This window comes from Variovorax sp. Varisp53, from assembly GCF_059491555.1.
In genome coordinates this window covers 6067032-6123352 of sequence record NZ_CP168512.1, presented here as the reverse complement: position 1 = coordinate 6123352, position 56321 = coordinate 6067032, and the positions used below count along the sequence as shown (strand labels likewise).

The following is a 56321-nucleotide window of genomic DNA, read 5'->3' as shown; positions in this document are numbered from 1 at the left end:
GGCAAAGACGCCGGTCGTTGCGTTCCACTCGGCCGCGGCGTTGCCGCCAGTCGGCGTGTTCTCGATGCCGTTGATGTCGTAGGTCTTGGCGCCGACATATTTCATGGGTGCGCGCAGCACGCCGCCGTAGCGCCCGGGAGTGCTGTCGGCACTGTTGGTCTGGTCGAGCAGGTAGCCGAAGGCGGACAGGCGCAATTGGTCGCTGTACTTCTGAACCGTGCCGGTCGGCTTGAAGTTGCCGCTGGGGTACTTGGTGCAGAAGGTGTAGTCGCGACTGTCGATCAGGTTGCCAGCACTGTTCTTTTCGCAGACCTTGACGCGCGAATAGAAGAACCCGTCGCTGTTGAGGCCGGTGGCTGGCCGGGGAGTGGTATTGGCGGCGACCGAGTAGCAGGCCTTGACCGTGCCCGGCACCGGATCGGTGAATACGGCGTTGGTGCAGGCCGCACTGTTCGTGAACTGGCCGACCATCCAGCTCGTGCCGGCGCCATACCAGATTTCCATTGAACTCTTTTTGAAGTTGCAGGTGCCGCCCTCGTCGGCACACTTGGTGGCCCCAGTCGGCTTGTCGCCGCTGAAGGGGAACGGACCCGTTCCTGTCGAGTTGGTGCTCAGGTTGTAGCCGCTCGTATTGGTGCAACTCCCACCCTTCGCGGTTCCGAAGTAGATCCGGTTCAAGGTATTGGCGACCCAGATGTCGTTGGTGCCCGCAGCATTCACCATGCTTTGTGGCACTGCTCCCCAGTAGCTGCCGGCGCCGCCGCCATTTCGCGTCAATTGCTTGGCGGGAAAATTAGTGGAGTTCCACATGCAGATCGGATCGCCGTTGGGTAGCACGGCACGCTGCAGGATGGTCAGATCGGTATTGTCGATGTAGCGATCGCCACCCGACAGTGCCAGCCGCAGCATGTCGATGGCCGAACTGCTGGCCCAGTTCAGGAAGTTGCCGCTGAAGCCGTCATCGCATTTGCGGTCGGTGCGCGTGTTCGTCAGGATGCGATCGAAGCGCTTGTAGTCCGCGGCCGAGAGGCCGGTGGCCGGCGTCTCAGTGGGCGCATTGTTGTACGAGTAGCAGGCGTTTGCGTCGTAGTAGCCGATGTACTCGTTGAGATTGCTGTACGTGTTGTCGGAGTCGCCACCGGGCGTGTACTGCGCGCCCACGGTCGGGTATTCCACCGAAAGCGCGAGCGCGAGTACCGGCTTGTCGCCGGACGTGGTGGCATACAGCGGGTCGCTGGCCAGCGCGATGGCCTTGATGTTGGGTGCCGTGCTGGAGATGCCCGCAAAGGACAGCGCGAGCGTCGCGGCCACCGCCGGGAAGGCGAGCCAGGCCAGCGTGCGCGGACGCGCGAACCAGGGCCGGGATTTGGAGTTGGACGATTTCATGGAAGGCGGTTTGCTTCAGTCGCGATAGATGATCTGGACGACACCCTGGATGTCGGCCCGGGGGCCGAAGCCCATGGCCGTCACTCGATAGATGTAGCTGGTTGTCGAGCCCGAGATGTCGCGGTTGGCCGGGTCTTCGATCGGTTCGATCACGTAGCGCGGCGCCTTGACGGGCTGGATACCGGTGGTGCCGGCTGGAAAGCTGCGTCCCGTGAAATCGCCGTACGCGACTGTCCTGGCGCTGTTCGTCGCGGTGAAGTCGACGGACAGCCAGGCGGGCTGGGCAGTCGCTTCGAGCGTGCACAGGCCTTTGCTGGTGCCAGAGCTGCCACAGCCGCTGACAAAGGCGTTGGTATTGGCCATGTTGGTGAACACAGCCTGGCGTTTGGAGGAGGAGGTATTCGGGCCATGGATGTCGAATTCGGCATCCATCAGGGCGGCTTCGGCCGACTGCCATGCCACCTGCATGTCCCGGTCATTCCGGGAACTGCGTTCGCCCATGGTCGCGATCTGAGCTGCGCCCACGCCAAGGATCGACACGATCACCAGCAGCAGCAGCACGATGACCAGCGACACGCCGCGTTGATCGATAGGACGAAAGGGGGGAGTGTGTTTCATGTCAGAGCCCCTGGTCGTTGCGCAAGTGGATCGTGAAGGTCAATGTCTGGCGCAGCCGTCCGTCAGGCGTGGGTTGGAAGACCGTGCCTGGATCGTTCGTGGCGTCCGTGAAGGCGCTGCCGGTCGTGCCGGTCGCGCTGCCCTTGGTCGGGCCGAACGGATAGAAGGTCTGCGCCTGAGAGTCTTGGGCGGCGCCCTTCGCGCTGCGCAGCACCATGCCGATGCGCACGCTGCGCACCCGGCGCCAGTTCGCGTTGGTCGCAGTGCTGTTGCCGGTCACTCCGATCTGATCGGCGCGCAGATACGCGTTCGGCACGTTGGGCGATGCCGCGGTCGAAGGCGTCACTGTCCCGGCCGTCACGCCATCGACCCCGTACAGCACCTGGAAATTCTCGACGCCCTGCACGATGGGGCTCGACAGCCATGTGCTGGTCGCCGAGTCGTAGTACGTGCACATGAGCGTGGGTTCGCCCTGATTGATACCGACGGAGAAGACGCTGGCCATCAGCGTGTCGCGCGCCGCAACGGTATTGATGTCCGCAACGGTCGCCGGCGCGTTGCCGGCGCAATCGATCATGGTCTTGTCAGCGTCCGTCGAGCTGACTGTCATGGTGTGAATCTGGGCCGGCTGGTAGCGCATGATGAGCACGTCGCTGCCCGTGCCCGCCTCTGTCGCGGGCCGCGCGGTGGACGAGGTCAGCGGGCTGGTCAGGTTCACCTTGGCGTTGTTGAAGCCCATGATGCTCGGCGCCGGATCGGTCGTGCTGGGCTGGCGGGGGGTCGCCGCGAAGAACACGTCCCGGTAGCCGGTCTGCACGCCGATGCGCTGGATCATGTCCGCCGCGAAACGGCCGTTGTCGCGCAGTTGCGAGGCGGAATCGACCGTGGTGAAGCCGCGGCGGGCCACGGTCAGGGCGGACACGGCCGCCAGCACCACCACCAGGCCCACTGCCATCGCGACAAGCAGTTCGATCAGTGTCAGGCCGCGAATGGCGCGGCGGTATGGAGTGGCGTTCACAGGGTGCTCCCAGGGGTGACCGGAAGCACGATGGAAGGTCGAACCGACGCCTGCTGAACGGTCGCATCGCCCGTCTTCAATGACGGACGGCTCCAGCCGATCTTGACCAGGATCGGGTCGGTGTTGTCGGTAGAGGTGCAGGACCATTGCGCGGTGCCGTCCGAAGCGAAAGGGGCCGTGTCGCGGCAGATGCTTACTCGAGCACCTGGCAGCGCATCGCTTACCCGCGCCAGCCAATCGGTGAGTTCGGCTTGTGCGACGGCTGCCTTGTCGGTTCCGCAGTTCTGCCCGATCGACAGGCAGTAAGACGCAGTGGGAGGCACCAACGGGTTGGACGAGATCTCGCCGATCAGGTAGGGATTGGCGGTGGCGAGCAGCGCCTGGTCCTTGTTGCCGCGCATCATTTCCGCGAGCTCGCGAGCGAGCACCACGGCCGTCGATTGCAGCCGCGCGTCGCGGTTGGCCTGCAGCGACCCAGCCTGAAGGCCGACCATGCCGAGCAGGCCGAACGAGAGGACGACGATGGACACCAGCACTTCAACCAGCGTGAAGCCGGCAACGCGGCGAACGTTTCGGACGTGGCGAGATAAGGAGTTCATCAGGGCAGGGCGCGGGGGCGGCGATGTGTGAGTAAACGTGCCGGAGTGTGGCTAAATGTGAACTCTGATGATGCCGCGGGCCTCTGGAAGTGGGCCTGCCGCTCGTCGGCCCCCGGCAACCGCTCGGAAATATTTGTTGCGAGACTGTCAGATGTGCGTGCGCATCGACGTTGCACAATTCCGCCGATGCCCTCCCTCAGCGCGGCACTGATCGCCCTTCCTTTCTTGTTTCCGTGGGTGGCCGGGCCGTCCGTCAATGTCTGGCAGCTGCTTTTCGCGTGGGCCTGCGTTGCCTTCTTGCTGCTCTTGGGGGATGCAAGGGAAAAAGCGCTGAGCGGCGGCGTGCTGTGCTGGCTGATGCTCTGCGCTGTTTGCATCGTGCTTTTCCGCGGCGACGTGCCGGGCTACTGGGGCCCTGCCTGCGCCGCGATGGCGGTCATCGCGATGGCGGCGCTGGTGGGTGCGCGTATGTCGAGTGCCGCCGCTGCTTCTGGCCCACTGGCGTGGGGAATCCTGGCTGCCGGTGTCATCAGCGCCGTCCTCGGCCTGCTCCAGTACTACGGCCTCGCCGAGCCATTAGCCCCCTGGACCACCTCACCCCCGCTCGGCCAGGCCTACGGCAACCTGAGGCAGCGCAACCAGTTCGCCACGCTGATCAGCATGGCGCTCGTCGCGGCGCTGTGGCTCTACGCCACGCAGGCGTCGCCGCGCAGCCGGCGCGGGCTTGTGGTTGCCAGCTTGTTGCTGCTGGTGGCCCAGGCGGCATCCACCTCCCGGACAGGTTTGCTGCAACTGCTGTCGATCATCGGCGTCGCGAGTGTCATCGCCTGCAGGGAGCGCCGAAGTATTCCTGGACGGGAGCGCGCTCGTTTCAGCTTGCCGCCACCAGTCGCATTGCTGGCCGCGATTCCACTCTATTTCGCCATCTGCTGGGTGCTGCCGCACCTGGTCGGCGGTGGCGGGGTGGAAGGAATGCTGCAGCGCCTCGAGAAGGGCGCTCCCGATGACCACAGCCGCCTGATCCTCTGGCACAACGTGCTCTCGCTGATTGCCGAGCGTCCCTGGACGGGCTGGGGCTGGGGCGAACTGAGCTTTGCCCACTACAGCACGCTGTACCCAGGCCCGCGATTCTCCGAAATCCTGGACAACGCCCACAACCTGCCCCTGCACCTGGCCGTCGAGCTCGGCATTCCCGCGGCCGTGCTGATCTGCGGCAGCTTCATCTGGATGGTGCTTGCCGCCAAGCCGTGGCGCGAGCGCGATCCGGCGCGCCTGATGGCGTGGGGCGTGCTGGCCATGATCGTGCTGCACAGCCTGCTCGAGTACCCGCTCTGGTACGGGCCGTTCCAGTTGGTGTTCGGCCTGTGCCTCGGCATGCTGTGGCCGGGCCGGACGTCCGTTCGATTTTCAAAGGCGCCGGGGCTGTCTGCCTTCGCTGCGGCAGCGCTCATGGCGATCGTCGTGTACGCAAGCTGGGACTACATCCGCATCAGCCAGATCTACATGCCTCGCAGCGAGCGCCTCCCGGCGTACGAGGACGACACGCTCGCCAAGCTGCGAGGCTCGTGGCTCTTCGCCCGCCAGGTGGACTTTGCCGAGCTGACGCTCACGACGGTGACCCCTGCCAACGCGGCCGGCATGCACGCGCTCGCCGAGCGCACGCTGCACTTTTCACCGGAGCCGCGCGTCATCACCAAGCTGATCGAAAGCGCCGAGTTGCTCGGGCGTGAAGACGAAGCGCGGGCCCAGGCCGAGCGTTTCAGGATCGCCTTTCCCGCGGCGTTCGATCGCTGGCTCGAGGAGCCCGCGGGCGATGCGCCCGCGCCTTGAGCTCGGGGACGTGCCCCGGTGACTTAACCCGCCACCCAGCTCCCCGACTTCCCCCCATGCTTCTCCAGCACGTGCACATCGGTAATCCGCATCCCCCGGTCCACCGCCTTGCACATGTCGTAGATCGTCAATAGCGCCACCTGCACCGCCGTCAGCGCCTCCATCTCCACCCCCGTCGGCCCGACGGTCTCGACGGTCGCCGTGCAGGCCACCTGAGGCGCCGCCCCCGCATCGGCGATCGCAAACGCCACCGCCACGCGCGTCAACGCCAGCGGATGGCACAGCGGAATCAGGTCGCTCGTCTTCTTCGCCGCCTGGATGCCCGCGATGCGAGCGATGCCCAGCACGTCGCCTTTCTTGGCTGTTCCGGACTCGATCAGCGCCAGCGTCGCCGGTTGCATCTCGATGCGGCCGGTGGCCACGGCCACGCGGTGGGTGGCGGGCTTGGCGGCCACGTCGACCATGTGGGCCTGTCCCTGGGCGTCAAAATGGGTGAGAGAGCTCATGTGTGAACGATCGGGTTGGAGGTGCATCATACGAGCCCGAGCCACAGACGAGGAATGCCGCGCTTGACTCCACACCACCCCAGAAAACGCCAGCTGAAGCCCGCCCTGCGGTCGCTGTGCGCTACGTTCCTGATAGCTTCCCAGGTGCTGTTGCCAACATCGGCCCTGGCGCAGATGCAGGTGCTGCCCGGCCTCGGCGACGGCGGCGAGATGACGGCCAGCGCCGAACGCCACCTCGGCGACCAGATCGCCCGCGAGCTGTACCGCGACACCGACTACATCGACGACCCGGTGATCGCCGCCTACGTGCAGGACATCTGGCAGCGCCTGCTGGCGGCCGCCCGCGCGCGCGGCGAGCTCACGCCCGAGCTCGACGAGCGCTTCGCCTGGACGATCCTGCTGGGCCGCGACCGCAGCATCAATGCCTTCGCGCTGCCGGGCGGCTACCTGGGGCTCAACCTCGGCCTCGTCGCCGCGGTCGGCAGCCGCGACGAACTGGCCACGGTGCTCGGACACGAGCTTTCGCACGTCACGCAGCGCCACATCTCGCGCATCATGACCCGGCAGGGCAAGCAGATGCCGTTGATGCTCGCCGGCCTGATCCTCGGGATGATTGCGGCCGGCAAGAGCCGCAACGGCGATGCTGGCCAGGCCGTGATGATGGGCAGCCAGGCGCTCTTTGCGCAGAACCAGCTGAGCTTCTCGCGCGACATGGAGCGCGTGGCCGACCGCATCGGCTTCGGCGTGATGACGCAGGCCGGCTTCGCGCCGCAGGGCGCGGCCGCGATGTTCGAGAAGCTGCAGTACGCCTCGCGCCTCAACGACAACGGCTCGTACCCCTACCTGCGCAGCCATCCGCTGACCACCGAGCGCATCTCCGACATGCAGGGCCGCTTCCAGTTCCGCATGGACGCGGCGCCGCCGGTGCCGCTGGCGATGGACCACGCCATGATCGCCTCGCGCGCCCGCGTGCTGACGCGTCCGGGCGTCGATGTGCTCCGGCTCTGGGTCGAATCCGCCTCCAGCGGCGAGTTCGCGAAGAGTTCGCCGGCCCAGCAGGCCGGCACGCTGTACGCGGCGGCGTTGTCGGCAAAGGAGATGCCCGCCTACAAGACGGCCCGTGCGCTGGCCGAGCGTTTGGCCGCGCGCACGGCGGACGATCCCGCCGCGGCGAAGCAGGCGCGTTGGCTCGGCGCGGAGATCGAACTGGCCGCAGGCGCTGCGCCGAAGGCGGCCGCGCTGCTCGATGCCAGGTCGAAGGAGCGGCCCGAAATGCTGCTCGCGGCCGAAGCCGCGGCGGCGATGCGACAGCCCGCACCGATGGTTCCCGTGCTGCGCGACTGGGTCGCTGCGAACCCGCGCGACGCGGGGGCGTGGCACGCGCTCGCCAACCTCTACGGTGCGCAGAACGACACGCTGCGTGCGGTGCGCGCCGATGCCGAGGCGAACGTAGCGATCCTCGACTACCCGGCCGCGCGCGACCGTTTCAAGGCCGCGCAGGAAATCATCCGCCAGTCCAAGGTGGTCGATCACTACGAGGCGTCGATCGTCGACACCCGCGCACGAGCCGTGGAGGTGCTGGTGAAGGAGCAGGCGGCCGAGCCGCCGCTGAAGTAGCCACTCCGCTCAGCGCCTGCTGGGCACCAGCCCGCCCAACGCGGCCTCGATCAGCAGCCCCAGCAGCGAATACAGCAGCGAACCGATCAGCGCGGCCACGAAGCCGTTGACGTGGAAGCCGCCGAGCAGCCCCGACGCGGCCCAGAAAAGCAGCGCGTTGATCACGAACAGGAACAGCCCGAGCGTGATGACGGTGACGGGCAGCGTCAGCACCACCAGCACCGGCCGCACGACCATGTTGAGCAGGCCGATCACCGCGGCCGCGATCAGCGCGGAACCGAAGCTGGCGACCTGGACGCCGCTGTAGAGATAAGCCACCGCCAGCAGCGCGACGGCGCTGAGCAGCCATTTGAGGATGATGCGCATATGGCGGGCAGGATACCCCAGGGCCCGCAAAACAACGAGCCCCGGTGCGTTGCCGCACCGGGGCTCGTCGGGGAGTTTCGTGCTGCCTTACTCGGCCAGCTCGTTCGCCAGCACCAGCAATGCGCCCATGCCCATCACGGCGCCGGGAAAGGCCCAGCCCGATTGGTGGGCCGGTGTCTGCTCCGGCGTCACCGGTTCCAGGTCGACGCCGATCTTCGGGCGGCGCGCATCGACCACGTGGACGGCCGAATGCTCGCGCTTGAGCTGTGCCGTCAGTTCGGCCAGCGGGCCCTTGGCCAGCACCGGCGTCACCTGGCCGCCATTGCGTTCCAGCAGCGGCAGCATCTGCGCCTGCACCTTGCTGAACCACTTGGCGCGCCAGTTCTCGCGCGCGCTGTGGCTCACCCACTTGCTGATGCGATGCGTCATGCGCGGCGCGCAGGCCACGAGCACCCAATGGCGTGCCACGACGCTGTTCGCGTCCGGCGCGAGTTCGGCGAACTGCTCACAGGCGTAAGTGACGTCGTCGACATAAAGAATGACCTTTTCCATGGGTGCTCCTTCAGGTAGTTAGAGTGACAGAGACTGGTTCGGACACGAAGTTCGGGGCAGGGGAGCGACCACCGGCGTTCAGCCGGCCGTCACTGCCTGTTCTTCAGGCTTGTTGCGGGCATGCCGCGCGGCCACCCATTTGCCGATCGCCAGCACCAGCAGCGCACCGGCCACGCCGGCCGCGTACTTGACCACGTCGGTCTGCGGCACCTTCGGCACCCAGGTCCAGGCGGCGGTGTTCGCCAGCGCGGGGTCGGACACGGCCATCGTGCCGGCGATCCAGCCCAGCAGCATGCCGCCCAGCGTGATGATCATCGGGAAGCGGTCCATCAGCTTGATGACCAACTGACTGCCCCAGACGATGATCGGGATGCTCACGAGCAGGCCGAAGATCACGAGCGGCATCTGGTGGCTGTCGCCTGCACCTTGCGCGGCGCCGGCAATGGCGATCACGTTGTCCACGCTCATCACGAGGTCGGCCACGATCACGGTCTTGACCGCGCCCCACAGCTTGTCGCTGCCGGTGATGTTGCCGTGTGCGTCGTCATGCTCGGGGGCCAGCAGCTTTACGCCGATCCACAGCAGCAGGATTGCGCCCACCAGCTTCAGGAACGGAATGGCCAGCAGGGTCAGCGCGAAGAAGATCAGGATCACGCGCAGCACGATGGCGCCGGCGGTACCCCACAGGATGCCCTTGGTGCGTTGGGCCGGCGGCAGCTTGCGGCAGGCCAGCGCGATGACGACGGCGTTGTCGCCGCCCAGCAGGATGTCGATCATGATGATCTGACCGACCGCGACCCAGAACTCCGGGGTCATGAACATTTCCATAGATTCCTCTTTTGTCTTCGCGCCCCTGTCTCTCCCTTCAGAGGCGACGACGGAGGCGCATGCAGATGCGTTTCGATTCATCCCATGCAGGGAAGGTCGAAAGCGAGGAATGAAGACCGGGTGACACCGGGGGCTCCAGAGACTGGCGACGCTTCGACCAAACCTGCACAGGTTCAAATCGAAGGTCTCGCTCGACAGCGCTGCGTGCGAGTGCACGTACGTTGTCCGGCAGGCCGGAAGTGTTTTGCTTCGTATTGACGACCTGACGATTCGCGCTGTCGTGGACAGCGGTCGGGAGCTACTCCCCTTCGTGGGGGAATTAGAGCATCGAAGCTCGCGGCGGCGCAATCGAAAGTTTTCAGGGATTTAAAGAGAACTGCTTCAGAAGGCGCATGAATATTGGTGATGGCGCTCTTGTTTTTATAGCGATCTTGTCCCTTCGCCGCTTCGGGACATTGCCGGACTATGATCGCCGTCCGCTGCTTTTTCATGCCCCATGGCTGCCATACACATCACCGACATCGAGGCCGCCATCAACCACTGGCGCGAGAAGACGCCGTCGCCCGACGGCGTCACGCTCGGCCCTGAATTGCGCGCGCTGGCCGAGGTCTACGCGCTCATGGTCTTCCATCACGAGGACGAGGTCGACGAGCTCGGTTTCCCGCCCAAGGCCTGGGCCGCCTGGATGGCCTGGTACGAGAGCACGCCCGACACGCCCTGCATCGCGATCTGCTCGACCAGCCAGGGCGACGACGAATGCAAGGGCTGCGGCCGCAGCTTCGACGAGGTGCAGCACTGGCCCGCCATGACGCCCGTCGAAAAGCGCGCCACCTGGCGCCGCATCACGATGGAAGACTCGGCCTGGCGCTTCAACCGCTACGCCGAGCGTGCGCGCGAAGCCGATCCCTCTGCGGTATCCGGGGCCGAGCCCGAGTTCGACTCCGACGACGAGAAGAACTGGGCCCCCTGACCATGCGCCGCCTCGCGCAAGCCCCCAACCTCGCAATCGCGGCCGTGTGGGCGCACGCCTTGCGCGAAGAAGGTGTGGCCGCCACCGTGCAGCGCGAATTCCTCGGTGCGGTGATGGGCCAGCTGCCGCCCGACCAGTGCCTGCCCGAGATCTGGATCGACGACGAAACCCAGTTCGACCTGGCCAGGCGCCTGCTGCATGAATTGCAGCACCGCCCGCAGCGCAGCTGGCGGTGCGTGTGCGGCGAGCAGGTCGAAGGCGGCTTCGAGCAGTGCTGGCAGTGCGGCGAGATGATGCCGGCCGTCTAGCTTCGGCGAGCCCTATTTCCAGCGCAGCAGTTCGACGTCGATGGAATTCGTGCCGTCGCCCAGCGTCAGCGTGTTCTCCTGGATCGTCGCCTGCAGCTGCATGCTGCGCTGCGCCAGCGCGGCCAGCGCCTGCGAGGCATTCGTCGGCACGCGATAGACCTTCAGGTTCTGCGGCCGCGTGAGCTTGTTCTCGATGCCGCGCCACCAGATCTCGGCCGCGTGGTTGAAGCAGTAGACGATCACCTCGTCCGCCTTGCCGCAGGCCTTGATGATGGGCTTGTCTTCCGGCTGGCCGACCTCGATCCAGATCTTCACCTCGCCCGTGAAGTCGCGCAGCCAGACGTCGGGCTCGTCGACGTTCGACAAACCGGCGCCGAAGGCCAGCGTGCCGTCGCCGTTGCAAATGTCCTGCAGCTGGTGCGCGTTGAGCGCGAGCGCGACGAGCCGGATCATCATCCGTTCGTCGGTCTCGCTGGGGTGGCGCGCCAGGGTCAGCGCGTGGTCGGCGTAGTAGCCGTGGTCGATGTCGGCCACCGCGAGGGTGGCCTTGAAGATGGTGGATTTGAGGGCCATGGGTGCGCGAGTTTATTAGTTGGGCCCGATCGGGCACCCGCCGTGCGTCAGAACGCCACCGAGGCCTGCAGGTAGACCGTGCGCGGCTGTCCCACGTACTTGCCGCCGTTGTTGTCCACCGAGCGGTTGAAGTAGCGGCGGTCGAACAGGTTCTTCACGCCCACCGCGAGCTTCAGGTTGCTCATCGACGGGCCGAAGTCGTAGGCCGCGCGCAGGTTCATCGTGGCGTAGCCGGGGATGTCGCCCAGCCGGCCGGTCGCGTCTTCCAGCGTGACGTATCTGGCGCCGTCGTCGGGCGAGCCCGGCGAGCGCTGCTTCGACTGCGCGTAGATGTCGGCGTTGAAGGTCCACGGCCCGCGCTCGTAGCGCGCGCCCAGCGTCGCCACCTGGCGCGAGTAGAACGGCAGGTCGCGCCCCGCGAAGGCGCCGGCCTTCGAGATGGCCTGCGTGTACGTGTAGGTGCCCGACACCGACAGCCCCTTGAGCGAATCGCTCAGCGTGCCGAGGTCGTAGCGCAGCGCCGACTCCAGCCCGCGGTGGCGCGTCGCGCCCAGGTCGGTCCATTGGCCGACGTCGCCGGTGATGGAGCGCGCCAGCAGCAGTTCCTTGTCGAAGTTGATGTTGAACAGCGTGAGTTCGCCGCTCCAGGCCTCGCCCTTGTAGTGCGTGCCGATCTCGTACGTCTTGGCCTTCTCGGGATGCAGCCCGGTGGTCGACTGCGCGAGCTGCGCGTACTGCTGCGGCCCGAACGAGACGCCCGCGTTCGCGAACACCGACCAGCGGTCGCTCATGCGATAGAGCACCGACAGCGTGGGCAGCCATTCGTCGGAGTCGATCTTCGGATAGATCGCGTTGGTGATGCGGCCGTTGGTGAGGCTGTAGACATCGTTGAACGAGCGGATCGATTCGTGGCGCACGCCGGGCGTGATCGTCCAGTTGCCGAAGTCGATGCGGTCGTCGATGTAGAACGCGTGCGCGGTCGTGCCGCCCTTGCTGGTCTGGTAGGCCGGGTTGGCCAGGCCGAAGGCGTTGAAGCCCGGGCGCGGCTGGTAGTAGGCGCTGCGCGTCGCCACTTCGGACGCCTCTTCCTTCAGGTAGCGGTAGCCGACGCTGACTTCCTGCACCACGCTGCCCGAATCGATCAGGCGCGAGTAGCGGGGCTCGACGGCGAAGGTCTTGTAGTTGCGCGGCGCCGAGGTGAGGCGGCGCCGGCCGCTGCTGGTGCCGGTGCCTTCCTGCTCGAGGAAGCTGCTGCGGTACGAGTCCGTGTAGTAGGTCAGCATCTCGAACTTGTTGATGCCGTCGTTGTGCGTGTACTTCACCGAGCCGTCGGTGCGGCGGCCGGTGAACTCGTCGAAGGGGCGGTCCGACTGAAAGGGGTTGGCCGCGAACTGCGCCGTCGTCAGGCCGCCGGGCATGCGGCCCTTGCCTTCGAAGTGGTGCAGCGTGATGGCGACGTCGTCGGTCTTCGAGATGCGGTAGGCGCCCTTGAGCATCAGGTCGTCGATGCTGGTGTGGTCGTTGCTCTGGCGGAAGCCGTCGCCGTGCGTGCCCGAATACAGCAGCGCCAGGCCCAGACCGTTCTCGTTGGTGCCGCCGATGAAGAGGTTGGGCGTGGTCTTGGTGCCGCCGTCGTGGCCCGCGCTTTCCACGCCCACGCTCACCTCGCCCGAGAACCGTTTCGGGATCGCGCGCGACACGAAATTGATGATGCCGCCCACGTTCTGGGGACCATAGCGCACCGAGCCCGCGCCGCGCACCACGTCGACCGCTTCCAGGTTGCCCAGCGACAGCGGCGCCAGCGACAGCTGCGGCTGGCCGTAGGGCGCGTAGGCCAGCGGCACGCCGTCGAGCAGCACGGTGGAGCGCGGCGACAGGCGCGAGGTCAAACCACGCACGCCCACGTTGAGCGAAATGTCGCTGCCACCGGTGCCGTTGCTCTCCTGCACCTGCACGCCGGGCATCTGGCGCAGCACATCGCGCACGTTGGACGAGCCGCTTTCCTGGATCTGCTTGCGCTCGATGATGCTTCGGGCACCGGGGTGCTCGAGCACCTTGGTTTCGCTGGGGCTGCCGAGCCAGTCGCCGGTGACGGTGATGGTTTCCAGCGGCTTGGTCGCGTCGGCTGTTGAGGGCTCGGCCTCGGCGGCGAAGCCCTGCAGGCTCAGGAGAAGCAGCGCCATCGCAACGGCTGTGCGTTTGTGCGTGAACAACAAGGGAGATTCCTCCTACGGGTTTTCTGATGGTGAAGAAGCAGGTCGTGCGCGGCGTGGAGCCGTTCAGGGCGCCGTCCTGCCCCGGGAAAGCGTGTCGTTGTCGCGGGCGGCGCTCGCCATGGCGCGCCGGCGCCACCACAGCCAGACGCCGCTCAGGCCCAGGCCGCCGAGCGCCAGGCCCAGCAGCGCGGTGAGCGCCTCGTGCAGCGGTCCGCCCAGTTCGCCGGTGTGCAGCGGGTAGATCGCCGCCACCGCGCCGTTGCCCGCGTCGAGGTCCTGCCATTTGCGTGCGGCCAGCACCTCGCCGGTCACCGGGTTCAGCCACACCGAGCCGATGCCGTTCGGATGCGGGTCGTCCGACAGGCGGAAGCGCACACGCATCGGCCGGCTGGTCTTGGCGGGCACCTGTATGAAGCCGATGGGCTGGCCCGGGTACACCTGTCGGGCACGGGTTACGAGCTCGTCCAGCGGGAGGCGCGGGCCATCGGCCGCGCCCTTGGCGATCACCGGCGGCTTCAGCGGCGGCTGCCCCATCGCGCCGGAGATGGCATCGCCCAGCGGCCGCCACGCCATGTACGCGCCCGTGGCCACCGACACCGCGATCAGCAGCCCGAGCACCGCGCCGCCGGTACGGTGCAGATCGAACAGCCCGCGCAGCAGCCCGCGGTTCAGCACGATGCGCAGCGACGGTGGCCAGCGCACCGGCCACCACAGCACGATGCCCGTGACCAGCAGGAACAGGTAGGCCAGCGCGGCGAAGGCGAGCACGCCCTTGCCGGTGTCGTCCAGCAGCAGGCTGCTGTGCAGCTCGAACAGGATGTTGTAGGCGCCCTCGTGCGTGCCGCGCCGCCCCTGCTCGGCGCCGGTGGCGGGGTCGAGGTAGAGCGTGCCTTCCCACTTGCCGCGCACCAGCACCCACAGCGTGTCGGTGGGCTTGCGCGGTGGGCGCAGCGTGAAGTTGGCGTCGGGACCGAACTCGGCCGCAAGGCGCTGGCGCAGGGGCTCCAGCGGAAGCGCGGCCGTGGTGGCATCACCGGCCGAGCGGGCGACGAAGAAGTCGGGATGAGCCTGGCGGTCGAGCGGCAGCGCCACCACCAGCACGGCGCCGAGCAGGGCGGTGAGTGCGAGGATCGGACCGAGCGTGAGGCCGATCCAGCGATGAACCTTGAGCCAGAGACGTCTCAGAGGGGTGCGCATGACCAACAGAGGGGCGGCGGGCCCCTCGGAGAATGTTGTTGGCTGGCGCCCCGCGGGGGCGTTGGCTGGAAAAGATAACCACCGACGCAAAACAGCCGCCTTCAGGCGGCTGTTGCATCGATACAGGAGGCTTAAATTCTACTGGCGAGTTCCGCCGCCTTGCCCACGTAGCTGGCGGGAGTCATGGCCAGCAGGCGGGCCTTTTCCTCCTCCGGAATTGCGAGCGAGCGGATCAGTCCATGCAGCGCCTCGGCCGTCACGGTCTTGCCGCGCGTCACTTCCTTGAGCTGCTCGTAGGCGCCCTGCACACCGAAGCGGCGCATCACGGTCTGGATCGGTTCTGCCAGCACTTCCCACGAGGCGTTGAGGTCTTCGGCCAGCGCTTCCTCGTTGAGTTCGAGCTTGCCCAGGCCCGTGGCCAGGCTTGCATAGGCCAGCGTGGCGTAGCCGAAGGCCACGCCGATGTTGCGCAGCACCGTGCTGTCGGTCAGGTCGCGCTGCCAGCGGCTGATGGGCAGCTTCTCGCTCAGGTGGCGCAGTACTGCGTTGGCCAGGCCCAGGTTGCCTTCGGCGTTCTCGAAGTCGATCGGGTTGACCTTGTGCGGCATCGTCGAGGAGCCGATCTCGCCCTTCTTGAGCCGCTGCTTGAAGTAGCCCAGGCTCACGTAGCCCCAGATGTCGCGCGAGAAGTCGATCAGGATCGTGTTGATGCGCGCGACGGCGTCGAACAGCTCGGCCATGTAGTCGTGCGGTTCGATCTGGATGCTGTACGGCTGGAAGTTCAAGCCCAGGCCCAGCGGCGCGGGCGTTTCGATCACCTTGCGGCTGAAGGCTTCCCAGTCGAACTCGGGCCAGGCGGCCAGGTGGGCGTTGTAGTTGCCGACCGCGCCGTTCATCTTGCCCAGCAGCTGCACCGAGGCGATCTGCGCGCGAGCCTTCGACAGGCGCACCGTCACGTTGGCGATTTCCTTGCCCACCGTGGTCGGGCTGGCGGTCTGGCCGTGCGTGCGCGAGAGCATCGACACGCCGGCGAACTGGTGCGCCATTTCGCGCAGCTTGGTGATCAGGCCGTCGATGGCCGGCAGCACCACCTTGTCGCGCGCGGCCTGGATCTGCAGGGCGTGGCTGGTGTTGTTGATGTCCTCGCTGGTGCAGGCGAAGTGCACGAACTCGGCGGCTGCGAGCAGCTCGGGCCGGGCTTCAAACTTGGACTTGATCCAGTATTCGACCGCCTTCACGTCGTGGTTGGTGGTTTTCTCGATTTCCTTGATGGCCAGTGCGTCGGCCTCGGAAAAGTGGGACACGAGGCCCAGCAGGTATTTGCGGGCGCCGCCCGTGAGGGGCTTGAATTCGGCGAAGCCGCAGTCGGACAGCGCAATGAACCACGCCACCTCGACTTGCACGCGGCGGTGCATATAGCCCTGCTCGCTCATCAGCGGGCGCAGTGCCGCGAGTTTGGCCGCATAGCGGCCGTCAAGGGGGGAGAGGGCGGAGACGGTGGAAAAGCTCATGCCCGAATTTTAGGCGGCCGCCGGTCCGTGGGGTGGTCCCGACAGATTGGGGCCGATTCGGGGCTCTGGTTTCCTCGTTCACCTAAAATGACTCCCCAACAAACGTCATTCAAGCAGGGAGAGAGTCTTCATGAAACTGATCGGATCCGCCGCCAGCCCTTATGTGCGCAAGGTGCGCGTGGTGCTGGCGGAGAAGCGGCTCGATTACCAGTTCGTGCTCGAGGACGTCTGGGCCGCCGACACCACGATCTCCCATTCCAACCCGCTCGGCAAGGTTCCCTGCCTGATCATGGAAGGCGGCGAGGCGATGTTCGACTCCCGCGTGATCGTCGAATACCTGGACACCCTCTCGCCGGTCGGCAAGCTGATTCCCCAGCAGGGCCGGGAGCGCGCCGAGGTCAAGACCTGGGAGGCGCTGGCCGATGGTGTCATGGACGCCGGCGTGCTCTGGCGCCTGGAGGCCACCTGGGCCGGGCGCAGCGACGGCGAGCGCAGCGCAGCCTGGATCGAGCGCCAGCGCAACAAGGTAGAGGGCGGCATTGCCGCGATGGCCAAGGGCCTGGGCGACAAGCCCTTCTGCAGCGGCATCCACCTGAGCCTGTCGGACATCGCGGTGGGCTGCACGCTGGGCTGGCTGGACCTGCGCTTTCCCGATATCGACTGGCGGGGGGAGCACGGCAACCTGGCCAAGCTGTACGACAAGCTGATGCTGCGGCCCAGCTTCATCGACACCAAACCCTGAAAAAGGCGCCGCGAGGCGCCTTTTCAACGTCTGCGGCTGGTAGACAAAAATGCTGCGAGGCGCCCCGACGCGAAGGAGGGAGGGAGGGAGGAGGAGAAGAATCGCCTCGGGATTTCGACCGAACGGCAAGCGCCCGGAAGACCTCGCAACATGAAAACGGGTGGGCAATCACTGCCCACGCGATTTAGGAGCGCGGCATCTGCTGCACGGTTCCCGCTCGTTTGGTAAACGTTTGTGTCTCCAAAGTCACCATGACCGGCCGTGTCGGTGTCAGTTGGGGCCGAGCTGCTTCTCGATGACGTTCACGAAGCCGTTTTCATCGGGCGCCGTCATGCTCGACCACGCCTGTACGACCTTGCCGTCGCGCCCGATCAGGTATTTGTAGAAATTCCACTTCGGCGTGGTGCCCGAGGCCTGCGCGAGCTGCTTGAACAGCGGATTGGCGTCAGTGCCGCGCACCGACGACTTGGCGAACATCGGGAATTTCACCCCGAAAGTGCTTTCGCAGAAGTCGGCAATCTCCTTGTTGGAGCCCGATTCCTGGGCGAAGTCATTCGACGGGAAGCCCAGCACCACGAGCCCGCGCGAGCGGTATTTCATGTCCAGCGACTCCAGCCCCTTGTATTGCGGGGTGAAACCGCAGAAGCTGGCCGTATTGACCACCAGAACCACCTTGCCGGAATACTGGCACAAAGACTGGGGTTTTTCATCCTGCAGCCTTGGGAAGGTGTGTTGCAGGATTGCAGGGCATCCTGCGGCCTCTGCCGGAGCGGGGGCCGCATAGGCTGTCTGGGCGTGGGCCGGCAGCATCGAAAAGAGGCCCGCCACGAGGGAAACCGCGGGGGCGCATCGCCAGAGCGTCGACAATAAGAAAAGGGTTCGCATCGCGGGATCCTGGTTCAAAAAGGAGATGTGCATCCGTGCCGCAACGGCGCGTATAGCCGCATCATCGCGCGTCTGTCATGGTCGCGCCAAACGGGCCGACTAAAATCGGCGGCCATAGAAAGACATTGATGCTCTATCCGGAACTCTTCAGACAACTCGAATCCGTCCGTTGGGACATGGACAAGGACATTCCCTGGCAGTCGTTCGACGCTTCCTTGCTGTCGGAAGAGCAGGCCCAGACCATCAAGATGAATGCCATCACCGAGTGGGCGGCGTTGCCGGCCACCGAGATGTTCCTGCGCGACAACCGCCACGATAGCGACTTTTCCGCTTTCATGTCGATCTGGTTCTTCGAGGAGCAGAAGCATTCGCTGGTGCTCATGGAATACCTGAAGCGCTTCAGCCCCAAGCACGCGCCCACCGAGCAGGAACTGCACGAAGTGCGCTTCGACTTCGACCCGGCCCCGCCGCTCGAAACCCTCATGCTGCATTTCTGCGGCGAAATCCGCCTCAACCACTGGTACCGCCGCGCCGCCCAGTGGCACACCGAGCCGGTCATCAAGCACATCTACACCACGCTGAGCCAGGACGAAGCCCGCCACGGCGGCGCCTACCTTCGCTACATGAAGCGCGCGATGGAGAAGTTCGGCGACGAGGCCCGTGCCGCCTTCACCAAGGTCGGCGTGCTGATGGCCAGCGCGCGCCGCACCGCGCAGGCGCTGCATCCGACGAACCTGCACGTCAACAAGGCGCTGTTCCCGAACGACACCATCCAGAGCCGCATGCCCGACCCGGACTGGCTGGAGCACTGGCTCGACAAGCAGATCAAGTTCGACGCCGTCTGGGAAACCAAGGTCGGCGAACGCATCTTGCACAACCTGAGCCTGCTGATGAACCGCAGCTTCAAGACCGTGCAGGAGCTGAATCGCTACCGCAAGGAAATCACGGCCACCCTCGGCCCCAAGCCTGAATACCAAGGCGCGTAGCTGTTGTTCGCCCCTAGGCTGCGCGCACTTCGTGTCGCTTCGCCAGCCCCCTGCCGGGGGCGGGCGTGCGCGGCGGCCCTGGCGGAAATGCCGCCCACTCTTTAGGGGTTGTCACAAACCTCGGCTGTCATCCGTCTTATGGCCATGGACGACCCGACCCTCACCTTCGACAGCCACCGCGGCCGCCTGCAGGGCATCGCCTACCGCATGCTCGGCTCCATGGCCGAGGCCGAAGAGGTCGTGCAGGACGCATGGCTGCGCTGGCACGAAGCCGACAAGGCCAGCTTCGACAGCGCCGAAGCCTGGCTCGTGACCGTCGTCACCCGCCTGTCGATCGACCGGCTGCGCGCCGCCAAGGTCCAGCGCGAGCACTACATCGGCGCCTGGATGCCCGAGCCCGTGCTGACCGATGCGCCTGAAAGCCCCGAACAGCTGCTCGAGCGCGCCGACAACATCTCCGTCGCCTTCCTCGCCGTGCTGGAGCGCCTCGCGCCCGAGGCCCGCGCCGCCTTCCTGCTGCGCGAAGTGTTCGACGCCGACTACGACGAAATCGCCCGCACGCTCGGCAAGAGCGAGGCCGCCTGCCGCCAGCTCGTGCACCGCGCCAAGGCGCAGGTGCAGGAGGGGCGCCCGCGCTTCAGCGTGCCGCGCGAAACGCACCAGCGCCTGCTGCGCGCCTTCGCCGACGCTGCCGCGCGCGGCAGCCTGCAGGACCTGAAGGCGCTGATGGCCGAGGACGTCGAACTCATCGGCGACGGCGGCGGCAAGGTGCAGAGCTTCAGCAAGATCCTGCGCGGCAGCCAGCGCCTGGCGCAGCTCTACTTCGCGCTCTGGCGCCGCCTGGGGCCGGCGGTGCGCATGGAGCTGGTCGAAATCAACGGCGAGCCCGGGCTGCTGCGCTTCGTCGACGGCGCACTCGAATCGGCCCAGACCTTCGAGATCGAGGACGAGCGGATCGTGCGCATCCGCGCACAGCGCAACCCGGACAAGCTGGCGCACATCGCACGCCTGTATTTTTCTTCGCCGAAAGAATAATTTCGCGCGGTGTGTCACAAGGCGCTCGGCCGGCACGTCTTCAGGGGGTAGGCAGATTCGTTTCAACCCACTCACTGGAGTCAGAGCACCATGAACAGCACCCCCCGTCTCAACTGGTACAAGACCGTCCCCAAGGCCTTCCAGGCCATGCTCGGCGTGAACGGCGCCTACGAGGCCACCACGCTCGGCAAGACGCTGCTCGACCTGGTCTACGCCCGCGTCTCGCAGATCAACGGCTGCGCCTATTGCCTCGACATGCACGTGCGCGACCTGCGCCAGCAGGGCGAAGACTGGCAGCGCATCAACAGCCTCGCGACCTGGCGCGAAGTGAGCTTCTTCAACGAGCGCGAGCGCGCCGCCTTCGCCTGGGCCGAAACGCTGACGCGCCTGTCCGAACACCATGGCGGCCGCGACGCCGAGTTCGAGGCGCTGCAGGCGCATTTCAGCGAAGTCGAGATCGCCGAGCTTTCCGTCGCCATCGCGCAGATCAATGCCTGGAACCGCATGGGCGTCGGCATGCGCATGCCGGTGGCCGTCAAGGCCATGCCCTGAGCCGTCGCCGAGGCGGCCTCGGGGGCCGCGCTCAGCGGCGCTCCACCACCATCGGCGAGATGCGCAGGCTCTCGCGCAGCTGCGTGACCGCCTCGCCGGCCGCATTGCGCGAGGTGAAGGGACCGGCCTGCAGCCGGTGCGTGCCAGCCTCGCTGAAAACCCGCAGCTGCGATGCCAGCGAAGGCACGCCGCGGGACGCCTGGTTCTGCAGGCTCTCGGCACCTTCGCGCTCACGGAACGCACCGAGCTGGACCCAGAAGCCCGGCAGGGCGGTGGATGGTGCGGGCGCTCCTGCCGGCAGCGGCGGCGGTGAAGGTGCGGCCTGCAGCGGCGCGAGGTCGTTCACCACGATGGCCTGGCGCGGCGGCGTGGAAGGCGGCCACTGTGCCGATTCGGTTTCGGCGCCGGACGGATTGGCCGTCGCCATCGGTGTCTGCGGCGCGACCGGCATCGTCGACGCGGACGGCGGCATGTCGTTGTCCGCCGCGGCTATCGGCGCCACCCATTCGGCCGGCACCCGCACTTGCTGCGCGCTCGCCACACGTGCCGCCGGTACCCGCGCGAAGACGGGCACGGGGGCGGGCGCCGCGGCATAGGCCGTGCCGGCGTCGCGCCGCCACGCGCCGGTGCGGATGTCCTCGTTCGTGATGCGCTCGATCTCCACCGGCGCCACGCCGCGCAGCAGGTCGAGCTTCAGCGCGGCCGTGTAGCTCAGGTCGATGACGCGACCGTCCACGAAGGGCCCGCGGTCGTTCACGCGCACGATCACCTCGCGCCCGTTGGCCGGGTTGCGCACGCGCACGTAGCTCGGCAGCGGCAGTGTCTTGTGCGCGGCCGTCATGGCGTACATGTCGTAGGGCTCGCCGCTCGAGGTGGATGCCGCATGGAACTTGCGGCCGTACCAGGAGGCCAGCCCCGATTCGCGAAAGGGCCGGTCGTCGGTGATCGGCTGGTAGCCGCGGCCCAGCACGGTGTACGGCTTGCTGGTGCCGCCGCTGGCACGGATGGATTCGATGCGGGGCTCGGCGTCGGGCACGCTGGCGAGGTCCGGCGGAATGTTCGTGCCTGGCCCGTCGCGGCCGCCGGCAACGCCGCCGCCGCTGCGCGGACCGCTGGCGCAGCCCGCAAGAAGGATGGCGATTGCGACTGCACACACTGCCGCAGCTTCTCGATACGGTTCGCGCCAGAAACACCGCGGAACCGGCTTTGCCGGGCCGCCGGTGTTGCCCCCTGCAAGGGGGGAGGCGAAGCGACACGAAGTGCGCGAAGCCTGGGGGTGAGCCAAGTCAGCCAAATACGGCCTTCCATAGCGCCAGCATCGCGTCGCGCTCGGCGGCCAGTGCGGGCGGTGTGACCTGGGTCGGCTCTTCGTTCAGGCGCGCGCGATGCTGCACGCGGCGCAGCTCGCGATAGGCCCGTGCCGCATTGCGGCCCACGCCTTCAGGCAGCAGCCCCGCGAGCTCGGCGCGCAGCAGCAGTGCGATGTTGCCCACGTTCGGAATCAGCTCGGGGTGCTCGCCCGACGACGACAGCACCAGGAACTGCACCGCGAATTCGGCGTCGACCATACCGCCGGGGCTGTGCTTCACGTCGAACCGGTCGGCTTTCACGGGCCGCGCGCCACGCAGCTTGTCGCGCATGGCGATGATCTCGGCCTTCAGCGCCTCGCGGTCGCGCGGCGACACCAGCACGGCCTCGCGCACCTGGTCGAAACGCGCGCCCAGTTCGGCGCCGTGGTCCTCGCTGCCGAGCACGAAGCGCGCGCGCGTCATGGCCTGGTGTTCCCAGGTCCACGCGGTATTGCTGCCGCGGCCGAGCTGGTACTTTTCGTAGGCTTCGAAGCTGGTGGTCAGCAGGCCCGAGTTGCCGTTGGGCCGCAGGGCGGTATCGATCTCGAACAGGTCGCCCTCGCGCGTCTTCACCGTGAGCCAGTTGATGAGCTTGCGCACGTAGGCGGCGTAGACCTCGCCGGCGCGCTCGTCGTCGTCGTCATAGACGAACACGATGTCGAGGTCGCTGCCGTAGCCCAGTTCCTTCCCGCCCAGCTTGCCGTAGCCGATGATCGCGAACTGCGGCACCTCGCGGTGCCGGTTGCGCACGTGCGGCCAGCACCAGTGGGCGGTCACGCGCAAGGTGGTGTCGGCCAATGCGCTCAGGTCGTCGGCGACCTGCTCGACCGTGATGCGGCCATCGACGTCGCGTGCCAGCGTGCGGAACACCTCGGCGTGGTGGGCGTGGCGCAGCAGGTTCAGCAGGCGCTCTTCGTCGGCTTCGCCGGTGCGGGTGAGCGAGGCGTGGCGCGCCTCGAGCTCGCGCTCGAACTCGGCGGCCACGAAGCGGCCCGACAACATTTCGTCGCTCGCCAGCTCGTCGATCACGCCCGGGTGCTGCATCAGGTAGCGCGCGGGCCACTTCGCGGCGCCGAGCAGGCGCAGCAGGCGTTGCTGCACGGCCGGGCGTTCGACCAGCAGCGCGAGGTAGCTCTCGCGGCGCAGCAGCGGTTCGATCCAGTCGGCCCAGCGCAAGGCCGCATCGACGTGGCGCGGCGTTTGTCCGGGGCCGTCGCCATCGGGCTCCTTGAGCCATTGGCCGGTGCGCTGCACCAGCTGGCGCAGCCGCCCGCGCGTCTCCTCGCGCAGGGCGAGCACGCGCGGCGTTTCGCACCAGTCGCGGATGCGGTCGGCGAAGGCGGCCGGCAGATCGTCGAGCAGATCGGCGAGATCGGCCGGCGCGGCGGAGGCCTTCTTGCCATTGCACTTGCCGTTGCAGGGCTTCTCGCCGCCGAGCAGCTTGTCGAACTCCTGCGCGACGAACTCGCGGTGCGTGTCGAGCTGCTCGAGGAAGGCGCAGCAGTCGTAGCCCATGGTCTGGGCAATCCAGCGCAGGTCGTCGTCGGACACCGGCAGCGCGTGGGTCTGCTGGTCGTCGAGGTACTGGATGCGGTGCTCCACGCGGCGCAGGAACTCGTAGGCCGCGGCCAGCGCGTCGGCGGTTTCCTGCGGCATGAGGTTGGCGCGCGCGAGGCGCTGCAGCGCATCGAGCGTGGGCCGCGTGCGCAGTTCGGGGAATTGGCCGCCGCGCACCACCTGCAGCAGCTGCACGGTGAACTCGATCTCGCGGATGCCGCCGCGCGACAGCTTCACGTCGTTGGCGCGCTCGGGCCGCCCGGCGCTGCGGCGCGCCGACTGCTCGCGGATCTGCCGGTGCAGCACGCGCAGCGAATCGAACACGCTGTAGTCGAGGTAGCGCCGGAACACGAAGGGCAGCACCGCACCGCGCAGCCCCTGGGCCTGGCCCGCGAGCACGATGTCGCGCGGCGCCACCACCCGGCTCTTCATCCAGGCGAAGCGCTCCCATTCGCGGCCCTGCACCTGGAAATATTCTTCGAGCGCATCGAGCGAGACCACGCTCGGGCCCGAATTGCCGTTGGGCCGCAGCGCCAGGTCGACGCGGAACACGAAGCCGTGCTCGGTGGTGTCGCCCACCAGCGCGTAGATGCGCTTCACGGCCCGCCCGAAGTATTCCTGGTTCGACAGCCGGCCGCGGCCGTCGGCATCGCCGGCGGTTTCGCCGTCGACGTCGTAGAGGTAGATCAGGTCGATGTCGCTCGACACGTTGAGCTCGCGCGCGCCGAGCTTGCCCATGCCGACGATCCACAGCTGCGAGCGCTGGCCCTCGGGGCCGAGCGGGGCGCCGTGCGCGGTGTCGAGTTCGTGGCAGGCGTCCTGGCACGCAATATCGAGTGCCAACTCGGCCAGTTCGGTGACGGCGGTGGTCACCACGGCCAGCGGCGCCTGTTCGTCGCAGTCGAGCGTCACGAGCCGCTCCATCACGAGCTGCCGCACAATCCGCAGTGCATCGCCGACGTTGTCCCCACGCCGGCGCAATGCCTCGTAAGCCACCATCATCGACTCGCGCCGCGGCGCACCAGGGGGAAGCAATGAAAGCTCGGCCGCATACCTGCGACGCAGGCGCTGCACGAAGCGTGAGTAAGAAGATGACGCGGCCTGCGTCGAAGTGTCTGGCAAGTGGTTCACACTGATGCTGGTTTCCGTGGAACCCCTCTGAATGCTGGCGGTCATAATTCCCGACACAGCGCGATCCTCAATGAACGACACGGCGTCTTCCCCTTCACGTCTGCTCAAATTAACCGCTGTGACAGCGCGCTGGCTGCTGAGTCTGTTGATCGCTGCATGGCTTCTGCTGGCGCTGTCAGTCGTTGTCCTACACGCGTGGATTGTGCCGCGAATCGGCGATTTCCGCGGTGCACTGGAGGCACAGGCTAGCAAGGCGATCGGCGTGCCGGTCCTGATCGGATCGATCACCGCCCGCTCCGAAGGGCTTTTCCCGGCTTTCGAATTGCGCGACGTGGTGCTGCTCGACGCCGGCAAGCGCGAGGCCCTGCGCCTCGTGCGCGTGGTGGCCAGCGTGTCGCCGCGCTCGCTCTGGAGGCTCAACTTCGAGCAGCTCTACATCGAGGGTCCGCAACTCGACGTGCGGCGCGACACTCAGGGAAAACTCCATGTGGCCGGTTTGCACATGGCGACTGACACGAGCGGGGAAACCCGCGGCGCCGACTGGTTTTTTGCCCAGCGCGAACTGGTCATCGAAGGCGGCACCGTGCGCTGGACCGACGAGCAGCGCCAGGCCGAACCCCTGCTGCTGACGGACGTGCGCTTCGTCGCGCGCAACAGCGCCCGGCGCCACGGGCTGCGGCTCGACGCCACGCCGCCGGCCGGCTGGGGCCAGCGCTTCACCCTGCGCGGCCAGTTCCGCCAGCCGCTGCTGTCCATCCGCAGCGGCCACTGGCAGACCTGGGATGGCCAGCTCTATGCCGACCTGCCCTACATCGACGTGACCCGGCTCGGCCAGTACGTGTCGCTCGACGCCCGCATCCGCGAAGGCAACGGCGCGCTGCGCGTGTGGGCCGACGTGGACGACGGCCAGGTCGTCGGCGGCGCGGCCGACCTGGGGCTCGACAAGGTCGACGTATCGCTCGCCAAGGGCCTGCAGCCGCTGGTGCTGCGCGCCGTCACCGGCCGCCTCGCGGGGCAGCTCACCGAGGAGACGCTGGAGTTCTCGACCACCGCGCTGCAGTTCGACACCAGCGACGGCCTGCGCTGGCCCGGCGGCAACCTGCGGCTGCAGCACACGCCGGGCAAGGGCCGCACGCCCGAGCACGGCGCGCTGCGTGCCGACCGCCTCGACCTGGCCGCGCTGGCCCTCATCGCCGACCGGCTGCCGCTGGGCGATGCCACGCACCGCATGCTCGACGCCTACGCGCCGCGCGGCCTCGTCGAGCGCGTCGACCTGAACTGGCAGGGCCCGCTGGGCGCGCCCAGCCGCTACCAGGCCAAGGGCCGCGTCAGCGGCCTGCGCATCGCCTCGCAGCCCGGCAGGCTGGATGCGGCGGCCACACCGCCCAAGACCCGTCCCGGCACCCCCGGCCTGAGCGGCGCCGCGGTCGACTTCGACGCCTCCCACACCGGCGGCACCGCCACGCTCGCCATCGCACAGGGCACGCTCGAATTCCCGGGCGTGTTCGAAGAGCCGGTCATTCCCATCGACCGGCTCTCGGCGCAGCTGCAATGGAAGCTCGACAACGGCAACGCGCAGCTGCAGCTGTCGAAGCTGCGCTTCGCCAACGCCGACGCCGAGGGCGATGCCGAAGCCACCTGGCGCACCAGCGACCCGGCCGTCTCCAGCGGCCACGGACGCTTTCCCGGCGTGCTCGACCTGCAGGGCAAGCTGACCCGCGCCGACGGCACGCGCGTGTTCCGCTACCTGCCGCTCGACATTCCCCAGCACACGCGCGACTACGTGCGCAACGCCGTCACCAAGGGCGTCGCCAGCAGCGTCGACTTCCGCGTGCGCGGCGACCTGCACGACATGCCTTTCATGGACCCGAAGCAGGGCGACTTCCGCATCGCCGCCAAGGTGGCCGACGTCAACTACGCCTACGTGCCGCCGTCCTCCGCGCCGCTGCGCAACGGCACGCCCGCCCCGGTGTGGCCGCCGCTCACCGGCCTGTCGGGCGAGCTCGTGTTCGAGCGCGCCGGCATGCTGGTGCGCAATGCGCGCGGCCGGATCGTCGGTGCACCCGGTGTCGAGATCACGAAGGCCGAGGCGCAGATCGCCGACATGTCGCACCATGCCTCGATGCTGCGCGTCGATGCGCAGGCCAAGGGGCCGCTCGGCGAGGTGCTGCGCGCGGGCGCGCCGCTGGCCGGCGAAACCGGCGAGATCATGCGGACCGCGCGCGCCACCGGTTCGGCCGACTACAAGCTGCACCTCGAACTGCCCCTGGCGGCCATGGAAAACGCCAAGGTGCAGGCCACGGTGGCGCTGGCCGACAACGAGCTGCAAGTCGTGCCCGAGGCGCCTTCGCTCACGCAGGTCAAGGGCACGCTCAGCTTCACCGAAACCGGCTTTTCGCTGGCCGGCGTGCAGGCCAGGCTGCTCGGCGGCGACATCCGCGTCGAAGGCCGCGGCCGCTTCACCGGCCCGAATCGCGAGGTGGCCCTGAAGGCGCAGGGCACGGCCACGGCCGAGGGCCTGCGCGGCGCGCGCGAGGTCGACTGGCTCGCCCGCCTCGCGAAGAAGGCGACTGGCAGCACGCCCTATGCGGCCACTTTCTCGATGCGCGACGGCACGCCCGAGTTCTCGCTCACCAGCAGCCTGCAGGGCCTGGCGCTGCAGCTGCCGCCGCCGCTCGTGAAGACGGCCGAAGAGCAGATGCCGCTGCGCATCGAGAAGAAGGTGCTCGCGCGCGAAACCACGAAACAGGGCGCCATCGTGGCCACGCAGGACCAGCTCTCGCTCGACCTCGGCCGCGTCGGCGCCGTCCAGTACGTGCGCGATCTCGTCGGCAACGAGGCGCGCGTGTTGCGCGGCAGCATCGGCGTCGGCCTCGCGGCCGGCGAGACGGCCAGCCTGCCCGACAAGGGCGTGTTCGCGAACGTCAACGTCGCCAAGCTCGACATGGCGGCATGGCAGGCGCTGCTCGGCGAGGCGACCGGCACCGGCACCGAGACGGCGGAGCGCGCCGACGATCCCTCGCAGGCCTACCTGCCCACGCGCATCGCGGTGCGCGCGCAGCAGCTCGGCATCGCGGGCCGCACGCTGCACAACGTGGTGCTCGGCGGTACGCGCGACGGCGCCGTCTGGCGCGCCAACATCGACGCCACCGAACTCAGCGGCTATGCCGAATACCGCCACGCGCAGGCCGGGCGCCTCCATGCGCGGCTCGCGCGGCTGAAGATCGCACCGGCCGAGGCTACGCAGGTCGAGACCCTGCTCGACGAGCAGCCCGGCACCCTGCCGGCGCTCGACATCGTGATCGACGATTTCGAGCTGCTCGGCAAGCGCCTGGGCCGCGCCGAGATCGACGCGGTCAACCGCGGGGGCGCGAGCCGCGAATGGGCGCTCAACAAGCTGACCTTCACCATGCCCGAGGCCAGCTTCGCGGCCAAGGGCAGCTGGGCGGCGGTGCCCGGTGCCGCGGCCGGCCAGCGCCGCACCGCCATGACGTTCAAGCTCGACATCAGCGATGCCGGCGACCTGCTCACGCGCTTCGGCATGCCGGGCGTGCTGCTGCGCGGCCGCGGGCGGATCGAGGGCGACGTCAACTGGCGCGGTTCGCCGTTCTCGCTCGACTACCCGAGCCTGGGCGGGCAGCTGCAGGTCGACGTGGAGCAGGGCCAGTTCCTCAAGGCCGACCCGGGCCTGGCCAAGCTGCTCGGCGTGCTGAGCCTGCAGGCGCTGCCGCGCCGGCTCACGCTCGACTTCCGCGACGTCTTCAGCCAGGGCTTCGCCTTCGACTTCATTCGCGGCGACGCGAAGATCAACAAGGGCATCGCCAGCACCAACAACCTGCAGATGAAGGGCGTCAACGCTGCCGCCCTGATGGACGGCTCGGCCGACATCGTGCGCGAGACGCAGAACCTGCGCGTGGTGGTGGTGCCCGAGATCAATGCGGGCACGGCCGCGCTCGTGGCCACCGCCATCAACCCGGCCATCGGCCTGGGCACCTTCCTCGCCCAATGGGTATTGAGCAAGCCGCTGGCGGCGGCCGCCACGCAGGAGTTCCACATCGAAGGCACCTGGGCCGACCCCAAAATAGCGAAGGTGCCGCGCACGCTGCAACTGCTGCCCCAGAGCATTCCGGCCATCCCCGGCCTGCCGGGTTCGCCGGCCGCGAACGAAGGCAAGAAAACGGAGACCACGCAATGAAAGTCGCAGCCATCCAGATGGTGTCGGCCATCGCCCGCGAAACCAACCTCGCGCGCGCCCACAGCCTGCTCGCGCAGGCGGCCGCGGCCGGCGCCGAGCTGGCGGTGCTGCCCGAGTATTTCTGCATGATGGGCGCACGCGACACCGACAAGCTGGGCCTGCGCGAGACCGCCGGCGCAGGCGCGGTGCAGGGCTTCCTGGCCGACGCGGCGCGCGAGTTCGGCCTGTGGATCGTCGGCGGCACGCTGCCCATCGAGAGCACCGACGCCGAGCACGTGTTCAACAGCTCGCTGGCCTTCTCGCCCGAGGGGCGGTGCGTGGCGCGCTACGACAAGATCCATCTGTTCTTCTTCGACAACGGCACCGAGCGCTACGACGAGCGCCGCGTCATCGCGCCCGGCACGCAGCCCGTGGTGTTCGACCTGCCCTCGCGCGACGGCCACAGCTGGCGCGTGGGCATGAGTGTGTGCTACGACCTGCGCTTTCCCGAGCTCTACCGCGCGCTCGCGAAACAGGGCGCCGACCTGCTGCTGGTGCCCAGCGCCTTCACGCGCACTACCGGCGCCGCCCACTGGGAGGTGCTGCTGCGCGCCCGCGCCGTCGAGAACCTGGCCTGGGTGGTCGCCCCCGCACAGGGCGGCACGCACGAGAACGGCCGCCGGACCTGGGGCCAGTCGCTGATCGTCGACCCCTGGGGCGCGGTGGTGGCGCAGCAGGCCAGCGAAGAGGGCGTGGTGCTGTTCGACATCGATGCCGCAAGGGTCGAGAGCACGCGCGCGCAGCTGCCCGTGCTCTCGCACTCCGTGATCTAGCGATGTCTGATGCGCTGCTGACCGTCGCACCGCAGCGGTGGGCGCTGCTGGCGTTCGCACGGCTGCGCTCGCTGTGGCAGCGCTGGTTCCTGTGGCTGCTGATGGCGGTGCTGGTGTCGGTATTGCTGGTGACGGTGGTGTGGCTCGCTGGCCGGCACGAGGTCGAGCAGGTGCAGGCCGCGCTCGACCGCGACACCGCCGACGCCGTCTCCGACCTGCGCAGCGGCTTCCAGCGCAATGCGCAGAGCCTGCGCGCCACGCAGGCCCCGGGCGCCGACCGCACACAATGGCCCACGGCCGCGGCCGCGCTGCTGCGCGAGCACCGCGAATGGCTGCGGCTCGAATGGCGCGATGCCGCCATGCGCACGCAGCAGGCCGTCAACACGCCCTACCGCATGCGCCTCCTCGACGAGGAGAGCCGCGGCCCCGAGCAGTCCGACGTGACGCTGGCCTGCGCCGCCGCGCGCAAGCTCGGCGCGCCGGCCTATTCGCCGAGCCACTACGTGCCGATCGCCGGTGGCGGCGGCATCGAGGTGATGGAGCTGTGCCTGCCGATCGATGGCGGCGGCTACCTCGTGGCGAGCTACTCGCTGCGCGATGCGCTGATCGAGCTGGTCGGTTCCACGCTCACGCGCGGCCAGGAAGTGGCATTCACCGAGGCCGACGGCACGCGGCTGGTGGCGCTCGGCAGTTCGCGGCGCGTCGGTACGCGGGTGTTCACCTCGCAGCAGCTGATCGACCTGCCGGGCGCCGCGCTGATGCTGCGCGTCGACGGCTGGCGCGCCGCGCCCGACCTGTTCCCGAACATGCTCACCGCGCTGGTCACTGCGATCTCGATCGCGCTGGTGTCGGTGCTGGTGCTGCTCGCGCGCGACACGCGCCGCCGCCTGCGCGCCGAGCGCGACCTGGCCGACGCGCTGGCCTTCCGCAAGGCGATGGAAGACTCGGTCATCACCGGCCTGCGCGCGCGCGACCTGCAGGGCCGCATCACCTACGTGAACCCGGCCTTCTGCGAGATGGTCGGCTTCAGCCCCGAGGAGCTCATGGCGGACAGCGCCGACGCACCCTATTGGCCGACCGAACTGGCACACGAGTACCAGCAGCGGCAGGCGCGGCGCCTTGCCGGCGGCATGCCGCCGCGCGAAGGCTTCGAGTCGGTCTTCATGCGCAAGGACGGCACGCGCTTTCCGGTGCTGATCTTCGAGGCGCCGCTCATCAACGCGCACAAGGTGCAGACCGGCTGGATGAGCGCGTTCATCGACGTGAGCGAGCAGCGCCGCATCGAGGAGCTCTCGCGCGCCAGCCAGGAGCGGCTGCAGGCCAGCGCACGGCTGGCGACCGTCGGCGAGATGGCGTCGTTGCTGAGCCACGAACTCACGCAGCCGCTGGCCGCCATCGCCAGCTATGCGAGTGGCTCGCTCAACCTGCTCGGCCCGCATGCGAAGGGCGACCAGGGCGAAGTTGCGATGGCGGTGAAGCGCATCGCCGAGCAGGCCGACCGCGCGGGCCAGGTCATTCGCAGCGTGCACGACTTCGTTCGCCGGCGCGACCGCACGCGCGAGGCCGTCGCGCCGCAGGCGCTGATCGACGCGGTGCTGCCCCTGGTGCGGCTGCAGGCGCGCAAGCTCGGCGTGACCATCGAGGTGGTGCTCGAAGACCGCCTGCCGGCGGCCATGTGCGACCGCACGCTGGTCGAGCAGGTGCTGCTGAACCTGGCACGCAATGCGATGCAGGCCATGGACGGCCCCGACAACGTCGGCAGCCGCGTGCTGCGGCTGCGCGTGGCGCGCGCCGTCGCGGTGGGTGGCACGGTGCAGGAAGACGGGCGGCGCTGGCTCGAGTTCTCGGTGGCCGACCTGGGCAGCGGCATCGGCGAGGACGTGGCCGAGCGGCTCTTCACCCCCTTCTTCACCACGCGCGCCGACGGCATGGGGCTCGGCCTGAGCCTGTGCCGCACGGTGGTGGAGCAGCACGGCGGGGCGCTGGTGTTCGAGCCGAACAAGCCGCGCGGCACCGTATTCCGTTTCACGCTGCCGGCCGCTTGACGGCGCCCTTCAGACAATCAATCTTCTGCTGGATCTCATGACATGCAACCACTGATCGACGGCTTGATCTTCATCGTGGACGACGACGCCAGCGTGCGCGAGGCGCTGGCCTGGCTGCTGCGCTCGCGCCGCCTGGCCAGCGAGCATTTCGGCAGTGCCGAGGCGTTCGAGCAGTTCCTCGACCAAGGCCCGCTGCCGGCGCAGCCACTGTGCCTGCTGCTGGACGTGCGCATGCCCGGCACCAGCGGGCTGGTGCTGTTCGACCGGCTGGCCGAGCGCGGCCTGCTGCCAGCGATGCCGGTGATCTTCCTGACCGGCCACGCCGACGTGCCGACGGCCGTCGATGCGGTGAAGCGCGGCGCTTTCGATTTCTGCGAGAAGCCGTTCTCGGACAATGCGCTCGTCGACCGCATCGAGCATGCGTTGAGTGCGTCGCTGCAGGCGCTGGAAGTGCAGCGCCTGCGCCGTGGGCTGAGCGAGCGCATCGCCGAGCTGACCGATCGCGAGCGCGACGTGATGCGGCTCGTGGTCGAGGGCCTGCCGAACAAGCTGATCGCCGACCAGCTCGCGATCAGCGTGCGCACGGTGGAAGTCCACCGCGCGCGCGTGTTCGAAAAAATGGAAGTGAAGTCAGCCGTAGAACTAGCCAACCGCCTCAGAGATCTTTAACGGCGGCTTTAACGGCGGCGCCCGGCCTCTTCTAAGCGAACACCGCGGAACCGGCTTTGCCGGGCCGCAGGTGTTGCCCCCTGAAAGGGGGTTGGCGAAGCGACACGAAGTGCGCGAAGACTGGGGGTCAGGCTTTCTCGGCGACGAAGATCTCGACGCGACGGTTCTGTGCGCGGCCGGCGGCCGTGCCGTTGTCCGCCAGCGGCTCGCGCGAGCCGCGGCCGTCGGTCGTGATGGCCGTGGTCGACACGCCGCGGCTCACGAGGTGGTTGCGCACGCTGTCGGCGCGGCTCACCGAGAGGCGCTCGTTGCCTTCCTCGCTGCCGACGCTGTCGGTGTGGCCGACCACGCGGACGCTGGCGGCGGTGGCGTTTTTCAGGCCTTCGGCCACCTTGTCGAGCACCTGCGCGAGGTTGCGCTTGACGTTGGCGCGGCCGGAGTCGAACGACAGCTCGTTCGGGATCACCACGTGCAGCTGGTTGTCGGCGGTCTGCTCGATCACCGCGCCCGTGCCCTTGGTGGAGGTTTCGAGATCAGTCTTCAACGCGGCCAGGCGGGCCGTCCAGCTGTTGGCTGGCGCGGCCGTTGCGGCGGCCGGCGCGGCGGTGGCCGGCGGCTGCGACTGCGAAGCGCAGCCCGCGATGAAAAGCAACGCGGCCGCGGCCGCACTCGAAACAACGAACTTCCTCATGAGATTCCCTCTTAATGGACCAATGGAACGGTAGTGGCGGGAACCGGCCTTTCAGCGCGGCCGGTTTCCCCATGCGGTGAACGCTCAGCCTCGCGGCCCGCGCTCACCCATGTAGATTTCGACGCGGCGGTTCTGCGCCCGGCCTGCGTCGCTGTTGTTGTCGGCAATGGGCTCGTGCGAACCGCGGCCTTCGATGCGGAAGATCGCCGCGTTCACGCCGTGCGCCACGAGGTAGTCGCGCGTGCTGGCCGCGCGTTCGACCGACAGCGGGTTGTTGACGGCGTCCGAGCCGGTGCTGTCGGTGTGGCCGATGATGCGCACCTCGGCGTTCGGGTTGTTGCGCAGGCCGTTGGCGAACTGGTCGAGCACCGGCGCGAAGTTCGGCTTGATGTTGGCGCGGCCCACGTCGAAGGACACGTCGCTCGGAATCTGCAGCTTCAGCTCGTTGTTGGGCGTCTGGGTCACGGCGACACCGGTGCCCTGCGTGGCGGCTTCCATCTGGCGCTTCTGGTTTTCCATGCGCTGCGACCACAGGTAGCCGCCGAGCGCGCCGGCGGCCGCGCCGACCACGGCGCCCGTGCCGATGGCACCGCGGTTGCCGCCGGTGGCCGAGCCAATGGCGGCGCCGCCCAGTGCACCGATGCCGGCGCCGATGCCGGTGTTGCGCTGGGTGTCGGTCATGCCTCCGGCGCAGCCGGACAGGATGAGCGCGGTGGCGGTGGTTGCGAGGACGAACTTTTTCATGGCAATCCCTTTCTAGGTTGAATCAGGCGGGCCACAGCTTAGCTTCCGGGAGTACGCGATGGTACGGGCTCCAAGCCCTCCCGAAAACAAGAAAAGTGTCGCCGTTGCGCATGAATGCTGCGATGATTGCTACTAAAGTAATAGCGATGGGGTGATTGTCCGACACGGCTGCGCGGCGCGGGACTGCGCAAGCAATTCACGTTTCCGGCGGCGGGTTCCCGTTGGGGGCGTCGCGGCTGGCTTCGGGTTGGTCGTCGTCGTGCAATTCACCCTTGTTGCGGCCGGAAAACATGGTCCACCAGATGATCAAGATGAACACGAGTCCCGCGGCGAGGGCTTCAAGCAGAATCAAACCCATGAGAAATGGACTCCAGTGGCTGGTCGGGCTTGTGATCGTAGCAACGCTCGCCGCCTGTTCCACCGGCCCGCGCACGCCCGAGGCCCCCGCCCGCCCCTCCGCCACCCCGCCGCGCGACCTCGGTCCGCTCACCGGCTCGCTCGCGCATCCCAAGAGCCGCTGGGTGCCGGTCGGCTGGACGGAACTGCCGGGCTTCGGCGAAGACCCGCTGCACGAGGCGTGGATCGCGCTGCTGGCGAACTGCGTGCGACCCAACGCCGCCTTCGCGCCGCTGTGCCGCGACGTGCGCCAGCTGACCATCGCCACGCCCGAAGAGCAGCGCCAGTGGATGACCGAGCGGCTGCAGCCCTACCGCGTCGAGGCGCTGAACGGCCAGACCGAAGGCAAGCTCACCAGCTACTACGAGCCGGTGTACGAAGCCTCGCGCGTGCCCACCGCCACCTTCAACGTGCCGATCTACCAGGCCCCGGACGGCCTGGTGCCGCGCCGCCCCTGGTACACGCGCCAGGAGATCGAGACCCTGCCCGAAGCGCAGGCCGCGCTGCGCGGCCGCGAGATCGCGTGGATGGCCGACCCCATCGACGCGCTGATGCTGCACATCCAGGGATCGGGGCGCCTGCGCATCACCGAGGCCAACGGATACCAGCACACCGTGCGAATGGCCTTCTCGGCCACCAATGAGCAGCCTTACCGCAGCGTGCAGCAATGGCTGATCAGCCAGGGCGTGACCAAGGTCGGCAAGTGGCCTGACGACACCAAGGCCTGGGCCGCGCAGAACCCGCAGCGCGTGTCGCAACTGATGTGGAGCAATCCGCGCTACGTGTTCTTCCGTGAAGAGACGATGAGCGAGGTCGACGCCGCCTTCGGCCCGCGCGGCGCGCAAGGCGTGCCGCTCACGGCCGGCCGCTCCATCGCGGTCGACCGCGAGAGCATCCCGTACGGCACGCCGGTGTGGCTGGCGTCCAGCGGGCCGGCGGCGCAGCTGCAGAAACTGGTGGTGGCGCAGGATACCGGCAGCGCCATCCTCGGCGCGGTGCGCGCCGACTACTTCGCGGGCACCGGCGCCGATGCGGGCCGCCTCGCGGCGAGCATGAACCAGCCGCTGCGCCTGTGGGCGCTGTGGCCGAGGCAGTCGCCCGCTCCCTGAGCAGGGCACGGCACTTGGTAGATCAATTCAACCTGACGGGAGGCTGAGGGTTTCATTGAGCCGTCATACGAAGTGCCTAACTTCACGGGCTGGTTTCCTCCAATCCACGAAGAAAGACATTGCGCATGACCGCAAATACCCGCACCGACGATCCCTCGGTCGACCTCGACGACATCGGCACCAACCCCACGTCGAACCCCTCGTTCACCGACCTGATCGCCTCGCGCCTGAGCCGCCGCCACCTGTTCGGCCTGGGCGTCGGCACCGCCGGCACGGCACTGCTGCAGGCGTGCGGCGGTGGCGGCGGCGGAGGTGCCGGCTTCCCGGTCCTGCCTCCGGCGCCGGCCCCCGCACCGCCCGCACCTGCACCCGCGCCCGCGCCCGCGCCGGGGCCTGCGCCGGCCACCCCGATGAAGCTCGGCTTCAACGCCGTCGCCAAGAGCCTCGCCGACGTCGTGACAGTGCCTGCCGGCTACACCGCGAGCGTGCTGTATCGCCTGGGCGACCCGATCGCCGCGGGCGTCGCTGCCTACAAGAACGACGGCACCGACGACGCGACCACCTACGACCGCCGCGCCGGTGACCACCACGACGGCATGACCTTCTTCGGCATGAACGCGTCGAACAAGTGGGACGCTGCCAGCGCCTCGCGCGGCCTGCTCGCGATGAACCATGAAGCCATCACGTCGCTGTTCCTGCACCCCACCGGGCAGACCATCACCGGCAGCGGCAACGCGGCCGTCCGTACCGTCTCCGACGAAGTGCTGCGCGAGTTCTACCTGCACGGCGTGAGCGTGATCGAGGTCAACAAGAACGGCAGTGCCTGGAGCTACAAGCAGGATTCGAGCTTCAACCGCCGCGTGCACACGTTGACGGAAATGCAGTTCTCGGGCCCGGCCGCGAAAACCGACTACCTGAAGACCAAGTACTCGACCGACGGCAGCAAGACCCGCGGCACGCTCAACAACTGCGCCAACGGCACCACGCCCTGGGGCACCTACCTGACCTGCGAAGAGAACTGGGCCGGCTACTTCCGCCGCATCGCCGCGACCGACAACCCCAGCCGCAGCGCCAAGGAAATCGCCTCGTTCACCCGCTACGGCGTTGCCGGCACCGGCCGCGAACTCTGGGCCACCGTCACGCCCGACACGGCCGACAGCATCTACGGCCGCTGGAACACCCAGGTGGTCGGCGCCACCGCCACCGACGACTTCCGCAACGGCGCCCACACCTACGGCTGGGTGGTCGAGATCGATCCGTTCAACCCGTCCAGCACCCCGAAGAAGCGCACCGCCCTCGGCCGCTTCGGCCACGAAGGCGCCTGCCTCGGCCCGGTCGTGGCCGGCAAGCCGCTGGTCTGGTACATGGGCGACGACTCGCAGAACGAATACCTCTACAAGTTCGTCTCCACCAAGGGCTGGGACGCGGCCGATGTCGGCGGCGGCATGGCTGCCGGCGACAAGTACATGGACGACGGCAAGCTCTACGTGGCCAAGTTCAATGCCGACGGCACCGGCAACTGGCTGGAGCTTTCGCTCGGCGTGAACGGCATCACCTCCGGCAACGCGGCCTACCCCTTCGCCGACGCCGCCGACGTGGTGGTCAATGCCCGCCTCGCGGCCGACGTGGCCGGCGCGACGAAGATGGACCGCCCCGAGTGGACGGCCGTCAATCCGAAGAACGGCGAGGTGTACCTCACCCTCACCAACAACGCCGCGCGCACCATCGCCAACACCGACGCCGCCAATCCACGCTACTACAACGACCCCAAGGGCACGGCCCAGACGGCGCAGAAGGGCAACCCGAACGGCCACGTCATCCGCTTCGCCGATGCCGGCGGCAACCCGGCGGCCACCACCTTCAACTGGGACGTCTACCTGTTCGGCGCCCGCTCCACGGCGTCGGCCGACATCAACCTGTCCAACCTCGTGGCCGACAACGACTTCTCCAGCCCCGACGGCATGTGGTTCAGCCAGGCCTCCCCCGGCCTGCTGTGGCTCGAGACCGACGACGGCAAGTACACCGACGTGACCAACTGCATGCTGCTCGGCGCCCTGCCGGGCAAGGTGGGCGACGGTGCGGCGAAGACCATCACCAACGTCGATGGCGCCACCACCGCCACGCAGGCCACCTTCGTCGGCAAGGCACCGGGCACCGACGGCCTGCGCCGCTTCCTCGTCGGGCCGGTGGACTGCGAAATCACCGGCATCGCCGAATCGGGCGACGGCCGTGCGCTGTTCGTGAACATCCAGCACCCGGGCGAGAACACGGCCAAGGCCGACATCGGCGATCCGTCGAAGTACCTCAGCCACTGGCCGCAGGGCGGCACCGCGCGCCCGCGCTCGGCGACGCTGGTGATCACCAAGGACGACGGCGGCCTGATCGGCCTCTGAGCGACCACGATCGACTCCCCGCCCCTTCGGGAAACACCGAGGAACCGGCTTTGCCGGGCCTCCGGTGTTGCCCCCGGCGAGGGGGAAGGCGAAGCGACACGAAGTGCGCGAAGCCTGGGGGAGTACCTACTCTCTCGGCAACGGCAGCGCCGTTTTATATCTGACCTGCTTCAGTGCAAAGCTGGAGCGGATCTTTTCGACCCCTGGAATCGGCGTGAGCTGTTCCAGGATGAATTTCTCCAGCGCCGCCATGTCCGCCACCGCGATGCGGATCAGGTAGTCGCTGTCGCCCGTCATCAGGTAGCACTCCATCACTTCGTCGTGCTCGGCGATGCGCTGCTCGAAGTCGGCGAGCGACTGCTTGCTCTGCGTCGTGAGGCTGATCGAGATGAACACGTTGAGCCCCAAGCCCAGCGCCTTGGCGCGGAGGAGCGCCACATAGCGGCCGATCACGCCGTTCGCTTCGAGCACTTTCACGCGGGCCAGGCAGGGCGATGGCGACAGGTGCACGCGCCGCGCCAGCTCCACGTTCGACAGCGCGCCGTCGCGCTGCAGCTCGTCGAGAATGCGCAGGTCGATGGCGTCGAGTTGCATGAAGTGCCGGCAAGTGGAGGATTGGCGGAATTTTATGCTGCGACGCCCGCAGGGAATTGGCTTCGCCAGTAGCTAATTTTTTGCGCTGCGGCCTAAAGTGCCGATATGAACGCCCCGATTTCGCCCGACCAGATGCGTGCCCTGCTGCTCGACACGCCGCTCTCGCACGACCCCGACCCCGCCGAGACCGCCGAATGGCGCGACGCCTTCCTGGCGCTGGCGCAAACGCAGGGGCCGCAGCGCGCGAAGCAGATGCTGGTCGAACTGGCGCGCCTCGCGCGGCAACAGCGCATCGGCTGGCAGCCCGAACTCGCGACGCCGTACGTCAACACCATCGCGGTGGAAGACCAGCCGCCGTTCCCCGGCGACCTCGCCATCGAGGAAAGGCTCGCCTCGCTGATGCGCTGGAACGCGCTCGCGATGGTGGCCAAGGCCAACCAGGCGTATGGCGAACTCGGCGGCCACATCGCCAGCTACGCGAGCGCGGCCGATCTGTTCGAGACCGGCTTCAACCACTTCTTCCATGCGCGCAGCGAGCAGCACCGCGGCGACCTCGTGTTCTTCCAGCCGCACAGCGCGCCCGGTGTCTATGCGCGCGCGTTCCTCGAAGGCCGTCTCGGCGAAGAAGACCTCAAGCACTACCGCCAGGAGCTGACGGCACCGGCCTTCACGCAAGGCAGTGGCGCACGCGGCCTCAGCAGCTATCCGCATCCGTATCTGATGCCGGACTTCTGGCAGTTCCCCACCGGCTCGATGGGCATCGGCCCCATCAGTTCGATCTACCACGCGCGCTTCATGCGCTACCTCACGCACCGCAACCTGCTGAACTGCGAAGGCCGCAAGGTGTGGGGCGTGTTCGGCGACGGCGAGATGGACGAGCCCGAATCGATGAGCGCGCTGACGCTCGCCGCGCGCGAGAAGCTCGACAACCTCGTGTGGGTCGTCAATTGCAACCTGCAGCGGCTGGACGGCCCGGTGCGCGGCAACGGCCGCATCATCGACGAGCTCGAGAAGCTCTTCGCCGGCGCGGGCTGGAACGTCGTCAAGCTCGTGTGGGGCAGCGACTGGGACGGCCTCTTTGCACAGGACGTGAGCGGTGCGCTGGCCCGCGTGTTCGCCAACACCGTCGACGGCCAGATGCAGACCTTTGCGGCCAAGGACGGCCGCTTCAACCGCGACAACTTCTTCGGCCAGAACCCCGAACTCGCGCGCCTGGCCGAAGGCATGACCGACGAGCAGATCGACCGCCTCAAGCGCGGCGGCCACGACCTCGTGAAGATCCATGCGGCCTACGCGGCAGCGGCCAGGCACAAGGGCCAGCCCACCGTGATCCTCGCCCACACCAAGAAGGGCTACGGCATGGGCAGCGCCGCGCAGGGCAAGATGACCACGCACTCGCACAAGAAGATGGGCGACGTGGACCTGATCGAGTTCCGCGACCGCTTCAACCTGCCGCTGACCGACGCGCAGGCCATCGCGATGGATTTCTACCGCCCGGCCGAGGACAGCGCCGAGATGCGCTACCTGCGCCAGCACCGCGAAGCGCTCGGTGGCGCCATGCCGCGCCGCGAGACCGCCTGCGACATCGTGCCCAAGCCCGACATCGCAAGCTATGCGCAGTTCGCGACCGCTGCGGCCGGCAAGGAGATGAGCACCACCATGGCCTTCGTGCGCATGCTGGGCAACCTCATGAAGGACACCGCGCTCGGTCCGCGCATCGTGCCCATCGTGGCCGATGAGGCGCGCACCTTCGGCATGGCCAACCTGTTCAAGCAGGTCGGCATCTATTCGAGCGTGGGCCAGCGCTACGCGCCCGAAGACATCGGCTCGGTGCTGAGCTACCGCGAAGCGACCGACGGGCAGATCCTCGAAGAGGGCATCAGCGAAGCCGGCGCCATCGCGAGCTGGACCGCCGCGGCCACCAGCTACAGCGTGCATGGCCTGGCCATGCTGCCCTTCTACATCTACTACTCGATGTTCGGCTTCCAGCGTGTGGGCGATGCGATCTGGGCCGCGGCCGACCAGCGCGCACGCGGCTTCCTGCTGGGCGCCACCTCGGGCCGCACCACGCTCGGCGGCGAAGGCCTGCAGCACCAGGACGGCAGCAGTCACCTCGTGGCTGCGACCATCCCCAACTGCAAGGCCTACGACCCGGCCTATGCGGGCGAGATGGCGGTGATCGTCGACGCGGGCATCCGCGAAATGATGGTCGAGCAGAAGGACGTGTTCTATTACGTCACGCTCATGAACGAGAACTACGCGCAGCCGGATGTGCCCGAAGGTGCGGAAGGCGACATCCTGCGCGGGTGCTACCGCTTCGGCGTGTATTCGCCGGCCTCCGGCAAGGCGAAGAAGAAGGTCACGCTGATGGGCTCGGGCGCGATCCTGACGGAAGTCGTCAAGGCCGCGCAGCTGCTGGCCGAGGAAGGCATCGAGGCCGAGGTGTTCAGCGTCACGAGCTGGAGCGAGCTTGCGCGCGACGGGCTGGCCTGCGAGCAGCGCGCACTGGCTGGCGAAGAAGCCGGCACGCCCTTCATCGCGCAGCAACTCGGCAAGGGCAAGGCCCCGATCGTCGCTGCCACCGACTACGTGCGCGCCGTGCCCGAGAGCGTGCGCGCCTTCCTGCCCGACGGCCGCCGCTACCTCACGCTGGGTACCGACGGCTTCGGCCGCAGCGACACGCGCGCGGCGCTGCGCGGGTTCTTCGGGGTGGATGCCGCGAGCATTGCAAACGCCGCGCGGCACGCGCTGAACTGAGCGTCGGCGGTCGCGCAGGGCCTGCGTTAGAGTCGCAGGCCCCACCTCCATCGCACCCATGACCGCCCGCTTCCAGTCCCTCGCCCCCGCCGTCCGCCTCGCCGACCAGGTGGCCGATGCGCTCGCGGCCGAGGTGCGCAGCGGGCGTCTTTCCGAAGGCGACCGCCTGCCGACCGAGGCCGCATTGGCAGAGCAGTTCGGCGTGAGCCGTACCGTGGTGCGCGAGGCCGTGTCGCGGCTCAAGTCGCTGGGGTTGCTCGATTCGCGCCAGGGCAGCGGCGTGTACGTGCGCCCCGCCGGTGTCGAGCCGCTGCGCTTCGAGATGCCACACGTCGCCTCGCGCGAAGCCGTCATCCAGATGGTCGAGGTGCGCCGTGCGCTCGAGGCCGAAGTGGCCGCGCTGGCCGCCGAGCGGCGCACGGACGAAGACGTGCAGCGCATCCGCGACGCCATAGCCGCACTGCATGCGGCGGTCGAGGCGGGCGGCAACGGCGCCGACGAGGACGTGCGCTTCCACCGCGCCATCGCCGAGGCCGCGCGCAATCCCTTCCTGCTCGGCACGCTGCAGTACCTGCGGCAGTTCCTGCATGGCGCCACCCGCGTCACGCGCGCCAACGAGGCGCGCCGCGCCGACTTCGCGCGCGAGGTGGCGCAGGAGCACGCGCGCATCGTCGAGGCCATCGAGGCCGGCGATCCGCTGCGCGCGCGCGAGGCGGCCAAGAACCACATGGACAACGCGATCCGCCGCATCGAGCTGGCCGATCCTGCGTTCTGGCAGCAGGAAGGCGCGCAACTCGCGCGGCCCCTGGTCGAAGGCTGGCCTGTCGGCAGCTGAGTCCGCCGACACACAAAGACACCAGAAAGTCGCCGCAAGAGGCGTTGCCTCCGGGTTTCCCCGGGTCAATCAACAAAACTCAAATTTGTATGATGACCTGACAAATCAAGCGGGACAAACCTTTTCATGACTTCTTCCACCCTCCCGGCCGGCGCCGCGCACGCCACGCCGTCCGCCACAGCCGATGCCGCGCTCGAAAAGCGCACTTACGCCAAGGTGTTCTGGCGCCTCGTGCCCTTCCTCATGCTCTGCTACGTGGTCGCGTACCTCGACCGCGTCAACGTCGGCTTCGCCAAGCTGCAGATGGGGCAGGACCTGGGCTTCAGCGAAACCGTGTTCGGCCTGGGTGCGGGCATCTTCTTCCTCGGCTACTTCCTGTTCGAGGTGCCGAGCAACCTGCTGCTCAACCGCGTCGGGGCACGCATCTGGATCGCGCGGATCATGATCACCTGGGGCCTGCTCTCGGCCTGCTTCATGTTCGTGAAGACGCCGACCAGCTTCTACATCCTGCGTTTCCTGCTCGGCGTGGCCGAGGCGGGCTTCTACCCCGGCGTGATCCTGTACCTCACGCACTGGTACCCGGCCCACCGGCGCGCGCGGATCATCGCGGTGTTCATGTCGGCGATTCCGGTGGCGGGCATCTTCGGCAACCCGCTGTCGGGCTGGATCATGGACAGCTTCCACGGCGCGGCGTCGCTGAGCGGCTGGCAATGGATGTTCATCATCGAGGCCGTCCCGGCCGTGATCGTGGGCGTGATGGTGCTGGTCTACCTCGACAACGGCATTGCGCAGGCACGCTGGCTCAGCGGGGCGGAAAAGGCGCTGCTGCAGCGCGAGGTGGCGCGCGATGCCGAGCACGGCGCCAAGGGGCCGCACTCGGTGGCTGGCGTGTTCCGCGATGTGCGCATATGGTGGATGGCGTTGATCTACTTCGCCTTCGTCATGGGCCAATATGCGCTGACTTTCTGGTTGCCCACGCTGGTCAAGGCCACGGGTGTGAAGGGCAACCTCCACATCGGGCTGCTCAGCGCGATCCCGTTCGTCTGCGCCATCGTCGCGATGAACCTCTTCGGTCGCAGCGCCGACCGTCGCCAGGAGCGCCGCTGGCACCTGATCGTGCCCGCGCTGATGGGCGCCATCGGCTTCACGGTCGCGGCTTCGTACACGCAGAACACCGCCGTGTCGCTCGCCTTCCTGTCGCTCGCCGCAGCCGGCGTGCTGACCTGCGCGCCGCTGTTCTGGTCGCTGCCTACCGCCTTTCTGTCGGGCACGGCGGCTGCGGCCGGCATCGCGGCCATCAACTCGGTGGGCAACCTCGCGGGCTTCGTGAGCCCGTACCTCATCGGCTATCTGAAAGACCTGACGGGCAGCACGCAGATCGGCATGTACGTGCTGGCCGCGGCGCTGGTGCTCGGCGCCATCGGCGTGTGGCTTACGCCCAAGCAACTCGTGAATCGCTGATCGAAAGAACATCCTGATGACCTCTTCCTCCAACTCTCCAGTCGTCGGCCTCGTGGGCCTCGGCGCCATGGGCGCCGGCATGGCGCAATCGCTGCGCCGCGCGGGCCATGCGCCGCACGTGTTCGACGTGCGCCGCGAGGTAGCCGAAGCCTTCGCACGCGACGGCGGCACGGCCTGCGACACGCTGGCCGCGATCGGCGCGCAGTGCGACATCGTGGTCAGCGTGGTCGTGAATGCCGCTCAGACCGAGTCGGTGCTGTTCGGCGACGGCACCACGCCCGGATGCGCCGCGTCGATGAAGCCCGGCAGCCTGTTCGTGATGTGCTCCACGGTGGACCCGAACTGGTCGGTGGCGCTCGAGGCGCGCCTTGCAAAGCTCGGCATCCTGTACCTCGACGCGCCGATTTCCGGTGGCGCCGCCAAGGCCGCAAGCGGCCAGATGACGATGATGACCGCCGGCACGCCCGCCGCCTACGAGAAGGCCGGCGCCGTGCTCGACGCGATGGCCGCCAAGGTCTACCGCCTGGGCGATTCGGCAGGCGCGGGCAGCAAGGTGAAGGTCATCAACCAGCTGCTGGCCGGCGTGCACATCGCGGCCGCGGCCGAGGCGATGGCGCTGGGCCTGCGCGAAGGCGTCGACCCGACCGCGCTCTACGAGGTCATCACGCACAGCGCGGGCAACAGCTGGATGTTCGAGAACCGCATGGCGCACGTGCTCGCGGGCGACTACACGCCGCTGTCGGCGGTCGACATCTTCGTGAAAGACCTGGGGCTGGTGCTCGATGTGGCGCGGGCCAGCAAGTTTCCGCTGCCGCTGTCGTCCACCGCGCACCAGATGTTCATGCAGGCCTCGACCGCGGGCTATGCGCGCGAGGACGACAGCGCGGTCATCAAGATCTTTCCGGGCATCGAAGTGCCGGCTCCGAAAAAACAAGCCTGAAAGAAAGCAGAGAAGAGACACATGAACATCCTCATCACCGGCGGCTGCGGCTTCCTCGGCGCCCGCCTCGCCCGCACGCTGCTCGCGGACGGCAACCTCGCATTGGCCGGCGGTGCCGCGCAGCCCGTGTCGCGCATCACGCTGGCCGACCGCGTGCCGCCGCCCGCCGACCTGGCCGGCGACGCGCGCATCCAGTTCGTGCAGGGCGACCTGCTCGAACAACTCGGCAACGGCGCCCTGCCCATCGCCGACACGCAGCTCGTGTTCCATCTCGCAGCCGCAGTCAGCGGTGAATGCGAGGCCGACTTCGACCTCGGCATGCGCAGCAACCTCGACGCCACGCGTGGCCTGCTCGAAGCAGCGCGCCGCGCGGGTCACTCGCCGGTGTTCGTGTTCTCCAGCTCGGTTGCGGTGTTCGGCGATTCGCCCGAGCAGCGCCTGCCCGCCGTGATCGAAGACACCACGCTGCCCACGCCGCAGAACAGCTACGGCATCCAGAAATTCATCGGCGAGCAGCTGGTGGCCGACTTCACGCGCAAGGGCTTCGTGCAGGGCCGCAACGTGCGGCTCATGACGGTGTCGGTGCGCCCCGGCCGGCCCAACGGCGCGGCCTCCAGCTTCCTGAGCGGCATGCTGCGCGAGCCGCTGGCGGGCGAGCGAGCGCGCTGCCCGGTGTCGCCCGACACGCCGGTCGCGCTGGCCTCGCCCGGCAACACCGTCGCGGGCATCGTGCGCGCGGCCACGGCCAGCGCCGCCGAGTGGGGTGCGCGCACTGCCATCAACCTGCCCGCACTGACGACCACCGTGCGCGAGATGGCGCAGGCGCTCGAACGCATTGCCGGCAAGGAGGCAACCGGCCTCATCGACTGGGAACCCGACGCGGCCATCGCGAAGATCGTCACCAGCTGGCCCAGCCGCATCCACGCCGCACGCGCCGAGGCGCTGGGCCTGAAGGCCGACGCGAGCTTCGACGCCATCCTGCGCGACTACGTGCGAGAGAACGCGCAGGCCGTGAAGCTGCCGCTGAAGGATTGAAAGCCATGGCCAAACTCGTGCTCGGCTGCATCGCCGACGACTTCACCGGTGCCACCGATCTCGCCAACAACCTCGTGCGCGCGGGCATGCGCGTGGTGCAGGCCATCGGAGTGCCCGAAGGCCCACTCGACGCCGACGTGGATGCGGTGGTCGTCGCCCTCAAGTCGCGCACCATCGCCCCGGCCGAGGCCATCGCGCAGTCGCTCGACGCATTGCGCTGGCTGCAGGCGCAGGGTGCGCGGCAGATCTACTTCAAGTACTGCTCCACCTTCGACAGCACCGCGCAGGGCAACATCGGCCCCGTGACCGAGGCGCTGATGGACGCGCTGAACTGCGACTTCACCATCGCCACGCCCGCCTTCCCCGACAACAAGCGCACCGTGTTCAAGGGCTACCTGTTCGCGGGCGACGTGCTGCTCAACGAGAGCGGCATGCAGAACCATCCGCTCACGCCGATGACCGACCCGAACCTCGTGCGCGTGCTGCAGGCGCAGTGCAAGCGCAAGGTGGGGCTGATCGACTACGCGGTGGTGGCGCGCGGCGCGTCCGCAATCGACGAGCGCATCGCGCAGCTGAAGGCCGAGGGCGTGGGCATCGCCATCGTCGACGCGGTGTCGAACGACGACCTGCTGCGCATGGGCCCGGCGCTCGCGAAGATGCCGCTGCTCACCGCGGGCTCGGGCGTGGCCATCGGCCTGCCGGCCAACTTCGGGCTCGCGCCGTCGTCGCAGGCCAGCGCGTTGCCCAAGGCCGGTGGCAAGACGGCCGTGGTCTCGGGCAGCTGCTCGCTCGCGACCAACCGGCAGGTGCTCGATTTCATCCAGCGCGGCGGCCAGGCGATGGCCATCGACCCACTGCGCATCGCGGCAGGCGTGGACGTTGCGGCCGAAACGCTGGCCTGGGCCGCACCCCTGATCGACAAAGGCCCCGTGCTCGTCTACTCGACTGCCGAGGCCGGCGCCGTGAAGTCGGTGCAGGGGCGGCTCGGTGTCGAGGAAGCAGGCGCGATGGTCGAACGCACCATCGCCGCCATCGCGCGTGGCTTGGTCGAACGCGGCGTGCATCAGCTGGTGGTGGCCGGCGGCGAAACCTCCGGTGCCTGTGTGCAGGCGCTCGGCATCGCGCAGATGCAGATCGGCCCGCAGATCGACCCCGGTGTGCCGTGGTGTCATGCGCGCTCCGACGCCGCGCCCGAGACGGGTGTGCACATCGCACTGAAGTCCGGCAACTTCGGCAGTGACGATTTCTTCACCAAGGCCTTTACAGTGCTTGCATGACATCCGCTCTCTGGGTTTGCGTACTTCGCTGCTTTTCGGGGCGCGATCCCGCCGACGGGGTGCCTTGCTCCGCGAATGTCCCCCGGCCTGCGGCCTCCTCCTTTATTTCGCTGCGCAAGGCACCCCGCCAGCGTGATCGTTGGGCAGAGCAGTCGTTGATCAGCCGTGCACCCAGAGCGTGCCCTCGTGCACGGGGCGTCGGGTGCTCCCCGCAGCGAAATAAAGGAGGAGGCCGCAGGCCGGGGGACATTCGCGGAGGGGAGTACCCGGCGGCCTGTGCACGCGCCCCGAACAACAGTCCCAAGAACGCAAGCGAAGAAACCTGACATGAAAGAACCCGAAGCAAGAGAAGAAATCTGCCGCGTAGGCCGCAGCCTGTTCGAACGCGGCTACGTGCACGCCACGGCCGGCAACATCAGCGTGCGGCTGGACGACGATGGCTTCCTCATCACGCCAACCGACGCCTGCCTCGGGTTTCTCGACCCGGCGCGGCTTGCAAGGCTCGATGCAAATGGCCAGCAGACCAGCGGCGACCGCGCCAGCAAGACCATCGCGCTGCACACACGAATCTACGCAGCCGCACGCAAGTTCGATGCGAACACGGCCTGCGTGATCCACACGCACAGCACGCACTGCGTGGCGCTCACGTTGAACAATTCGGGTGACGAGCTGCTGCCCGCGCTCACGCCGTACTTCGTGATGAAGGTCGGCCACGTGCCGGTCATTCCGTACCATCGGCCCGGCGCGCCCGAAGCGGCCGAACAGGTGGCGCAGGCCATCGAGCGCCTCGGCGCTGCCGGCACGCCGATCCGCGCCGTGATGCTCACGCGCCTGGGTCCCAATGTCTGGCACGACACGCCGGCCGCTGCCATGGCCGTGCTCGAGGAACTAGAGGAGACCGCCCGGCTTCAAATGCTTGCGAGCGCCGCAAGGCCTGCACCGCTGAACGCCGAACAGATCGATGAACTGCGCCGCACCTTCGGGGCGCGCTGGTAGTAGAAACACCCCATGCCCCAATTCGCCGCCAACCTCTCGATGCTCTATCCGGAGCTCGCCTTTCTCGACCGCTTCGACGCCGCCGCGAAAGACGGCTTCAAGGCCGTGGAGTACCTCTTCCCGTACGACTTTTCGAAGGACGAAATCCTCGCAAGGCTGAAGCACAACGGCCTGCAGCAGGTGCTGTTCAACGGCCCGCCCGGCGACTGGAACGGCGGCGAACGCGGCCTGGCCTGCCTGCCCGGACGCGACGCCGAGTTCCGCGAAGGCATCGCCAGGGCCATCGACTACGCCGTGGCACTCGACTGCCCGCGCATCCACGTCATGGCCGGCCTCGTGCCCGAAGGCCTGGAACGCGATGCGCTGCGGCCCGTGTACCTGGACAACCTGCGCTGGGCCGCGGCCGAAGCTGCCAAGGCAAACCGCGATGTGCTGATCGAGCCGATCAACACGCGCGACATTCCAGGCTTCTTCCTCAACCGCCAGGACCAAGCGCACGAGATCGTCGAGGCCGTCGGCGCACCGAACCTCAAGGTGCAGATGGACCTGTACCACTGCCAGATCGTCGAAGGCGACGTGGCCATGAAGATCCGCAAGTACCTGCCCACCGGCCGCGTCGGCCACATCCAGATCGCCGGCGTGCCCGAGCGCCACGAGCCCGACATCGGCGAGCAGAACTATCCGTACCTGTTCGACGTGATCGACGAGGTGTCGGCGCAGTGCGGATGGCAGGGCTGGGTCGGCTGCGAATACCGGCCGCGCCGCGGTTCGGAGCCGGGTGGCACCTCGGCCGGGCTCGGCTGGTTGCGCGCCTTGCAGCAGCGCGCATGAAGCTCGAAGCGCTGCGCATTCCAGTGCCGCTGCGAGGTTTCGCGGCGGGCGATGCGCAGCTGTTCGACGTCACGCTGGCCGGCGACAGAGTCGGGTCCGTCGTGGCCAGCGCTCAACAGCAGCACGCGCGCGGCACGCTGCTGAGCGCACTGGTCGAGGCGCATGCGCACATCGACAAGAACTACACCGTGCAGGACGTGGGTGCGGCGCAGGGCAACCTGTTCGCCGCCATCGACCGCATGGACAAGCACCGCGACAGCTGGACCGGCGAGTCGCTGCGCCTGCGCATGGAGCGCGCGCTGCACGACGCATGGCAATCGGGCACGCGCGCGCTGCGCACGCACCTCGACTGGGTGCAGCCCGAGCCGCCCGCTGCCCTGCCCGTGTTCGAGGCACTGCGCGAAGAATGGCGCGGCCGCGTCGAGCTGCAGTTCGTTTCGCTCACGCCGCTCGACCTGTTCGCCGACCTCGCCGCGGGCGAGCGCATCGCACGCGAGGTGAAGCGTGCGCGTGGCGTGCTCGGCGCGTTCGTCTACCGCAACGAAGGCATCGTCCACAAGCTGGGGCGCGTGTTCGACCTCGCGCAGCAGCACGGGCTGGGGCTCGACTTCCATGTCGACGAAGGCCTCGACGCCGAAGCCAGCGGCCTGCGCAGCATCGCGCAACTGGTGCGTGCGCGCAATTTCAGGAACGGCGTGGCCTGCGGCCATGCCTGCTCGCTGTCGGTGCAGGGCGATGGCGTTGCCAACGAAACGCTGGCGCTGTGCGCCGGCGCGGGCATTCACCTCATCGCGCTGCCCACCACCAACCTCTACCTGCAAGGCGCGTGGGACCGCACGCCCGTGCAGCGCGGCATCACGCGCATCCGCGAGGCGGCGGCATGGGGCTTGCGTGCGAGCCTGGCAACCGACAACGTGCAGGACGCCTTCTATCCCTACGGCAGCTACGACCTTCTGGAGACCTTCGGCCTCGGTGTGCAGATGGCGCACCTGGCGCCGGCCTCCGACTGGTTCGACGCCGTCACCGTGAGCCCCGCGAAAGCCCTGGGGCTCGCATGGAACGGGCGCATCGCGCCGGGCTGCCCGGCGGACCTGATGGTGTTGGCGGCCACCGACGAACACGAACTCATCGGCCCGCGCGGACGGCAACGCACCGTCATCCGCGCCGGCCGGATCCTCGAGAAAAATCTGGAGAAAACCCAATGAGCATGGGCAAGCCAATGGCCAACTACGCCGCCGCCAAGCGCGTCGGCGATTTCGTCTTCATGAGCGGCGTGGTCGCGGTCGATCCGGCCACGCGCCGCGCCGTCGCGGGCTACGACGCGATTCCCGAGGCCGCACGCACCGCGCTGCAGGGCGTGGGCTACGCTACGGGCCAGATGTCGGTCGATGTGTTCGAGGCGCCCATCGTCGCGCAGAGCTGGTTCGTGCTCGAACGCATCCGCCAGATCGCGGCCGAGCACGGCGGCACGATGGAAGACGTGGTGAAGCTGGTGCAGTACTTCCGACACCTGCCGCACTACGCGTTCTACAACCGCGTGCGCGGGCTGTTCTATCCGGGCGAACCACCGGTGAGCACGGTGGTCGAGGTGTCGCGTTTTCTGCCAGGGGACGAGGTGCTGGTCGAGGTCGAGGCGACCATGTACCTGCCGCAGCAACGCGCTACCTGACCCCCGCCCCCTTCAGCAAAAACTCCGTCACCTGCTCGATCAGGTAGCGCCGGTCCTTGTCATCGCCCTGTTGGGCCACGTTGCGGAAGTACGCGGCCTGGGTGGCGTGGTCGGCATAGAACTGCGTCACGGCCCAGATGTGGAACAGCACCAGCATCGGGTCGGCCTTGTCCATCAGGCCCTGGTTCATCCAGTTCTGGATCACCGCGGCGGCCTGGTCGGTGCGCTGCTTGCTCGTGTCCATCATGTCGTCGATGACCGGCGCGCCGCGCAACATCTCGGCGGTGAAGATGCGCGATCGCAGCGGATGCTCGAACGAGAACATCATCTTGCGCTCGATCAGGTCGCCCAGCACCTTGCGCGGGCCGAAGGCCTCGTCGCTGAAGCCGAACACCACGATCCAGTCGGTGAGGATGTCCTGCAGCACCTGGCGATACAGCGCTTCCTTGCTCTCGATGTAGTAGTGCAACTGCGCTTTCGAGAGCCCGGCCTTGTCGGCAATGGCCTGCGTCGATGCGCCGGCCAGCCCCTCGCTGGCGAACACCTCGATGGCGGCCTGGTTGATGAGGCCGAGCACCTGCGTGTACTTGCGCGAACGGCCGCGCGTGGCGGGCGCCTCGCCGTCGCTTTCTTCGTTGACGGGAGGGCGCGCGCTCACAGCTGGAGTTCCAGTTCCTGCCCCTTGGCGCGCGAGCAGCACAGGGCGACCTTGTGGCGGCGCTCGCTGCCCGTGAGGCAGAAGTCGCGATGCTCCGCACCTTCGCCGTCGCCCTCGACCACGCAGGTGCCGCACAGGCCCTGCTGGCACGACACGGGGATGTCGATGCCGACTTCGTGCAGCGCGTCGACGGCAGTCTGATCTGCGGCAACGGGCACGCTGATGCCGCGCCGTGCGAGCTTCAGCGTGAAGGGCAGGCCGGTTGGGGTGCTGGCATCGGTGGGTGCGGCGAAATATTCGGCGTGCAGCGCGTCCTCGGGCCAGTGCGCGGCCGCGTCGCGCACCGCCTGCATGAAGCCGCCGGGGCCGCACACGTACAGGTGCGTGCCAGGTGCGGGTTGGGCCAGCAGCGCTCGCAGGTCGATGCGCTGCGAGGCGTCGCCCTGGTCGAGATGCAGCCGCAGATGCGGTGCCAGCGCGGGCGCGCGCAGCGCCTCGGCGAACGCCAGATGCTCTTCGCTGCGCGCGAACACGCATAGCGTGAACCCGGCGCCGCGCGCGGCAAGCGCCTGCGCCATCGCCAGGAGCGGCGTCATGCCGATGCCGCCGGCCATCAGCAGATGGTGCGCGGCCTCCTCGCGCAGCGGAAAAGTGTTGCGCGGCGCGCTGATCGCGAGCAGGTCGCCTTCACGCACACGCTCATGCATCGAGGCCGAACCGCCGCGGCTCGCGGCCTCGCGCTTCACGCCGATCACGTACGAGGCGGCGTTCGATGGCCCGCGTGCCAGCGAGTACTGGCGCGAGAAGCCGCCCGGCATGTGCACGTCGATGTGCGCGCCGGCCTCGTAGGCCGGCAGCGGCCGGCCCCACGGATGGGTCAGTTCGAAGGCCAGTATTTCAGGCGTCTGCCGCGAGATGCGTTCGACGCGGACGGTGAGCGTGCGTTCGAGGCTCATGATGATGTGTCTCCCTGCTTTCTGCGTTCTCTAGATGCTGCCCAGCTTGCGCGACACGCGCTCGATGAAGTGGCTGCGGTCGCTTGCAGTCACGGCGTTCATGTCGTGCAGCTGCAGCCACGTCACCTTGCAACGCCATGCGAACAGCGCGCGCAATGCACGCGTGAACAGCCGCCGGCCCGGGTCGCCGATCACCATCACGAACCAGCGCGGCGAGCCGCCGGTGGTCACCACCGTGAGCCGCTGGATGTGCCGCAGCCCCGACTTCGCGATCTGCCCCTTGCGCTGCGCCGGCAGGAAGGCCACGCCCGGCAGCCACACCCGTTCGAGCCAGCCCTTGAGCATCGACGGCGGTCCGTGGAACCAGGTCGGAAACACGAACACCAGGTGCTCGGCCCACAGCAGCGCCTCGACGTGGGGTTTCACGCGTTCGCGGATCAGGTCGGGGTTGTCGAGGTAGGCGATGCGCTCTTCGCGGGTCAGCGTCGGGTCGAAGCCCTCGGCGTACAGGTCGATGGCCTTGACGGGGTGCCGCGGCTGGAGCGCCTCGAGCGCGGTGCGGTAGAGCGCGTGGTTGAAGCTGTCAGGGTTCGGATGGCAGTGGATGACTAGCGTTTTCATGGTTGAGGGCCGGTTCGCTCAGCGGTTTTTGTCGCTGGCGAGACGGGGTCAGAGCCCAGGGGATAAAAGGCCGCGCAGTGCCTTATGGCAACCCAGGCGCCGGCATCTGACCCCGGCGCAAGCCCCGCGCGACCCTCGAGAAAAAACGAAACTGCCTACTTGCCTGTCAGCTTCTTGCGGACGTCGACACCGACGCCCTTGTTCACGAACTGTGTGGTGACGACCTTCGACAGGTCGACCTCGCCCGGCTTGTACAGGCCGGCCTTGACCATCTTGTCGTAGAAGTCCTTCACGCGCGCCTCGTCCATCGCGCCGATGCCCTTGGCGAGCGATTCGCCGCTGTCGACGATGCCCATCTTCTTCATCAGCTCGATGGAGCCCTGCGATGCGGCCACGGGCGAATCGGGGTTGATCTTGGCGATCATCTCGTTGGCCGCCTTGTTGTCGCCGTAGAGGTAGTTGTTCCAGCCGATGATCGAGGCCTCGACGAACTTGCGCACCGTCTCGGGCTTGGTCTTGATCAGGTCGGCGCGCGTCTCGATGGTGGTCGAGTAGGTCGAGAAGCCGTTGTCGGCCAGCAGCTGCACCACCGGGTCGAAGCCGGCTTGCGCTTTGATCGACAGCGGCTCCGAAATCGCGTAGCCCTGCTGGATCGATTTCTTGTCGGCCAGGAACGGGCCGACGTTGAAGGTGTAGGGCTTGAGCTGCGAGTCCTTGAAGCCGTGCTCCGACTTCATCCACTGCCAGAAGCTGAATTGGCCGTCCTTGCCGATGAAGGCCACGGGCGCCTTGGCCATGTCCTTGAAGGTGTCGAAGCCCTGGCCCGGGTGCGCGAACATGGCCTGCGGGTCTTTCTGGAAGAAGGCCGCGACGACCACGGTGGGCACGCCGTTCTTCACGTTGTCGAAGGACTGCAGCAGGTTGCCGGTCATCAGGAAGTCGACCTTGCCGGCCGGCAGCATTGGCCGGTTGTTGACCATCGGTCCGCCCTGCTGGATGTCGACGTCGAGGCCGTACTTCTTGTAGGTGCCATCCACCAGCGCCTGGTAGAAGCCGCCGTGGCCGGCCTGCGCCTTCCAGTTGGTGGCGAATACCACTTTTTCCTGCGCCTGCGCGGCGAAGGCTGCGGCCGAGAGGGCCAGGGCGAGAGCGAGCGGACGAATGGTCAGGGCGGGGACGCGCATGGCAGTGGACTCCTGGGGTTGAATGCGACTTGGGATTCTCATGTCAGTTGTTTGTTGCGCAAGGGGTTTTGTTCTTGTCTTGTCTTGGCGCCTTTGTTCGGGGTGCGTGCACAGGCCGCCGGGTACTCCCCTCCGCGAATGTCCCCCGGCCTTCGGCCTCCTCCTTTATTTCGCTGCGGGGAGCACCCGACGCCCTGTGCACGATGGGCGCTGCCGTTGTTTCGCTCGATCAACAAGTGCTCTGAACGTTCACGCCGATGCGGGGGCCTTTTTCGCGAAATAAAGGAGGAGGCCGAAGGCCGGGGGACATTCGCGAAAAAGGTCACCGTGTCGGCGTGAGCGCGCCCCGAATGGCGGCACACGTCACGCACAACACAAAGAACAAGACCCCGAAGTTCCATCTCAGCGCTCGACAGCCATGTCCGGCGTCCATCCGCGCGTCTTGCCGGGGTTCATCAACCCCATCGGATCGCTGCGCTTCTTGAACTCGATCTGCTGCGTGTCGATGGTCTTCATGCCGCCGTCCTCGATGGTGACGACGTGCGGATTGAAGATCTTGCAGCCGCCCTGCGACTCGATCTCGCGGATCAGCTCGTACTGGTGGGCCTCGCCCTTCCAGCGCACCAGCAGGATGCCGAAGGTGCCGCACTCGCCGTTGGCGCGTGCGAAGTCCTGGTGCTGCAGCACGTCGTCGCCGAAGATTTGCAGATGCCGCTCGACAACCGATGGATCGAAGGGCTGGGCGTAGGCAACCTGCAGGTAGGTCCAGCTGCGGTCGGCCTTCAGTGCCTGCAGCGTCGTGTGGTTGAACGCGCACTCGTAGGCCGGGGGCAGGCCGTGGGCGAGCAGCTCGGCCTCGGTGCCGGCGACGGAGATCGTGCCGCCCTGTGCCTCGGCGAGGGCGCGGAAGTCCGCCATCGACTCGGGCGAGACCATGGCGAACACCGCATGCCGGTCGCGCGGAAAGCGGTCGCGCATCGCCGTGTAGTAGGGCGAGAAGCGCGCCTCGACCGTGGACAGCAGGAAGATGTCGAGCGAGGGCGCCTGTGCCGCGATCCCGAAGTCGAGCGCGCCGCGGTACGTTTCGAACAGCACCGTGCAGTGCACCCATTCGACGGCCGGGCTCAGCGCGACCTCGACGTCGAGGATCACGCCGTTGGTTCCATAGGCGTGGTGCACTTGCTGGATCTCGTCGCCATGCAGCTCGATGACGCGCGGCTCGCGCTCCACCGTCATCACGCGCGCGCGCAGCAAGTTGCCGGGGTCGCGCAGGATGCCGTGGCGGAACGAGCCGATGCCGCCGAAGCCGCCCGCGATGAAGCCGCCGATGCTGGCCACGTGCCAGGTCGAGGGCCACATGCGCAGCGCCTGGCCGGTCTCGCGCGCAGCGAGGTCGATGTCGTGCATGCGCGCGCCGGCTTCGACGCGGATGCGGCCGTCCTGGATGTCGAGCACGCGGCACATCTGCGTCACGTCGAGCACGATGCCGCCCTCGAGCGGTACGCACTGGCCGTAGTTGCCGGTGCCGCCGGCGCGCACGGTGAGCGGCAGCTTCCACTTGGCCGCAACCGCAGCCGCCTGCCGCACGTCGTCCTCGGTGCTGACCTTGACGACGAGGTCGGCCACGCAGCCCGCGAGCTGCGCGGTGAGGATGGGGCTGTACCAGTAGAAGTCTTTCGACAGCTGTTTGCGCTGGGCCGGCGCGGTGATCAGGTTGAGGCCGCGCAGGTCATTGCGCACGGCTTTCCAGTCGATGACGGCGTGCATCGCTCTAGCGTTCACGGCGCATCTCGCTTTCGTGCCAGTGGCCGAGCACGAGGCGTGACAAGGCGGCGAACACGATGAAGATCACGATGCCCAGCAGCGACACCAGCAGCAGCGCCGCGAACATCATCGGGATCTCGGTGCGGAAGCTCGACTCGAGGATGCGCGAAGCCAGCCCCGTTTCCTTGCCCGCCGTGCCGGCCGTGAACTCGGCCACCACCGCACCGATCAGGCTCAGCCCGCCCGCGATCTTCAGGCCCGCCATGAAGTACGGCAGCGCGCTGGGCGCGAGCAGGTAGCGGAAGGTCTGCCACGGCGAGGCCTTGTAGAGCTGGAACAGGTCGCGAAGATTGCTGTCGGCGCTTTTCAGGCCGATGACGGTGTTCGACAAGATCGGAAAGAAGGCCACGATCCACGCGCACAGCAGCAGCGCCGCAGTGGTGTTCGACACGTAGATCAGGATGAGCGGCGCGATCGCGATGATCGGCGTCACCTGCAGGATCACGGCGATCGGGAAGAGGCCTATTTCCACCCACTTGAAGAGCGCGAACGCGATCGCCAGAAGCACGCCACCGACGATGGCCGCGCCGAGCGCGAGCAGCGTGAGCTTGACCGTGAACCACAGGGCGCTGGAGAGCGAATCCCAGTTGTCGAACAGTGTGCGAAGAATGAGCGAGGGTGCGGGGAGGATGTAGTGCGGGATGTTGTTGGAGCGCACGGTCCATTCCCAGAGCAGCAGGAGCGCCGCGATGATGACGACGGGCACCACGATGCGCAGCATCGACTCGCGGCGGCGCAGCTTGTCTTCGTGGGCGCGCAGCGTGGCCTCGGAGGGGGCGTCGTCTGCTGCGGGGTCGGCGTTGGCGATCAGCGTGGTCATCTCTGCTCTCTTACCGTTCGTTGTGCTTTGCGGAGGTGTGTTCGGGGCGCGTGCACAGGCCACCGGGTACTCCCCTCCGCGAATGTCCCCCGGCTTCGCCTCCTCCTTTATTTCGCTGCGGGGAGCACCCGGTGCCCTGTGCACGGTGGGCGCTCTGCTCATGCCGGCAGTTCAACCGCTCTGCTGATCGATCACGCCGGCGGGGTGCCTTGCGCAGCGAAATAAAGGAGGAGGCCGCCGGCCGGGGGACATTCGCGGAGCAAGGTACCCCGTCGGCGTGATCGTGCCCTGAACAAACCACGTCACGCAAAGAGGCGGTTTCAGTGATCGATGTCGAGGCCATGCAGCGCTCCATGCAGGGATTGGGACACCGCCGTGCAATGCGCGTTGTAGCGGCTCGATGTGCGGAACTCTTCGCCGCGCGGGTAGGGCTCGTCGATGCGTATCTCGTCGATCACGCGCCCCGGTCGAGCCGCC

The 56321-nt window shown here is 67.8% G+C and carries 50 protein-coding genes (2 of these 50 cut by a window edge); 24 read left to right on the top strand and 26 right to left on the bottom strand.

Going from position 1 to position 56321, the window contains the following annotated elements:
- The 4 genes in view from ACEOAB_RS28815 to pilV are tightly spaced (at most 15 nt apart) and all read right to left on the bottom strand, a layout consistent with a single transcriptional unit that may run on beyond the window.
- On the bottom strand, window positions 1-1386 hold the 5' portion of the coding sequence (locus tag ACEOAB_RS28815; RefSeq protein ID WP_413748217.1) for a pilus assembly protein. It extends 2988 nt beyond the left edge of the window; 1386 of the gene's 4374 nt are visible here — the first part of the coding sequence; its start codon is at window positions 1384-1386; its stop codon lies off the left edge, out of view.
- A gap of 15 nt (window positions 1387-1401) precedes the next feature.
- Complete coding sequence (locus ACEOAB_RS28810; protein ID WP_413748218.1) at window positions 1402-2004, bottom strand: pilus assembly PilX family protein; 603 nt, start codon at window positions 2002-2004, stop codon at window positions 1402-1404.
- A 1-nt stretch (window position 2005) separates the two neighbouring features.
- Window positions 2006-3022 (bottom strand): PilW family protein, encoded by a 1017-nt coding sequence (locus ACEOAB_RS28805; RefSeq protein WP_413748219.1) that lies wholly within the window; start codon window positions 3020-3022, stop codon window positions 2006-2008.
- Window positions 3019-3621 (bottom strand): type IV pilus modification protein PilV, encoded by a 603-nt coding sequence (gene pilV / locus ACEOAB_RS28800; protein ID WP_413748220.1) that lies wholly within the window; start codon window positions 3619-3621, stop codon window positions 3019-3021. Before pilV ends, ACEOAB_RS28805 begins: the two co-directional genes overlap by 4 nt.
- Window positions 3622-3807: 186 nt before the next feature.
- Between pilV and ACEOAB_RS28795 the strand changes: the two genes are divergently transcribed.
- Window positions 3808-5451 (top strand): PglL family O-oligosaccharyltransferase, encoded by a 1644-nt coding sequence (locus ACEOAB_RS28795; protein ID WP_413748222.1) that lies wholly within the window; start codon window positions 3808-3810, stop codon window positions 5449-5451.
- 23 nt (window positions 5452-5474) lie between these two features.
- Here the strand turns inward: ACEOAB_RS28795 and moaC are convergent, their stop codons facing one another.
- A complete protein-coding gene (moaC, locus tag ACEOAB_RS28790; RefSeq protein WP_007828763.1) occupies window positions 5475-5957 on the bottom strand; it encodes a cyclic pyranopterin monophosphate synthase MoaC in 483 nt (160 codons plus the stop codon).
- Window positions 5958-6011: 54 nt separating this feature from the next.
- Here moaC and ACEOAB_RS28785 point away from each other — a divergent pair, with 54 nt between their 5' ends.
- On the top strand, window positions 6012-7574 hold the full coding sequence (locus ACEOAB_RS28785) for a M48 family metalloprotease (RefSeq protein WP_495653289.1): 1563 nt from the start codon (window positions 6012-6014) through the stop codon (window positions 7572-7574).
- A 9-nt stretch (window positions 7575-7583) separates the two neighbouring features.
- Here the strand turns inward: ACEOAB_RS28785 and ACEOAB_RS28780 are convergent, their stop codons facing one another.
- The 3 genes from ACEOAB_RS28780 to ACEOAB_RS28770 all read right to left on the bottom strand — a co-directional run bounded on the left by ACEOAB_RS28780 (window position 7584) and on the right by ACEOAB_RS28770 (window position 9320).
- Complete coding sequence (locus tag ACEOAB_RS28780; protein ID WP_056593141.1) at window positions 7584-7940, bottom strand: phage holin family protein; 357 nt, start codon at window positions 7938-7940, stop codon at window positions 7584-7586.
- Between the two features lie 87 nt (window positions 7941-8027).
- Window positions 8028-8492 (bottom strand): hypothetical protein, encoded by a 465-nt coding sequence (locus ACEOAB_RS28775; protein WP_007828775.1) that lies wholly within the window; start codon window positions 8490-8492, stop codon window positions 8028-8030.
- Between the two features lie 78 nt (window positions 8493-8570).
- Window positions 8571-9320, bottom strand: a complete 750-nt coding sequence (locus ACEOAB_RS28770; protein WP_056593138.1) for a TerC family protein — start codon at window positions 9318-9320, stop codon at window positions 8571-8573.
- Window positions 9321-9816: 496 nt separating this feature from the next.
- Between ACEOAB_RS28770 and ACEOAB_RS28765 the strand changes: the two genes are divergently transcribed.
- The gene (locus ACEOAB_RS28765; protein WP_056593135.1) at window positions 9817-10290 is read left to right on the top strand and encodes a DUF3717 domain-containing protein; all 474 of its coding nucleotides are present in this window, start codon (window positions 9817-9819) and stop codon (window positions 10288-10290) included.
- Between the two features lie 2 nt (window positions 10291-10292).
- A complete protein-coding gene (locus tag ACEOAB_RS28760; protein ID WP_056593133.1) occupies window positions 10293-10598 on the top strand; it encodes a putative signal transducing protein in 306 nt (101 codons plus the stop codon).
- A gap of 12 nt (window positions 10599-10610) precedes the next feature.
- Here ACEOAB_RS28760 and ACEOAB_RS28755 read toward each other — a convergent pair whose 3' ends face one another.
- The 4 genes from ACEOAB_RS28755 to purB form a co-directional block, all read right to left on the bottom strand.
- On the bottom strand, window positions 10611-11171 hold the full coding sequence (locus tag ACEOAB_RS28755; protein ID WP_056593131.1) for a YaeQ family protein: 561 nt from the start codon (window positions 11169-11171) through the stop codon (window positions 10611-10613).
- Between the two features lie 47 nt (window positions 11172-11218).
- On the bottom strand, window positions 11219-13354 hold the full coding sequence (locus tag ACEOAB_RS28750) for a TonB-dependent receptor family protein (protein ID WP_056593125.1): 2136 nt from the start codon (window positions 13352-13354) through the stop codon (window positions 11219-11221).
- A 96-nt stretch (window positions 13355-13450) separates the two neighbouring features.
- Complete coding sequence (locus tag ACEOAB_RS28745; protein ID WP_495653288.1) at window positions 13451-14584, bottom strand: PepSY-associated TM helix domain-containing protein; 1134 nt, start codon at window positions 14582-14584, stop codon at window positions 13451-13453.
- A gap of 131 nt (window positions 14585-14715) precedes the next feature.
- Window positions 14716-16095: an adenylosuccinate lyase gene (gene purB / locus ACEOAB_RS28740; RefSeq protein WP_413750058.1), complete on the bottom strand. Its 1380-nt coding sequence runs from the start codon at window positions 16093-16095 to the stop codon at window positions 14716-14718.
- A gap of 130 nt (window positions 16096-16225) precedes the next feature.
- Here purB and ACEOAB_RS28735 point away from each other — a divergent pair, with 130 nt between their 5' ends.
- Window positions 16226-16837, top strand: a complete 612-nt coding sequence (locus ACEOAB_RS28735) for a glutathione S-transferase N-terminal domain-containing protein (protein WP_413750057.1) — start codon at window positions 16226-16228, stop codon at window positions 16835-16837.
- A 270-nt stretch (window positions 16838-17107) separates the two neighbouring features.
- On the opposite strand, the gene ACEOAB_RS28730 is transcribed toward ACEOAB_RS28735, so the two are convergent.
- The gene (locus ACEOAB_RS28730; RefSeq protein WP_056594410.1) at window positions 17108-17722 is read right to left on the bottom strand and encodes a glutathione peroxidase; all 615 of its coding nucleotides are present in this window, start codon (window positions 17720-17722) and stop codon (window positions 17108-17110) included.
- A 128-nt stretch (window positions 17723-17850) separates the two neighbouring features.
- On the opposite strand from ACEOAB_RS28730, the gene ACEOAB_RS28725 reads away from it, so the two are divergent.
- From ACEOAB_RS28725 to ACEOAB_RS28715, 3 genes are all read left to right on the top strand, one after another.
- Complete coding sequence (locus tag ACEOAB_RS28725) at window positions 17851-18708, top strand: ferritin family protein (protein ID WP_056593111.1); 858 nt, start codon at window positions 17851-17853, stop codon at window positions 18706-18708.
- 144 nt (window positions 18709-18852) lie between these two features.
- Window positions 18853-19743 carry an RNA polymerase sigma-70 factor gene (locus ACEOAB_RS28720; RefSeq protein ID WP_007828795.1) on the top strand — a complete coding sequence of 297 codons (891 nt, stop codon included), beginning with the start codon at window positions 18853-18855 and terminating at the stop codon, window positions 19741-19743.
- A gap of 90 nt (window positions 19744-19833) precedes the next feature.
- Entirely contained in the window at window positions 19834-20295 is a 462-nt protein-coding gene (locus ACEOAB_RS28715; protein WP_413750056.1) for a carboxymuconolactone decarboxylase family protein, read from the top strand.
- Between the two features lie 31 nt (window positions 20296-20326).
- On the opposite strand, the gene ACEOAB_RS28710 is transcribed toward ACEOAB_RS28715, so the two are convergent.
- Both ACEOAB_RS28710 and glnE read right to left on the bottom strand, forming a co-directional pair.
- A complete protein-coding gene (locus ACEOAB_RS28710) occupies window positions 20327-21451 on the bottom strand; it encodes a septal ring lytic transglycosylase RlpA family protein (protein ID WP_413750055.1) in 1125 nt (374 codons plus the stop codon).
- 130 nt (window positions 21452-21581) lie between these two features.
- Complete coding sequence (gene glnE / locus ACEOAB_RS28705) at window positions 21582-24377, bottom strand: bifunctional [glutamate--ammonia ligase]-adenylyl-L-tyrosine phosphorylase/[glutamate--ammonia-ligase] adenylyltransferase (RefSeq protein WP_042672691.1); 2796 nt, start codon at window positions 24375-24377, stop codon at window positions 21582-21584.
- Between the two features lie 25 nt (window positions 24378-24402).
- On the opposite strand from glnE, the gene ACEOAB_RS28700 reads away from it, so the two are divergent.
- Genes ACEOAB_RS28700 through ACEOAB_RS28685 form a run of 4 tightly spaced genes read left to right on the top strand, consistent with a single transcriptional unit; the run spans window position 24403 to window position 32053 of the window.
- The gene (locus tag ACEOAB_RS28700) at window positions 24403-28527 is read left to right on the top strand and encodes a YhdP family protein (RefSeq protein ID WP_495653287.1); all 4125 of its coding nucleotides are present in this window, start codon (window positions 24403-24405) and stop codon (window positions 28525-28527) included.
- On the top strand, window positions 28524-29339 hold the full coding sequence (locus ACEOAB_RS28695) for a carbon-nitrogen hydrolase family protein (RefSeq protein ID WP_413750991.1): 816 nt from the start codon (window positions 28524-28526) through the stop codon (window positions 29337-29339). The genes ACEOAB_RS28700 and ACEOAB_RS28695 overlap by 4 nt, the downstream gene beginning before the upstream one ends.
- Window positions 29340-29341: 2 nt before the next feature.
- Window positions 29342-31384 (top strand): two-component system sensor histidine kinase NtrB, encoded by a 2043-nt coding sequence (locus ACEOAB_RS28690; RefSeq protein ID WP_495653286.1) that lies wholly within the window; start codon window positions 29342-29344, stop codon window positions 31382-31384.
- A 42-nt stretch (window positions 31385-31426) separates the two neighbouring features.
- Complete coding sequence (locus ACEOAB_RS28685; protein WP_007828807.1) at window positions 31427-32053, top strand: response regulator transcription factor; 627 nt, start codon at window positions 31427-31429, stop codon at window positions 32051-32053.
- Window positions 32054-32180: 127 nt separating this feature from the next.
- On the opposite strand, the gene ACEOAB_RS28680 is transcribed toward ACEOAB_RS28685, so the two are convergent.
- From ACEOAB_RS28680 to ACEOAB_RS28670, 3 genes are all read right to left on the bottom strand, one after another.
- Window positions 32181-32744: an OmpA family protein gene (locus ACEOAB_RS28680; protein ID WP_495653285.1), complete on the bottom strand. Its 564-nt coding sequence runs from the start codon at window positions 32742-32744 to the stop codon at window positions 32181-32183.
- A gap of 84 nt (window positions 32745-32828) precedes the next feature.
- Window positions 32829-33488 (bottom strand): YiaD family glycine zipper/OmpA-like lipoprotein, encoded by a 660-nt coding sequence (locus tag ACEOAB_RS28675; RefSeq protein WP_056593085.1) that lies wholly within the window; start codon window positions 33486-33488, stop codon window positions 32829-32831.
- A gap of 196 nt (window positions 33489-33684) precedes the next feature.
- The gene (locus ACEOAB_RS28670) at window positions 33685-33846 is read right to left on the bottom strand and encodes a hypothetical protein (protein ID WP_495653284.1); all 162 of its coding nucleotides are present in this window, start codon (window positions 33844-33846) and stop codon (window positions 33685-33687) included.
- On the opposite strand from ACEOAB_RS28670, the gene mltA reads away from it, so the two are divergent.
- Entirely contained in the window at window positions 33845-34993 is a 1149-nt protein-coding gene (mltA, locus tag ACEOAB_RS28665) for a murein transglycosylase A (RefSeq protein WP_056593080.1), read from the top strand. The two genes, ACEOAB_RS28670 and mltA, sit on opposite strands and share 2 nt — an antisense overlap.
- Window positions 34994-35118: 125 nt before the next feature.
- A complete protein-coding gene (locus ACEOAB_RS28660) occupies window positions 35119-37386 on the top strand; it encodes a PhoX family protein (protein WP_495653283.1) in 2268 nt (755 codons plus the stop codon).
- 126 nt (window positions 37387-37512) lie between these two features.
- On the opposite strand, the gene ACEOAB_RS28655 is transcribed toward ACEOAB_RS28660, so the two are convergent.
- Window positions 37513-37980: an Lrp/AsnC family transcriptional regulator gene (locus ACEOAB_RS28655; protein ID WP_413750214.1), complete on the bottom strand. Its 468-nt coding sequence runs from the start codon at window positions 37978-37980 to the stop codon at window positions 37513-37515.
- Between the two features lie 105 nt (window positions 37981-38085).
- Here ACEOAB_RS28655 and mdeB point away from each other — a divergent pair, with 105 nt between their 5' ends.
- From mdeB to ACEOAB_RS28605, 10 genes are all read left to right on the top strand, one after another.
- Window positions 38086-40737 (top strand): alpha-ketoglutarate dehydrogenase, encoded by a 2652-nt coding sequence (gene mdeB, locus ACEOAB_RS28650; RefSeq protein ID WP_413750215.1) that lies wholly within the window; start codon window positions 38086-38088, stop codon window positions 40735-40737.
- 58 nt (window positions 40738-40795) lie between these two features.
- Entirely contained in the window at window positions 40796-41572 is a 777-nt protein-coding gene (locus ACEOAB_RS28645) for a FadR/GntR family transcriptional regulator (protein WP_413750216.1), read from the top strand.
- 126 nt (window positions 41573-41698) lie between these two features.
- Window positions 41699-43033, top strand: coding sequence for an MFS transporter (locus ACEOAB_RS28640; protein WP_413750217.1), 1335 nt, complete (start codon window positions 41699-41701; stop codon window positions 43031-43033).
- A 16-nt stretch (window positions 43034-43049) separates the two neighbouring features.
- Window positions 43050-43973, top strand: a complete 924-nt coding sequence (gene ltnD / locus ACEOAB_RS28635) for an L-threonate dehydrogenase (RefSeq protein ID WP_413750218.1) — start codon at window positions 43050-43052, stop codon at window positions 43971-43973.
- A gap of 21 nt (window positions 43974-43994) precedes the next feature.
- Window positions 43995-45008 carry a D-erythronate dehydrogenase gene (gene denD, locus ACEOAB_RS28630; RefSeq protein ID WP_495653282.1) on the top strand — a complete coding sequence of 338 codons (1014 nt, stop codon included), beginning with the start codon at window positions 43995-43997 and terminating at the stop codon, window positions 45006-45008.
- Window positions 45009-45013: 5 nt separating this feature from the next.
- Entirely contained in the window at window positions 45014-46285 is a 1272-nt protein-coding gene (gene otnK / locus ACEOAB_RS28625; RefSeq protein ID WP_413749746.1) for a 3-oxo-tetronate kinase, read from the top strand.
- A 327-nt stretch (window positions 46286-46612) separates the two neighbouring features.
- On the top strand, window positions 46613-47281 hold the full coding sequence (locus ACEOAB_RS28620) for a class II aldolase/adducin family protein (RefSeq protein WP_413749745.1): 669 nt from the start codon (window positions 46613-46615) through the stop codon (window positions 47279-47281).
- 12 nt (window positions 47282-47293) lie between these two features.
- The gene (gene otnI, locus ACEOAB_RS28615; RefSeq protein ID WP_056593043.1) at window positions 47294-48112 is read left to right on the top strand and encodes a 2-oxo-tetronate isomerase; all 819 of its coding nucleotides are present in this window, start codon (window positions 47294-47296) and stop codon (window positions 48110-48112) included.
- Window positions 48109-49317: an amidohydrolase family protein gene (locus ACEOAB_RS28610; RefSeq protein ID WP_413749744.1), complete on the top strand. Its 1209-nt coding sequence runs from the start codon at window positions 48109-48111 to the stop codon at window positions 49315-49317. The genes otnI and ACEOAB_RS28610 overlap by 4 nt, the downstream gene beginning before the upstream one ends.
- Complete coding sequence (locus ACEOAB_RS28605; protein WP_413749743.1) at window positions 49314-49781, top strand: RidA family protein; 468 nt, start codon at window positions 49314-49316, stop codon at window positions 49779-49781. The genes ACEOAB_RS28610 and ACEOAB_RS28605 overlap by 4 nt, the downstream gene beginning before the upstream one ends.
- Here the strand turns inward: ACEOAB_RS28605 and ACEOAB_RS28600 are convergent.
- The 7 genes from ACEOAB_RS28600 to ACEOAB_RS28570 form a co-directional block, all read right to left on the bottom strand.
- Entirely contained in the window at window positions 49774-50439 is a 666-nt protein-coding gene (locus tag ACEOAB_RS28600; protein WP_413749742.1) for a TetR family transcriptional regulator C-terminal domain-containing protein, read from the bottom strand. The two genes, ACEOAB_RS28605 and ACEOAB_RS28600, sit on opposite strands and share 8 nt — an antisense overlap.
- Window positions 50436-51395, bottom strand: a complete 960-nt coding sequence (locus tag ACEOAB_RS28595) for a PDR/VanB family oxidoreductase (RefSeq protein ID WP_413749741.1) — start codon at window positions 51393-51395, stop codon at window positions 50436-50438. Before ACEOAB_RS28595 ends, ACEOAB_RS28600 begins: the two co-directional genes overlap by 4 nt.
- 30 nt (window positions 51396-51425) lie before the next feature.
- Window positions 51426-52016: an NAD(P)H-dependent oxidoreductase gene (locus ACEOAB_RS28590; protein ID WP_056593030.1), complete on the bottom strand. Its 591-nt coding sequence runs from the start codon at window positions 52014-52016 to the stop codon at window positions 51426-51428.
- A 155-nt stretch (window positions 52017-52171) separates the two neighbouring features.
- Entirely contained in the window at window positions 52172-53200 is a 1029-nt protein-coding gene (locus ACEOAB_RS28585; protein WP_413749740.1) for an ABC transporter substrate-binding protein, read from the bottom strand.
- Window positions 53201-53602: 402 nt separating this feature from the next.
- Window positions 53603-54967: an FAD-binding oxidoreductase gene (locus tag ACEOAB_RS28580; RefSeq protein ID WP_413749739.1), complete on the bottom strand. Its 1365-nt coding sequence runs from the start codon at window positions 54965-54967 to the stop codon at window positions 53603-53605.
- Between the two features lie 4 nt (window positions 54968-54971).
- A complete protein-coding gene (locus tag ACEOAB_RS28575) occupies window positions 54972-55844 on the bottom strand; it encodes an ABC transporter permease (protein ID WP_413749738.1) in 873 nt (290 codons plus the stop codon).
- A gap of 320 nt (window positions 55845-56164) precedes the next feature.
- On the bottom strand, window positions 56165-56321 hold the 3' end of the coding sequence (locus ACEOAB_RS28570) for an ABC transporter ATP-binding protein (RefSeq protein ID WP_056594406.1). 638 nt of this gene lie beyond the right edge of the window; 157 of the gene's 795 nt are visible here — the last part of the coding sequence; its start codon lies beyond the right edge, outside the window — the gene reads right to left on this strand; the stop codon is at window positions 56165-56167.

What these genes read in the sequence shown, in the direction of transcription:
- ACEOAB_RS28610 (WP_413749744.1), top strand. Translation starts at nt 48,109, where the DNA reads ATGAAGCTCGAAGCGCTGCGCATTCCAGTGCCGCTGCGAGGTTTCGCG.
- ACEOAB_RS28690 (WP_495653286.1), top strand. Translation starts at nt 29,342, where the DNA reads ATGTCTGATGCGCTGCTGACCGTCGCACCGCAGCGGTGGGCGCTGCTG.
- purB (WP_413750058.1), bottom strand. Translation starts at nt 16,095, where the DNA reads ATGAGCTTTTCCACCGTCTCCGCCCTCTCCCCCCTTGACGGCCGCTAT.
- pilV (WP_413748220.1), bottom strand. Translation starts at nt 3,621, where the DNA reads ATGAACTCCTTATCTCGCCACGTCCGAAACGTTCGCCGCGTTGCCGGC.
- ACEOAB_RS28590 (WP_056593030.1), bottom strand. Translation starts at nt 52,016, where the DNA reads ATGAAAACGCTAGTCATCCACTGCCATCCGAACCCTGACAGCTTCAAC.
- ACEOAB_RS28605 (WP_413749743.1), top strand. Translation starts at nt 49,314, where the DNA reads ATGAGCATGGGCAAGCCAATGGCCAACTACGCCGCCGCCAAGCGCGTC.
- ACEOAB_RS28770 (WP_056593138.1), bottom strand. Translation starts at nt 9,320, where the DNA reads ATGGAAATGTTCATGACCCCGGAGTTCTGGGTCGCGGTCGGTCAGATC.
- ACEOAB_RS28620 (WP_413749745.1), top strand. Translation starts at nt 46,613, where the DNA reads ATGAAAGAACCCGAAGCAAGAGAAGAAATCTGCCGCGTAGGCCGCAGC.
- ACEOAB_RS28700 (WP_495653287.1), top strand. Translation starts at nt 24,403, where the DNA reads ATGAACGACACGGCGTCTTCCCCTTCACGTCTGCTCAAATTAACCGCT.
- ACEOAB_RS28670 (WP_495653284.1), bottom strand. Translation starts at nt 33,846, where the DNA reads ATGGGTTTGATTCTGCTTGAAGCCCTCGCCGCGGGACTCGTGTTCATC.
- ACEOAB_RS28760 (WP_056593133.1), top strand. Translation starts at nt 10,293, where the DNA reads ATGCGCCGCCTCGCGCAAGCCCCCAACCTCGCAATCGCGGCCGTGTGG.
- mltA (WP_056593080.1), top strand. Translation starts at nt 33,845, where the DNA reads ATGAGAAATGGACTCCAGTGGCTGGTCGGGCTTGTGATCGTAGCAACG.
- ACEOAB_RS28655 (WP_413750214.1), bottom strand. Translation starts at nt 37,980, where the DNA reads ATGCAACTCGACGCCATCGACCTGCGCATTCTCGACGAGCTGCAGCGC.
- otnI (WP_056593043.1), top strand. Translation starts at nt 47,294, where the DNA reads ATGCCCCAATTCGCCGCCAACCTCTCGATGCTCTATCCGGAGCTCGCC.
- ltnD (WP_413750218.1), top strand. Translation starts at nt 43,050, where the DNA reads ATGACCTCTTCCTCCAACTCTCCAGTCGTCGGCCTCGTGGGCCTCGGC.
- ACEOAB_RS28780 (WP_056593141.1), bottom strand. Translation starts at nt 7,940, where the DNA reads ATGCGCATCATCCTCAAATGGCTGCTCAGCGCCGTCGCGCTGCTGGCG.
- ACEOAB_RS28765 (WP_056593135.1), top strand. Translation starts at nt 9,817, where the DNA reads ATGGCTGCCATACACATCACCGACATCGAGGCCGCCATCAACCACTGG.
- mdeB (WP_413750215.1), top strand. Translation starts at nt 38,086, where the DNA reads ATGAACGCCCCGATTTCGCCCGACCAGATGCGTGCCCTGCTGCTCGAC.
- moaC (WP_007828763.1), bottom strand. Translation starts at nt 5,957, where the DNA reads ATGAGCTCTCTCACCCATTTTGACGCCCAGGGACAGGCCCACATGGTC.
- ACEOAB_RS28755 (WP_056593131.1), bottom strand. Translation starts at nt 11,171, where the DNA reads ATGGCCCTCAAATCCACCATCTTCAAGGCCACCCTCGCGGTGGCCGAC.
- denD (WP_495653282.1), top strand. Translation starts at nt 43,995, where the DNA reads ATGAACATCCTCATCACCGGCGGCTGCGGCTTCCTCGGCGCCCGCCTC.
- ACEOAB_RS28640 (WP_413750217.1), top strand. Translation starts at nt 41,699, where the DNA reads ATGACTTCTTCCACCCTCCCGGCCGGCGCCGCGCACGCCACGCCGTCC.
- ACEOAB_RS28675 (WP_056593085.1), bottom strand. Translation starts at nt 33,488, where the DNA reads ATGAAAAAGTTCGTCCTCGCAACCACCGCCACCGCGCTCATCCTGTCC.
- ACEOAB_RS28695 (WP_413750991.1), top strand. Translation starts at nt 28,524, where the DNA reads ATGAAAGTCGCAGCCATCCAGATGGTGTCGGCCATCGCCCGCGAAACC.
- glnE (WP_042672691.1), bottom strand. Translation starts at nt 24,377, where the DNA reads ATGACCGCCAGCATTCAGAGGGGTTCCACGGAAACCAGCATCAGTGTG.
- ACEOAB_RS28595 (WP_413749741.1), bottom strand. Translation starts at nt 51,395, where the DNA reads ATGAGCCTCGAACGCACGCTCACCGTCCGCGTCGAACGCATCTCGCGG.
- ACEOAB_RS28750 (WP_056593125.1), bottom strand. Translation starts at nt 13,354, where the DNA reads ATGGCGCTGCTTCTCCTGAGCCTGCAGGGCTTCGCCGCCGAGGCCGAG.
- ACEOAB_RS28660 (WP_495653283.1), top strand. Translation starts at nt 35,119, where the DNA reads ATGACCGCAAATACCCGCACCGACGATCCCTCGGTCGACCTCGACGAC.
- otnK (WP_413749746.1), top strand. Translation starts at nt 45,014, where the DNA reads ATGGCCAAACTCGTGCTCGGCTGCATCGCCGACGACTTCACCGGTGCC.
- ACEOAB_RS28810 (WP_413748218.1), bottom strand. Translation starts at nt 2,004, where the DNA reads ATGAAACACACTCCCCCCTTTCGTCCTATCGATCAACGCGGCGTGTCG.
- ACEOAB_RS28720 (WP_007828795.1), top strand. Translation starts at nt 18,853, where the DNA reads ATGGACGACCCGACCCTCACCTTCGACAGCCACCGCGGCCGCCTGCAG.
- ACEOAB_RS28725 (WP_056593111.1), top strand. Translation starts at nt 17,851, where the DNA reads ATGCTCTATCCGGAACTCTTCAGACAACTCGAATCCGTCCGTTGGGAC.
- ACEOAB_RS28580 (WP_413749739.1), bottom strand. Translation starts at nt 54,967, where the DNA reads ATGCACGCCGTCATCGACTGGAAAGCCGTGCGCAATGACCTGCGCGGC.
- ACEOAB_RS28795 (WP_413748222.1), top strand. Translation starts at nt 3,808, where the DNA reads ATGCCCTCCCTCAGCGCGGCACTGATCGCCCTTCCTTTCTTGTTTCCG.
- ACEOAB_RS28715 (WP_413750056.1), top strand. Translation starts at nt 19,834, where the DNA reads ATGAACAGCACCCCCCGTCTCAACTGGTACAAGACCGTCCCCAAGGCC.
- ACEOAB_RS28735 (WP_413750057.1), top strand. Translation starts at nt 16,226, where the DNA reads ATGAAACTGATCGGATCCGCCGCCAGCCCTTATGTGCGCAAGGTGCGC.
- ACEOAB_RS28745 (WP_495653288.1), bottom strand. Translation starts at nt 14,584, where the DNA reads ATGCGCACCCCTCTGAGACGTCTCTGGCTCAAGGTTCATCGCTGGATC.
- ACEOAB_RS28680 (WP_495653285.1), bottom strand. Translation starts at nt 32,744, where the DNA reads ATGAGGAAGTTCGTTGTTTCGAGTGCGGCCGCGGCCGCGTTGCTTTTC.
- ACEOAB_RS28645 (WP_413750216.1), top strand. Translation starts at nt 40,796, where the DNA reads ATGACCGCCCGCTTCCAGTCCCTCGCCCCCGCCGTCCGCCTCGCCGAC.
- ACEOAB_RS28785 (WP_495653289.1), top strand. Translation starts at nt 6,012, where the DNA reads ATGCCGCGCTTGACTCCACACCACCCCAGAAAACGCCAGCTGAAGCCC.
- ACEOAB_RS28685 (WP_007828807.1), top strand. Translation starts at nt 31,427, where the DNA reads ATGCAACCACTGATCGACGGCTTGATCTTCATCGTGGACGACGACGCC.
- ACEOAB_RS28575 (WP_413749738.1), bottom strand. Translation starts at nt 55,844, where the DNA reads ATGACCACGCTGATCGCCAACGCCGACCCCGCAGCAGACGACGCCCCC.
- ACEOAB_RS28775 (WP_007828775.1), bottom strand. Translation starts at nt 8,492, where the DNA reads ATGGAAAAGGTCATTCTTTATGTCGACGACGTCACTTACGCCTGTGAG.
- ACEOAB_RS28730 (WP_056594410.1), bottom strand. Translation starts at nt 17,722, where the DNA reads ATGCGAACCCTTTTCTTATTGTCGACGCTCTGGCGATGCGCCCCCGCG.
- ACEOAB_RS28585 (WP_413749740.1), bottom strand. Translation starts at nt 53,200, where the DNA reads ATGCGCGTCCCCGCCCTGACCATTCGTCCGCTCGCTCTCGCCCTGGCC.